We start from the raw sequence: 55,370 nt of genomic DNA on the forward strand, positions 1-55,370 counted from the left end.
TCGGCACGGGGAATATTCTGGGTGTTGCGGCGGCAATCCTGGTCGGTGGCGCGGGCGCGGTCGTCTGGATGTGGATTGCGGCGTTTTTCGGCATGATGACCGTATATGCCGAGGGCGTTTTGGCGGCAAAATTCGGCACGAAAAACGCCCCCGGCGCGATCGGCTATGTGCAGAAGGCGTTCGGGCGGCACGGCGCAAAAATTTATGCCGCAGGCTGTGTGCTTTCGGCGCTCGGCATGGGCACCATGGCGCAGACCGGCGCGGCATCGTCGGTGCTGGTGCCCATGGGTGTGCCGCGCGTGCTTGCGGGCGTTGTATTTGCGGGGCTTTTGCTCCTTTGCGTGCGCGGCGGCCTGCCGAAAGCCGTGCGCGTCACGGAAAAGCTTGTGCCGTTCATGGCGGGGCTGTTTTTGGCGTTGTGCGCCGCGGTGCTCCTTCTGCGCGGAAGCCATATCCCCGGCGCGGTGCGGAATATGCTGAAAGGTGCGTTTTCGCTGAAAGCCGGTGCGGGCGGCGTATGCGGCATGATTTTAGCCATGCGTGAGGGCATTTCGCGCGGGGTGTTCACAAACGAAGCGGGCCTTGGCAGCGGTACATTCGCGACGTTCCGCACGGAAAATAAGACCCCGGAGCAGATCGGTACACTCGGCGCTTTGCAGGTGTTTATCGACACAATCCTGCTGTGCACAATTACGGCGCTGTGCATGCTGGTGTCGCCCGTGCGTGATTTTTCCCCGGAAGCGGCGCTTTCGGTTTTTTCGCTCGTTTTGGGGCGATTCGGCGAGCTTTCTGCCGGCGTATGCGTGGCGCTTTTCGCGTTTGCATCGGTTTTGGCGTGGAGCTGCTACGGTATGGACGCGCTGCTGTATTTATTGCCGAAAAAAGGCGCGGCGGAAAAGAGAATATACATGGCGTTTTCGGCGCTTTCCTGCTTTTTGGGGTGCATGTCGCCGTTTCTCGGCGTTTTAAATGTATGTGATGCGTTTAACGGCCTTATGGCGCTTTTGAACGTCCCGGCGCTTTTGGTTTTAACGCCGCAGGTTTTTGCAAAACAAATTGCCCAAAAGCCAAAAAAGGTATAGATTTTTCTTCGACAAGATGTTAAAATACAAATAGAGAGAAAAGCGATGAATAGAGGGGCTTTTAACGGTTCGTTTAGTCTGTCTTTGCTGATCTCCGAAAAACAACGAATATGCGTTTCAAAAAAACGCGATAAGGAGGAAATATTATGAAATTGATCCTTGCGATTGTCAGCAACGATGACAGCGGTGCGGTCTCTTCCGCACTGACAAGAGGCGGCTTCTCCGTCACAAAGCTCGCTACCACCGGCGGCTTCCTGATGGCCGGCAACACCACCTTCATCTCCGGTGTGGAAGACGAAAAGGTCGATGAAGTCATCGGTATCATCGCGAAGCATTCCCGCCGCAGAACGCAGGTTGTGCCCAGTACCTCCACCATGGATGTGGGCATGTACTCCTCTTTTCCGGTGGAAGTTACCGTGGGCGGCTCTACCATTTTCGTGCTGAACGTAGACCGTTTTGAGAAGGTTTAATGCAGTTTGAAGGTTTTGCGGGGAATGCGGCTCTGAAAACGGCGCTTTCGGCGGCGTTTTCGCGCCGCAGGCTGCCGCATACTCTTCTTTTACAGGGTGAAACGGGGCTTGGCAAACGCACATTAGCGCAGATTCTGGCCCGCGCGGCGGTCTGCACATGCGAAGACCGCGATTTAGCGCCCTGCGGCGTATGCCCGGCGTGTATTCGCGCAAAAGCAGGCTCGCACCCGGATATCCGCATTGTTACGGGCAGCGGCAAATCGAACACGATTTCGGTCGCATCCGTCGATGAAGTCATCCGCGACGCATACAAAAAGCCGGAGGAAGCGGATATCAACGTCTACTGCATTTTTGCGGAAAATCCCATGCCGGAGATCACCCAGAATAAACTTTTGAAGGTCATTGAAGAGCCGCCGACAGGCGCGCTTTTCATCTTTACGGTGCTTTCTGCGGACGCTTTGCTGCCGACAATCCGCTCGCGTGCACAGGTTTTTACCGTGCGCCCGCCGGAGGAAAGCGAAGCGGCGGTTTACGTGCAGAACAAGACCGGCATGCCCATGGAGGAAGCTGAAAAGCTTGCATCGTTGCACCGCGGCAACATCGGCAGAATGCTTTCGGACGGCGAAAACGGCCGCGCCGCAAAAGCGGAGCAAATGGCGGAAGACATTGCAAACGCACTCGTTTCCGGCACGGAGCATGACCTTTTGGCGGCGACCGCGCCGCTCATCAAAGACAAGCCCTTATTCCCGGAAAGCATGGAGCGCTTGCAGCTTTTGCTGCGCGATGCATGTCTGTTGAAAAACAATGTAAATGTGCAAGTGCCCGCGCGTGAGGTCTGCGACAAATTAAGACGCAAGCTGTCTTTAAAAGCGCTGATGGCGCTGTGTGAAATGACGGCAAAATACACGGAATACTGGCGGCGAAACGCGAACATGGCGCTGCTTGTAACGGCGCTGTGCGCCGAAATGAAAGAAACTGCGGGCAAATAAAGCCTGTTTTGAAATAAAAATCGTCCGTGTTGTCAAAATAACAATACGGATTTTTCCCGGAAAGAAAGGAAGCCCTTTACGGGCTGTGGATATAAATATGGCAGAAGTAATCGGTGTTCGTTTTAAGAACATGGGCAAGGTGTATTACTTTGACCCGAACAGCGAGAAGCTCTCCGCCGACGACCACGTCGTTGTAGAAACGGCGCGCGGCGTAGAGTGCGGCGAAGTGGCGATGGCCAACCGCGATGTTGCGGATGATTCCATTGTGCAGCCGCTCAAAAAAGTAATTCGCAAGGCGACAAAAGACGACCTGCGCCGCGTGGCGGAAAATGAACTGAAAGCAAAAAATGCGTTCACGCAGTGCGAAAAGAAAATTGCGGAGCGCGGACTCGAAATGAAGCTTGTCGACGTGGAGTACACGTTTGACAACAGTAAAATCCTCTTTTACTTCACGGCGGACGGCCGTGTGGACTTCCGCGAGCTGGTAAAAGACCTTGCGGGCATGTTCCGCACGCGCATTGAGCTGCGTCAGATCGGCGTGCGCGACGAAGCGAAGATGATCGGCGGCCTCGGCATCTGCGGCAGACCGTTCTGCTGCGGCTCGTTCCTCGGCGGCTTTCAGCCGGTCTCCATCAAAATGGCGAAGGAGCAAGGGCTTTCTCTGAACCCTGTGAAAATCTCCGGCACGTGCGGCAGACTGATGTGCTGTCTGAAATATGAGCAGGAGGCATACCTTGACCTGCTGCGTACCACGCCGAAGGTGAACGCTGTGGTTTCCACGCCGGACGGCAAGGGTGTTGTTATCGATCAGAACCTGCTTACCGGCAAGCTGACCGTGCGGCTCGATAAGAGCCCGGACGCCGCGCCGAGCGTCTACAAAGTGAAGGACGTACGCGTGCTGAAAGACGGGCAGATCAAGCTGAATAAGAAGGAAATTGAGGAATTTAAGAAGCTGGAGAACTAAAAGTACCTGTATTTTGGCGGGCTTTTGTTACGTATCTGTAAAAAAGCAATTTTCGCTTGCATTTTCATGGATTTGTGTTAGAATGTAGGTATCAAATACATGGAGGTGTCCTAAAATGGCATATAAAATTACAGACGCTTGCATCGCTTGCGGCGCTTGCGCAGACGCATGTCCTGTTTCCGCAATCTCCGAGGGTGACGGCAAGTACGAGATCGACGCTGATACCTGCATCGAGTGCGGCGCTTGCGCTGACACGTGCCCGGTTTCCGCTCCGGAGCAGGCATAATCGCTGACATTGCGTAAAAGAGAGGGCTGCCCAAGCGGCAGTCCTTTTTCTTTTGCTGTTAAAAGGGCGGCAGCGCCTCTGAAATTCGTAAACTTTCTCGAAGAAAGTTTAATCAAAAACTTTTGACCATGTTTATTGGAAGCTAAATTCAGCCAAAAGGAGAAAACCTGTGGAAAATCTGCACTGGGAGCCGCTTGCGCCTGCCTGCCGTGTACTCGTCAGCCGCGAGCACACGTTTAATACGGACACCATTTTGCTAGCGCATTTTGCCGCGCCGAAACACAAAGAACGCTGCATTGACCTCGGCACGGGCTGCGGTACCATTTCGCTTTTGTGGCAGGCAAATTACGCCCCGCGGCACATCACGGCGGTGGAACTCGGCGAACAGGCGTTTTCGCAGGCCTTGCGCTCCGTTTCGGAAAACGGGTATGAGGAAAATATCGAGGTCATTCGGGGGGATATACGGGAGATCAAAAAAATCATTCCGCACCCAACGTTAGATCTTGCGGCGTGTAACCCGCCGTATAAGGCCGTGGGCGCGGGGCTGCGCAACCCGGACGAACGCATGGAAAACGCGCGGCACGAGTGCACCTGCACGCTTGAAGATGTCGCGAAAGCGGGCAGAGACGTGCTGCGCTTCGGCGGCCGGTTTTGCCTATGTCAGCGCCCGGAGCGCCTTGCGGACGCAATGAATGTTTTTAGAAGCTACGGCTTAGAGCCGAAAAGGCTGCGGCTCGTACAGCAAAGGATAAACACCGCGCCGTCTCTGTTTTTACTGGAAGTGCGGCGCGGCGGCAAACCGGGGCTTTCCGTACTGCCGACACTTATTATAGAAGACGAAAACGGCGGGTTTTCCGCCGAAATGCTGGAAATTTACGGGAATTACAAATTCGGTCACGAGGGAGGACGCGCAGATGGAAGAAAATAAACTGCTTCGCGGTGCATTGTATGTGGTGGGCACGCCCATCGGAAATTTGTCGGATTTTTCGCCCCGCGCGGCGGAGACCTTGGCGGCGGTGGATTTCATCGCAGCGGAGGACACGCGCGTCACGATGAAGCTTTTAAACCACTTCGGCATTAAAAAGCCGCTTGTAAGCTATTATGAGCACAACAAGGCCGAAAAGGGTGGGCGCATTGTAGACCGCATTTTGGCGGGCGAAACGTGCGCCATTGTCTCCGACGCCGGCATGCCGGCCATCTCCGACCCGGGCGAAGACCTTGTGGCGTTGTGCGCCGAGCACGACGTGCCGGTGCTTGTTGTGCCGGGCCCGAGCGCCGTCATTTCCGCGCTGGCGGTATCGGGACTGCCGACGGGCAGATTTACGTTTGAGGGCTTTTTGAGCGTCAATAAAAAGAGCCGTAAGGACCACTTGGAGTCCGTCAAAAACGAAGTGCGCACCATGGTGTTCTACGAAGCGCCGCATAAACTGCCGTATACGTTGAGAGATATGGCGGAGATATTCGGCGACAGACGCATCGCGCTTGTAAGGGAAATTACGAAAATCCACGAGGAGTGTGTGCGCACGACATTATATAAAGCCGCCGAATACTACGAGCAGAACGCCCCGAAGGGCGAATTTGTGCTCGTCATTGAGGGTGCGAAGGCGGAAGAACAGAAAGAAATGACGTTAGAGGACGCCGTAGAAGCCGCAAAAAAAGCGATAGAAAACGGCAGCTCTGCCAGCGACGCCGCTAAGGAGGCCGCAAAGCTCTCCGGATTTAAGAAAGGCGAAATCTATAAAGCGCTGATGAACTGACGAGCCCGCGGCAACGGCGGTTTAAAGTCTTTAGTCAAGTTTTCTTCAGAAAACTTGCGGGTGCGTAGGGCAGAGCCCTACGTCGCTTTCCGCAGAAAGCGAAATCTTTTTGCCTAACCAAAAACTAGGAAAGTAGGATTGAATGTCCGGGGGACGTTCAATCCGTAGGAAACCCAGTTGCATGGGTTTCCTAAAAGGCGGTCACAAACCGCCTTTCAAAAACCGAACAAGCCAAAAGAAAAGCACGCATACTCGAAAGTTCTGCGTGCTTGAGTTTTTTATCTAAAGGGAACGATCAGGATTTAGAAGCGGGTGCGGGGTCGGCATCTGCGGCTTTCGGCGTGTCGTCTCCCTTGTGCCTCCAGTTCAGCCATGCACAGAACGTGTAGAGAACGGGGAGAACGAGGTCGAGAACATAGGTGCAGATTTCCGGCATATTTGGCGCATCGCCGGTGAAAATCTCGTACAAAACATTGAAAAGAATGATGACGCCGGTAGCAAGGCCCAGAAAAAAGCACGGCTTCATGCTGTTCGGGCGGTCTGCACGGGCGTGGCCCATCAGCCCCGCAATGAGCAGCAAAACGGGCACAAGCATCGCGCCCGCAACGGACAGCACCGGCATAGAGGAATTAAAGTAAGCGGAAAGGTCGTATTCCTCCACGTATTTTCGGTCGATGAGGCACAGCAGAAGCGCCACAAGCGACGCTGCACCGTACAAAACGAACAGCACGCTGCAAATTTTAAGCGGAAGTTTCCCTTTTATCTTTATGGCCATGCGGCACGCATCCTTTTTTGGTTCGATTTTCTCGGAAAAAATTTTATAGTTTGATTTTACCTGCAACGCGTGAAAATTGCAACCGTTTTTCATGAACTTTCCGTATCAAAATAAAAGTTTTCCGAAAACAGTTGCATTCTCCGTTTGAATGTGCTATAAAAGATGTACGAACAACTTGAAGCTCATGATGGAGGTTTGTAAAGATGAAAAGCGAACGTATCCCCGTAAAATCCTTTTCCGCCGATAACGGTTTCATCGGCAAAATGCAGAAGCTCGTGCGCGAGGAGGTGCTGCCGTATCAGTATAATATCCTGAACGACGCCATCCCGGGTATCGAAAAGAGCCACGCCATTGAAAATATCCGCCTTGCAGCTGAAAAGCTGAGGGGCAAGGACGTAAAGCCGGACGAATTCTACGGTATGGTGTTCCAAGACAGCGATGTCGCAAAGTGGATCGAAGCGGCAGCCTATGCGCTTGCAGCGGGCGAAGACCCGGAGCTTGAAAAGGCCGTGGACGAGACCATTCAGCTCTACGGCGCTTCCCAGCACGAAGATGGCTATGTCGATTCCTATTTCACCGTGAAGTGTCCCGACAAAATGTGGACGAACATCTGCGATGCACATGAGCTTTACTGTGCAGGCCACATGATGGAGGCTGCCGTGGCGTATTATGAGGTCACCGGCAAGCGCGAGCTGCTCGACATCATGTCGAAGAGTGCAGACTGCATTTACGAGCAATTCATGAAGAAAAACACGCGCGCCTACCCGGGCCACCCGGAGGTGGAGCTCGCACTGATGCGTCTGTGGCGCGCCACGGGCAACGAAAAGTATAAGGAGCTTGCAAAGCACTTTGTAGACGTGCGCGGTCAGGCCCCGAATTATTTCGTGGAAGAAAAAAAGAACCGTGGCTGGAACGTTTGGGACGGCACGGAGGAGCTGAATACCGACTACACCCAGAGCACTCTGCCCGTGCGTGAGCAGAAGGACGCCGTGGGCCACGCCGTGCGTGCCGTGTACCTTTACACCGGCATGGCGGACGTCGCAAAGGAAACACAGGACGAGACACTGCTTGCTGCCTGCCGCAATTTGTGGGAGAGCATCACAAAGCGCCGCATGTACATTACGGGCGGCATCGGCTCCACGTTTATGGGTGAAGCCTTTACGGTCGATTATGACCTGCCGAACGACACCGTGTACGCCGAGACCTGCGCCTCCATCGGTCTGATGTTCTTCGCGAAGAAGATGCTTGAAAACGAGCACCGCGGCGAATATGCCGATGTGATGGAGCGCGCGTTCTACAACACCGTGCTCGCCGGCATGCAGCTTGACGGCAAGCGTTTCTTCTATGTGAACCCGCTTGAGGTCGTACCGGGCATTTCCGGCAAGGCCGTCACGCACCGCGCAGTGCTGCCCACCCGCCCGCAGTGGTATGCCTGCGCATGCTGCCCGCCGAACGTGGCGCGCATGGTGTCTTCCTTCGGCTCCTATGCGTACAGCGAAAATGAAGACACGTTCTTCATTGACCTCTATGCAGGCGGCACGGTGAAGACCGAAAAGGGCATCACGCTCACCTGCGAGACCGATTTCCCGCACGGCGGCACGGCAAAGTATACGATTAAGGGCGAAGCGGAAACGACGGTCGCTATCCGCATTCCGGCATGGAGCGAAAAGAGCTTGCTGACCGTAAACGGCGAAGCGGTTGACCTTAACGCCGTAACAAAGGACGGTTATGCTTACATCACCCGCACATGGAAAGACGGCGATACGCTTGCGCTCACCATGGATATGACCCCGCACGTTGTGTACGCCTCCGCAAAAATCGCGGCGGACAGCGGCAAGGTGTGTGTGCAGCGTGGCGCGCTCGTCTACTGCGCAGAGGAAGTCGATAACGGCAAGGTGCTGCCGCTGTATGTCAAAGCCGGTGCAGAGCCGAAGGCGCTCAATTTCGAGCCCGAAACGCTCGGCGGCATTGTGCCCGTAGAGATCGCAGGCTGCGCACAGCAGAACATCGACACGCTGTATTCCACAAAGGCTCCGAAATTTGTGGAAAAAACAATCCGCCTTATCCCGTATTACACATGGGCAAACCGCGGCGAAAACCAGATGCGTGTTTGGCTGCCGGTCAAATAAGAAACGCGTTTATATCGTCATAACAGAACAGAGAAAACCCGGTGCAGTCTGGATTCGGCTGCACCGGGTTTTGCTGTTTTGGAATTTTAGTCAATGGTATAAAATCAAGCTCAGTCAACAAACTTCATGCCGTGACCATCCGTATAGATTGTGCCTTGCAAAAGGCGCACGCCTTCTATGATGCCCCAAATCTCGGAGACGATGGCAAGCGTGCCGCAGCTGCAAACGGTGATGGCAAGCTGTGCAATGCCAAGGCCCGTTTTGCCGATGTAGAAGTTGTGCACGCCGAACACACCGAATAAAATGGCGAGCACACCGGCTGCAATGCGGCTTTTGGTGCCCTGCGGCGGGTCATACGGCTGTGCGTAGTTCTGCCCATACTGCGGCTGGCCGTTCGGGGCATAGTAGGTTTGCTGCGGGTTGTTATAATTTGCATTATTGGCGTTCGCCTGGTACTGCTCCGTGTAGCGCGGGGGGCGGTAGTCGCCCGCGCCCTCCTGCGGGGTGGGCTGCGGCGGCTGTGCGGTGTAGGCCGCATAGGTGTACTGCGGCGGCTGATACTGCGGCGGCGTTGGCACCTCCGTTTTCGGTGCTTCCGGGGCAGCTTCTTCGGCTTTCGGCATATCGCAGCACGGTTCGTCTTTTGCGGCGGCTTCTGCCTGCTCCGCAAGGCGCTCGGCTTCGGCAAAGCTCTGCTCTACGGGATTCGTCAAGGTCGGCTCCGGCTTTGCGGTCTCCGGGGTGGTGTTCCGGGTGCTTTTTTCATCTGTCATAAAGATCTCCTTCCTCAGTCCTTCAGCTTGATGCCGTTTGCATCCATTTTAATCTTGCCTTCTAAGATCTGCACGCCCTCAACAAGGCTCCAGACCCACACGGCAACTGTGGAAAGACCGCAGGTGAGAGGCGCGCCGAGCGTAGCGACCAAAATCTGGATCAGTCCGCGCTGTGTATTGCCAAGGTAAAAATTGTGCACGCCGAATGTGCCCATCAGCATGCCGAACAGTCCGGCTGCGATACGGCTTTTTTGCGGATAACCGGCGGGCGGATCTATGCCGGAAAGCGGTGCGCCGGTGTAGGGATTGTAATTTTGACCTTGCATATACGGTCTCCTCTCATCTTTGTTTTGTGATTTTATTGTAGCGAAAAATTTCTTTAGATGCAAGCGTTTTTGCGCAATGTAAGAATGTCTTAAAATTTATGAAAGAGACGGAAAAATCATGCCGGAAACGGTGCGAAATCTTGAAAAAAAGCGCGGGCTGTTGTATACTGAAACAACATAAACACCGTAAAACGAATCGAAAGCGGAGAGGAGAATTCTGCAATGAGGATTAAAATTTCGGCGGACAGCACATGCGATCTGTCGCCGGAGCTTATCGAAACGTATAATATCGGCATTACGCCGCTGTACATTGAAAAGGGCGGGCAGAATTGTCGCGACGGCATGGACATCACGCCGCAGGAGATTTTCGACTACGTGCGCTCCGGCAAGGGCGTGTGCCGCACTGCTGCCGTGAACGTGGACGATTACACGGCATTTTTCAAAAAATGCAGGGAAAATTACGACGCGGTGATCCATTTTAATATCAGCAGTGATTTTTCCAGCTGCTACCAGAACGCCTGCACCGCTGCGGCGGAGTTTGAAAACGTGTATGTGGTCGATTCCCGCAATCTTTCCACGGGCATCGCGCTGCTCGTTTTGGATGCCGCAGAGCGTGCGGAAAAGGGCGAGGACCCCAAAGAGATTGCCGCGCTCATGCGCGAAACGGCGAAAAAAGTAGAGGCGAGCTTCGTCATCGATACGCTTTTTTATCTGCAAAAGGGCGGCAGATGCTCTACCTTGGCGGCGCTCGGCGCGAATTTATTGAAGCTAAAGCCGTGCATTGAAGTGAAGGACGGCAAAATGGGCGTGGGCAAAAAGTACCGCGGCAAGATCGACAATTGCATTGCACAGTATGTGCGCGAGCGTTTGCAGGGCAGAGACGATTTGAGACGAAATCGCATTTTCATCACGCACTCGGGCTGTGCGCCGGAGATTGTGGAGAATGTGAAAGCGATCATCAAGGAATGCGGCGGCTTTGACGAGGTGTTGGAGACCTATGCCGGCTGCACGGTCTCGAGTCACTGCGGCCCGAACACGCTGGGCGTTTTGTTTGTGAGAAAGTAAATTCTAAAAGGCTTCGCCTTTTTGGGAGACCCCCTAATTGGGTCTCCCACGGACGGAACGTTCACTGGAAGTTCCGTCCTGATTTTTGGTAGGCAAAAGGATTTCGAGCTCTGCGGAGCTCGACCAACTTTTTGAAAAAAAGTTGATTAAAAACTTTATTTGTCAATAAAGACATGAACTGAGTGAGGAAAGAATAATGGAGAACAAAGAGAAAATTCGCTCGCTTGCGGAAAACGTGTGGGCGTACATTGCGGCGTTTTTGCGGTGGGGCGTTTTAGGCTTGCTTGTCGGCGGGCTTGGCGGCTTCGTCGGCGCGCTGTTTGCAAAATCCGTTGCGTGGGCAACGGCCATGCGCGGCGCTAACCCATGGCTTTTATATTTGCTGCCCGTCGGCGGTTTGGCCATTGTGGGCGTTTATAAACTTTGCCGCGTTTCCGGCGTGGGCACGAACGAGGTGTTCGAGGGTGTACGCAGCAATAAAGGTGTTTCCATTTTGCTTGCGCCGGCCATTTTCCTCGGCACAACGATTACACACCTGCTCGGCGGCTCCGCGGGCCGCGAGGGCGCGGCGCTCCAAATCGGCGGAAGCGTGGCGACGTTCTTCGGCAAGCTGTTCCGTTTAAATGAGGAAGACCGCCACATTCTCACCATGTGCGGTATGAGCGGCGTGTTCGCGGCGGTATTCGGCACGCCGATGGCGGCATGTGTCTTCGCGATAGAGGTCGTCAGCGTCGGCCGCTTCTGCACCTCGGCGCTGTTCCCGTGCATCGTGTCCTCTGCGTCTGCCTATGCACTGGCGCTGGTTATGGGCGTTGCCCCGGAGCATTTTCTCGTCGAAAATGTCCCGGCATTTGACATTTCCACAATGTGGCGTGTACTCGTCATCGCCATTTTGTGTGCGGTTGCCAGTATGCTGTTCTGCTGGGCGATGCACAGCGGCGCAAAGCTCTTCAAAAAGCTTTTTAAAAACGAATTTCTCCGCGCGGCGGTCGGCGGCGTTGTGGTGATTTTGCTCACATTGCTTGTCGGTACGCGCGCGTATAACGGCGGCGGTATGGACGTCATCGAGCGCATTTTTGAAGAGGGCGTCGTGCGTCCCGAGGCATTCTTGCTCAAGATAATCTTTACCTCCATCACGATCGGCGCAGGCTTTAAGGGCGGCGAGATCGTGCCCACGCTGTTCATCGGTGCCACGCTCGGCGGTACGCTGGCGCTGCTTGTCGGTCTGAGTCCCGCGTTCGGTGCGGCCATCGGCATAGCGGCGCTGTTCTGCGGTGTGACGAACTGCCCCATTGCGACAATTCTGCTCAGCGTAGAGCTCTTCGGCGGCGAAAGCGCACTGTTCTGCATGATCGCGGCGCTTGTAAGCTTCCTGTTTTCGGGCTATTTCAGCCTTTATTCCGGACAGCAGCTTATTTATTCGAAATTGAGCGAGAAAGAGATCAACGTGCACGGACACTAAGCCGAGAACACAGGCAAAATCTTGACAAAACGCACTTGGCGTGGTAGAGTAAGTACGCGGAAAACGCAAAAAATAATAAACGGGGTGCTCGTATACGGGCTGAGAGGAGGGTGTGACCCTCGACCCGAATAACCTGATTTGGATAATGCCAACGTAGGGAACGGAAATATCCGGGTATGTGTCATTATCACATGCCCTTTTCTTTTGTTCCGAAACACGCATTAGGAAAGGAACGGAAAATGGAATACACAACGCAGATGGATGCCGCCCGCAAGGGCATTTTTACGCCGGAAATGGCGAAAGTTGCCGAAAAAGAGCACTTGGAGCCGAAAAAACTCATGGCGCTCATGGCGGAGGGCAAGGTCATTATCCCGTGCAATAAGGTGCATACATGCATAGAGCCGAACGGTCTCGGCTCCATGCTGAAGACGAAGATCAACGTCAATCTCGGCACGTCCCGTGACCTCACCGACCTTAACATGGAGCTTGAAAAAGTAAATCATGCGGTCGAAATGGGCGCGGAGGCCATTATGGACCTCAGCTCCTTCGGCGATACGCAGAAGTTCCGCCGCAAGCTGACGCACGAGTGTCCGGCGATGATCGGCACCGTGCCGATCTATGACGCGGTCGTTTACTACCACAAGGCGCTCGGCAAAATCACTGCGCGCGAGTGGATTGACATTGTGCGCATGCATGCGGAGGACGGCGTAGACTTCATGACCATCCACTGCGGCATCAATAAAGAGACGGCGAAGAAGTTTAAACGCAACCGCCGTTTGATGAATATCGTTTCCCGCGGCGGCTCCATCATTTTTGCATGGATGGAAATGACCGGCGAGGAGAACCCGTTCTTCCAGTATTTTGACGAAATTCTCGACATTTGCTGTGAATATGACGTGACGCTCAGTCTCGGCGATGCATGCCGCCCCGGCTGCCTGCAGGACGCGACCGATGCTTCGCAGATTGAAGAGCTCATCACGCTCGGCGAGCTGACCAAGCGCGCGTGGGAAAAAGACGTGCAGATCATGATCGAGGGTCCCGGCCATATGCCGCTCAATCAGATTGCGGCGAACATGGAGATTCAGAAAACGCTGTGCCACGGCGCACCGTTCTATGTGCTCGGCCCGATCGTCACGGACATCGCCCCGGGCTATGACCATATCACCTCCGCCATCGGCGGCACGGTGGCAGCCATGAACGGCGCATCGTTCCTGTGTTACGTCACGCCCGCAGAGCATCTGCGCCTGCCGGATGTGGACGACGTGAAGGAGGGCATCATCGCGGCACGCATTGCAGCGCATGCGGCTGACATCGCAAAGGGCGTTCCGCACGCGATGGATTGGGACAACGAAATGGCAGTTGCCAGAAAGAAGCTTGACTGGAACGCGATGTTTGACCTCGCAATCGACCCCGAAAAGGCGCGCCGCTACCGCGAATCCTCCCGTCCGGAGAAGGAAGACACGTGCAGCATGTGCGGCAACTTCTGCGCGGTGAAGAACATGAACCGCATCTTAGACGGCGAGATCGTCTCCATCTTCGATGAATAATTTGAGATCATAAGACTCCTATGTGATTTGAATAGAGAACGGCACAGCCTTGGGCTTCCTCCCGGGCTGTGCCGTTCTCGTTTATATGGGAATAGCCACCCCGGTTTTGCCGGGGTGGCTATCAGGCTTTACGGATTCGTCAAAATCTGTGCCAAGTCCGAATCCTTGCCTAAGATAATGGTCTTCTCGTCGCCGTTTAAGGTGCTCTTTAAGGCTTCAAGCGCCTGCGTGAATTTGTAGAACTCCTGCTTATCCTCGGTATTGTACGCTTTGCCGAGCAGTCGCATGTATTCGGCTTCGCCCTCGGCCTGCAATTTTGCGGCTTCGGCCTCCGCGTTCGAGACAATGATGTTCACCTGCTTATCGACATCATTGCGGATGAGCGATGCTTCGTAGTTGCCGTCTGCGGTGTATTTTTCCGCAATCTGCTGGCGTTCGGAGATCATGCGGGCATATACGGCGCTTTCGTTTGCCTCCGGCAGGTCAAAGCGCTTGATTTTTACGTCCTCGACCTTGATGCCGTAGTTTGCGGCAAGCGTATCGACGCTTGTGGTAATGCCCTCGTAAATGTCGTTTCGCGCTGCGCCGTCGTCCATGTTGATGATGTTCGACTGCGAAAGCGTGCCCATTACGGTTTTGAGGGCGTTGTAGGTCAGCGCGTTTAAGCGTTCCTCAGCAACGCTCGTGTTGCCGAGCGATTGGTAAAATTTCAGCGGGTCGGAGACGCTCCACAGCACGTAGCAGTCCACGGTCATGTTCTGCTTGTCGGCAGTCAGCACTTCGCTCGGCGGAATATCATACAGCATGGTGGCTTTCGGGAAGGACTTCACGCTGTCCAAAAACGGCACTTTAAAGTGCAGGCCCGGCTCATCGGTCGTCGAGATGATTTTAGAGAGCCGCACGGTGCAGCCGTATTCGTTTTCCTCCACGGTGTACACGGAATTAAAGAGGCACACAGCCGCCAGTATAAGCACGGCCAAGAGGATCACGGTTTTCTTTTTCATCGGTTATTCTTCTCCTTTTTCGGGGGCGGTCGTAGTCACATCGCCCTGTGTGAAGCTTTCAAGCGGCAGCACCTTCTGCACGCCGTTTTCGCCGGAGGTATCGATATACACCTTCACGTCCGGCAGGGCTTCGGAAATGGCTTCATAGTACATTCTGGAGCGCGTGATACCCGGGTTCTGGCTGTACTCCTTGTACATGGCTTCGAACATCGCGACCTGCTCCGTCGCTTCGTTGATGCGCTTCTGCTTCAAATATTCGGCGTTACGCAGCAGCTCGTCGGCTTTGGCTTCCGCCTGCGGGAGCTGTGCGTTCTGGTAGGCGCGCGCCTCATTGCGCACGGTCTCTGCCTGCTGCTTTGCGGTCTCCACGGCCTTAAACGCTTCCGTGACCTCATCGGTCGGTGGGTCGGAGTCCTGAATTTTTACGTCTACAAGCGTCAAACCGATGTCGTATTCCTGCAAAATTTCGGATACAAGCTCTTTGACACGCATCTGGATGGATTCCTTGCCGGTCGTCAAAACGGCGTCCACGGCTTCGGAGCCGACCACGTTGCGCACCTGACTTTGCAGCAGGTTGCGCAGAATCGTTTCCGGGTCATACGAGCCGTAGAGGTACTTTTCCGGGTCGCTGACCTTGTACTCCACGAAGAACTCCACGTCGACGATGTTGTAGTCGCCGGTGATCATTTTCGTTTCGCTTTCGATGATGTCAAAGTTATCGGCGGAACCGACGCTGCGGTAGCCGAGCTCGATCTTCTGGTAGACATTCACGTTGACCTTTTCCACTTTCTGAATGCCGAACGGCAGCTTAAAGTGGAAGCCGGCATCCGTAATGTCCGTTACCTTGCCGAATGTGGTCACAACGGCCTGCTCCTTGTCGTTCACGGTGTACCAAGAGCTTGCCACAACGGCGAGCAGTACGAGGACGATTACGACGATGAGCACGATTTTCGGCAGCTTCTTTAAAAAGTCTCCGCTCGGCTTTTTTGGCGTTGGGATGGGAATCCCGGTGCCCTTGAATTCCTCAAACATAAATTTCTCCTTTTTCAAAATCTGCACTCTCACTTAGAGCGCGTTCATCATGCTCTGCGCTTTGGTTTGCAGCTGCGCGGCGCGCCACGCGGTGATTATAATGCGCAAAGCCTGTTCAATCCGTTCCTTCGCGCCGGGGATTGACTCTTTGTAGTCCTTAAGGCTGTCCGCAATCAAACGGTTCATTTCGCTTTCCGAGGTCAAGCCGTGCTTCTGCATGCTGCCCGCCACCAGCACGAATGCGCCGTACAGCTCCGTATCGTCGATGGTGTCGTCGCCCTCATCGTCCAGCGCACCGTTGATGTAGCTTAAAAGCTTGCAGATCTGCTCGATGGAAAGCGTGCTTTTCAACGCGTTGATCATCAAGATGCGGCTCAACTGGCGGCGCGTGTACTTGCGCTGCTTCGGCGGTGCCAAAAAGCCGCGCCGCACCCAGTTTTGAATGATGTACGGCTCCAGCCCCGTGACCTGCGTCACCTGCGAAAGCACCAGCCCGCCGGCTAAAAACAGGGAAGAAAAAACTTCCTCCGCCGCCTGCGGCCGGTCTGCGTCAACGGAGAGCACCGTTCCGGGAAGTGTCCACTCCACTTTGTTCATCTCCTTCTATGTGATGATGAGAGTATACAACATAATTATATGATTGTCAATAGAGATTTAAAGATTTTTTCATAAAATCGTAAAATCCTTTGCACATGGGCAAATTTGTCATTTTTGCCCGTCCGCCGCGGACAGAAACGGGCATTGACAAGGCTGCTAAAACCCGATATACTGGGGAAAAGAGCAAAAATGAGGTGGAGAAATGGTACAATGCTATGAATGCGGCACCGTGTACCCGGAAACAATGCGCTGCTGCCCAAACTGCGGCAGTGAAGCGAAAATACAGCTTGCGCCGAACTCGGAGTTTGAAGAACCGAAAAATCCGTATGTGCAGCCCTACCGGCCGTATGGGATGCCGATGAATAACCGCATGAACGGCTACGCGGTCGCGGGCTTTGTGCTTTCGTGCGTCGCGCTTGTGCTGATGTGTGTATTCCCGCCGCTGTCAATCCTCGGCATCGTGTTCTCTACATTGGGGCTTTCACAGATTAAGAAGAGCTTTCAGCGGGGCAAAGGCCTCGCCGTCGCCGGGCTTACCATCGGCATGATAACGACTGTGTTCAGCATCTTTTTGTACGCCATGGTATTTATTGAGTCGTTGTGGTAAGAAGATTCTGCCGACGGGCGAACGAATAAAGTTTTGCACAAGCTTTTTCAAAAGCTTGTGGGGTCTTGGGGCAACGCCCCGAGTCGTCGTCCGCAGACGACGAAATCTTTTTGCCTAACCAAAGATCAGGAAGATAGGCGGAATAATCCGGTGGATTGTTCCGCCGCAAGAAACCCTATCAAGGGGTTTCTTGAAGCGTTCGTATGACGAACATTTAGAATAGGAGAATTCACAAAAATAAAAAAAGGCGGAAGCAGACCGAAAAAGCCTGCTTCCGCCTTACTTATTCTCTTTAAAAAGTGCCGTAAAATGCAAAACGACTGCCCGAAAGCAGTCGTCTAATGCATTGCGATGTTGGGAAAATTACGCGCCAGCGTTCAGCTTCTTATCGAGAGCGGACTTCTTTCTGGCAGCCGTATTCTTGTGCAGAATACCCTTTGCAGCAGCCTGGTCGATTCTCTTGACAGCGACCTTGACAGCCTCAGCCTTGTCAGCAGCATTGGACTCGATAGCAACGTTAGCCTTCTTGATCTCTGTCTTGAGCTGAGAGTTGATCATCTTGTTCTGCAGGGTCTTTGCGGCAGCGACCTTAACGCGCTTCTTAGCGGATTTGATGTTGGGCACAGTAGACACCTCCTCGATCGTAGGATTATAGTACGGCGAAACCGCCTGAACCGTATTGGTGGGCATAGATTCGCCTTGAACTCCAATAACGCAGACATAATCATACCACATAGCCCCCGAAAATGCAAGAGCTTTTTTGCCTTTTTTCGTAAAACGGCAGATAAAAAGCGCGGTTTACCGTTAGAAGGGCTGTAAAGTACTTCCGTATGATAAAAATCTGTTTTAAATGCAATGTAAAAAGTCCCGTAAGCCGAGATTTTCTTATAGACATTTTTTTAACGATATCGTATAATAAAAGCGAAAAACGCAGGAAAGCGGCGCAGACGGCAGCCGCTTTATAAAAAGGCGGCAAAGCCGCAAATTTACGGAGGAGGCGCTTATTTTGTCCAAGTTTTTTACAAGCCGAAAGATTTTTGACAATGTTACGCAGATCGGCGGTCTGGGCGGAGAGCTTTGCTATTTGATCGAAGGCAGTGAAAAAGCGCTGCTTATCGATGGTCTTACAGGCGTAGGCAGTTTGAAAGCGTTTGTACGCGAATGTACCGATTTGCCCGTTACGCTTGTGCTGACGCACGGACATGTGGATCACGCCGGCGCATCGTTTGAGTACGGGGAATGCTATGTGAACCCGGCGGACGTTGCGCTTTTGTACGAGCACGGCGACGTCGACAAGCGCTACGGATTTGTGATGGGCGGCGGCAAGCCGGAGGGGGCGTTTGTGCCCAAAAAGGAAGACGTTGTGCCGCCGTGCGCAGTGAAGACGCTGCCTGTTCAAGACGGCGACGTGTTCGACCTCGGCGGCGTGCAGATTGAGGCCATTGCCGTGCCGGGTCATACCGTGGGAACCATGGTCTATCTGGACCGTGCCCGCCGCGTTCTGTATTCCGGCGACGCCTGCAATGCGAACACACTGCTCGGTTTGCCGTGCTCCACAACAGTCGAGACGTATGCGAAAAGCCTCGACCACCTTGCGACATATCTTAAGGACATCGACAAGTTTTACGGCGGTCACGGTCTGCAGGCTGTTCCGGCGTACATCGTAGACGAAGCGATGATACTGTGCGAGGAGATTTTAAGCGATGACGACGACCGGTTCGAAACGGAGTTCCTCGGGCGCAAATTTCTCTATGCCCGCAAGTTTGACGGCATGTTCCACCGCGAGGACGGCGGCATCGCGAACATTGCCTACGTCATGGAAAAGGTCTACAATAAATAAAAAGCGCCACAAAGACATGCGCGTTTTGCCATACGACTGCGGTGTCCGTGCATGTTGTTCACTTTTTCGCACGGGCTTGACACAGCTTTGACAAAATCCCCAAAAGCCCGCAGAATGCGCCCAAAACGCCGAAAATTACTTGATTTATTCCCCTGAATATACTATAATCAAAGCGATAATCCAAAATTCTGCAACTATACTGAAAAAAGGATGGTTTGAACTATGAATAAAATTACCATTATCGGCAGCGGCAGCGTCGGCTCCACGATCGCTTACACCCTCACCGTGCAGGGCATTGCTTCCGAGATTGTCATGATCGATATCAACGAGGAAAAGGCAAAGGGCGAGGCCCTGGACATCCGTCAGGGCGTTCCGTTCTGCACGCCATGTTCCGTTTACGCGGGCAGCTATGAAGACGCAAAGGATTCCGACATCGTCATCATCACGTCCGGCATTGCCCGTAAGCCCGGCCAGACCAGACTGGACCTTGCACAGACGAACGTCAACATCATCAAGAGCATCACGCCGAACATCACGAAGTACGCACCGGATGCAATCTATCTGTTCGTCAGCAACCCGGTTGATATCCTCACCTACACGTTCTGCAAGTGCTCCGGCATTCCGGAGTCCCGCATCCTCGGTTCCGGTACCATCCTCGATACCGCCCGTCTGCGTGCACGTCTCTCCGAGTACTACCAGATTAACCAGCAGAACGTACACGCTTACGTTCTGGGCGAGCACGGCGACAGCTCCTTCGTGCCGTGGTCCGTTGCGAACATCTCCAACATCCCGGCAAACGCATACCAGAAGGCTATGGAAAACACCGACGGCATGTTGATTCCGCCGCTCAACTATGCGGACGTTGAGGATTACATGCGCAAATCCGGCGGCAACGTTATCAGGCGCAAGGGCGCAACGTTCTATGCGGTTTCCATTTCCGTCTGTCATATCGTAAAGTGCATCCTCTCCGGCATCGATACCAACATGACGGTTTCTACCATGCTGAACGGCGAATACGGCATCAGCGATGTCTGCCTGAGCCTGCTCACCACCGTCGGCCACAAGGGTGTTGTGAATAAGCTCAACCTGCCGCTGACCGAGAGCGAGCATGCCGCGCTTGTACATAGCTCTGAGTGCCTCAAGGAGATCATCAAGAAGGTTCAGATCTAAGTTAAGTTTATCCGTAACAAAGCCCCGGAGCACCTGCCCCGGGGCTTTTCAGTGAAGACGAGAGGAATGCCATGGAAGAATCATATAAAAAGGTTTCGTTTCAGGAAGCAAAGCATATCATCGATACCGAGCCGAACTGCGTGATCTTGGACGTGCGCGACGAAGACGAATACATCACGGGCCACGCCGAAAACGCCGTGCTTTTCCCGGTGGATACCATTGACGAAGACACCGCGGAGGAAAAGATCCCCACGCCCGATACGCCGATTCTTGTTTACTGCAAGAGCGGCCGCCGCAGCTTTATGGCGGCGATGAAGCTCGAATCCTACGGCTATACGCATATTTACGACATCGGCAGCTTGGTCGATTGGCCGTATGGCTTGGAATATTAAGCTCTGATTTCTACAGAAAAGTAAAAAACGGTTGAAAAGTGTGCGTTCGCGGCAGGTCAATTTCCTGCACAGCGGATACACACTTCGTTTTTAAGCGGCTTTCCGGCAAAGAAATCATCGAGGTTCTGCACCGTCACTTCCGCAATATTATACAATGCCTCTTCGGTCAAAAACGCCTGGTGCGCCGTTAAGATGACGTTCGGGCGGGAGATGAGCAATGCCAAAGTGTCGTCCTGTACGGCGGTGTCGGAATGGTCTTCAAAGAAAAACTTCGCCTCCTCCTCGTAAACGTCCAGTCCCGCGCCGCGCAAGGTGCCGTTATTCAATGCGTCCAAAAGCGCTTCGCTGTCAATAAGCGCGCCGCGCGAGGTGTTTAATAAAAACACACCTTTTTTCATTTTGTCAAACGCTTTGCGGTCGAGCATGTGGTAGGATTCTTCACTGAGCGGGCAGTGCAGGGAGATGACGTCGCTTTCGCGCAGGAGTGTATCGAGCGAAACGTACTCAAAGTCCGGCGCAGGATACTTGTCATACGCCAAAACGCGCATGCCAAAGCCGCGGCAGATTTCCGCAAATGCGCGGCCGATGCGCCCCGTGCCGATGATACCGACGGTCTTTTTGTAGAGGTCTATGCCCGTCAGACCCACAATACTGAAGTTGAAATCGCGCGTGCGGATGTAGGCGCGGTGCAAACGGCGATTTAACGTCAATAAAAGCCCCATGGTGTGCTCCGCAACGGCGTGTGGGGAATAGGCGGGCACGCGTACCACGCGCAGCTTGCCCGCTGCTGCCTGCATATCCACATTGCTGAAGCCCGCGCAGCGCAGTGCCAAAAGCTGCACGCCGCAGCGGTGCATGCGGTCAATGGCGGCCGCGTCCACACGGTCGTTCACAAAGGCGCACACGGCGTCAAAGCCGTCCGTCAGCGTCGCCGTGTGGCGGTTCAGCTTTTCTTCAAAGTACGCGATTTCATAGTGCTTTGCCAGAATGTCGAACCACGTGCGGTCATATGGTTTTGTATCAAAAAATGCGATTTTTTTCATGCTGCACTCTCCTTTTGTTTTAACGTTGCACAGTTATTCTGCGCGTCATAATTTGGGTTATTCCGCACAGAATAAGCCAAAGAAAACGTATAAAACGAAAGGCGTGGATTTTCACATGGAATATGTAAGGGCGTTTGCGGTCGGCGGGGCAATCTGTGTGGTCGGTCAACTTTTGATCGATCTGACAAAGCTCACCCCGGCCAGAATCATGGTGGCCTACGTCACGGGCGGTGTGATCTTAGGTGCGCTCGGGTGGTATGCACCGCTCGTGAATTTCGCGGGCTGCGGCGCCACCGTGCCGCTGAGCGGCTTCGGGTATCTGTTAAGCGAGGGCGTAAAAGCCGCCGTAAAAGAAAAGGGCATTCTCGGCGTGTTCACGGGCGGAATCACCGCCGGTGCCGCCGGCATTGCCGCAGCCGTCTTCTTCAGCTGCCTGATGGCCGCCATCGCAAAGCCGAAAGAAAAATCGTAAAAAACAAGCGCCGCAGAGAACGGAAACTCTGCGGCGCTTGCTCATGGTTCGAAAAAGGAATTTTGTCTGACAGCACGCATCCCTTTTTCATCCTTTTCGTCCACTCGGCTTCTTTGAAGCCGACGAGGACAAACTTATCTTTTGTGCTCCTGATCCGTTTTACTTTGCCTTAAACACACGGTTTAAGAGGTAAATGCTCAAAATGATTGCGGCAATGACAAGGAAAACGCCGGTCATGCCTTTTGCCATATACTGTAAGCTGTCTAAAAATGCGGGAACATTGAACATACGTTATCCTCCTCAATGGATCATGTTTAAGATGATGCCGCCTGCGATGACAGACGCGATCTGACCGGAGACATTGGCGCCTACGGCGTGCATCAAAAGGAAGTTCTGCGGGTCTTCCTGCTGTCCCATTTTCTGGATAATGCGTGCGGACATCGGAAACGCCGAAATGCCCGCCGCGCCGATCATGGGGTTGACTTTATTCTTGACAAACAGGTTCATGATTTTCGCAAACAGTACACCGCCTACGGTGTCAAACACGAATGCAATGAGACCCAGTCCTAAAATAAGCAGCGTGTCCACGCGCAAAAATTCCGCCGCTGTCATATGTGCGGTGATCGTGATGCCGAGAATCAGGGTGATCAAGTTGGACAGCACGTTCTGCGCGGCATCCGAAAGGCTGTTTAACACGCCGCACTCGCGCAGCAGATTGCCGAACATCAAAAAGCCGATAAGCGCCGCCGAGCGATTGGACACAATGCCGACGACTGCCGTGATGAGGACAGGAAACAGAATTTTGGTCGTTTTTGAGACAGAACCGGGCGTGTACGCCATGCGGATGCGCCGCTCGGTTTTGGTCGTCAGCAAGCGGATGACCGGCGGCTGCACAATGGGCACAAGCGCCATATACGAGTATGCCGCCACGGTGATGGCGCCGATATACTGCGAATTTAAGACGTTCGCGACAAAAATGGAGGTCGGGCCGTCCGCCGCGCCGATGATCGCGATGGAGGCGGCGTCGTGCAGGTCAAAGTTAAACAGCCGCGCCATGCTCAGCGTGAAGAAAATGCCGAACTGCGCCGCCGCGCCGAATAAAAACAGCTTCGGGTTTGAGAGCAGAGGCTCAAAGTCAATCATCGCGCCGATGCCGATGAAGAGGAGCAGCGGGAAAAGCTCATTTGCAATGCCGCTGTCAAATAATAACGTCAGTACGCCCACTTCTTCGCCCTGCGTCACCGCGCCGGAAAGCGGCAGATTGACAAGGATTGTACCGAAGCCGATGGGCAAAAGCAGCGCAGGTTCCATTTTTTTCGCGATGGCAAGGTAGATGAGCACGCCGCCTATGCACCACATTACCGCGTGCTGCCACGTCACATTGCCCACGTTTGCGAAAAGCTCGCTTAAAAAGTTCATTTTCATACCTTCCTCTCGGATGATTTTGCCGCCTTTGCAAAATCCTTGTCTCCGAAAGAAAATAAAAAAGAGACTTCTATCCTGCCGCGGCATGATAAAAGTCTCGCAGATTACAACGTATACGGACGGGGAAACCGTCGTGCTGACGCATACATTACAGATATTTCCTGTTTGCTACTCCCTTTTATATCCATATTTTACGGGAGCGCGGCGCATTTGTCAAGCGAAAGTTTACGGCAGACGGTAGCCCGCTGCAAGGTACAGTGCGTACCAGTCTTCGCGCGCAAGCGTAATGTCAAGCGCGGCGGCGCAGTCGCACAGGCGCTTTGGATTGATGGTGCCCGTAACAGCCTGCATTTTTGCAGGGTGACGCAGAATCCACGCAAGCGCTATGGCGGTGTTTGTCACATTGTATTTTTCCGCCAGCTCGTCGAGCTTTGCGTTTAGCTTCGGGTATTTTTCGCTGCCGATGAAAACACCCTCGAAGAAGCCGTACTGGAACGGCGACCACGTCTGAATGGTGATGTTGTGCAGGCGGCAGTAGTTCAACACGCCGTTATCGAGCACCGGGTTTAAGCCGTCGCAGATGTTTGTGTTCATCGGCTGCGCGATCATCGTGGCATTTGTCAGGCTCATTTGCAACTGGTTTGCGCAGATCGGTTGATGCAAAGCGCTCTGCAAAAGCTCCATCGTGTACGGGTCTTCGTTGGAGACGCCGAAATGGCGCACCTTGCCGCTCTTTTCGAGTTCGTCAAAGGCTTCCGCTACTTCTTCCGGCTCCATTAAAGCGTCCGGACGGTGCAGAAGCAAAACGTCAAGATAATCCGTGCCAAGGCGCTTTAAGCTGCCGTCTACGGCAGACAAAATGTGTTCCTTTGAAAAATCGTACATTTTGCCGGGCACAATGGCGCATTTCGACTGAATGATAAGATCTTCGCGGCGAACGCCCGCGTCCTTTATCATCTCGCCGAACACACGCTCGCATGCACCGCCGCCGTAAATATCGGCGTGGTCGAAAAAGTTGAGTCCAAGCTCCAACGCGGTGTGCAGAAATGCATCTGCCTGTTTGCGCTCTGCGTCCGCAAGACGCATGCAGCCGAGGGCTATGGGCGGCACCAAAAGCCCACTTTTGCCAAGTTTGATTTTTTCCATACAGCAAGCCTCCCAAATGAAGTCTATTTGCCTTCATTATAGAAAAACTTATGCGCGTTTGCAAGAGTTTTCCTTGCTTTTTCCGCGTACGCGGGCTACAATGAGAAAAAGACTTTGGAGGGGTTGCCATGCGGTTTGGTGTGTGTATGCCGATCGAGCAGGCGGAATTTATCGCAAAGCTCGGGTTTGATTATCTTGAGGTCAGCGCTGCGGGACTTGCAGAGATGACAGAGGCGCAGTTCGCGGATTTTCTGCAAAAAAATGAAGCCGCACCCATTCACGCGGAGGCGGCAAACTGTATGTTTCCGGGTAGTATTAAGCTGACGGGTGACAATGTCGATTTTGAAGCGATCCAAACATACGTCAATCACGCCATAGGGCGATTGGCGCAGGCGGGCATAAAAATCGGGGTATTCGGCAGCGGCGGCAGCCGCCGTGTACCGGAAAATTTCCCGCGCGAAAAAGCGTGGGAGCAATTAAAAACTGTCGCAAAAATCTTAGGTGACGCCGGTGAAAAGTACGGTGTCACCATCGCGCTGGAGCCGCTGCGGCACGAGGAAACAAATATTTTCACAATGCAGCCGGAAGCTTTGAAGTTTGTCAAAGAGGTCAACCACCCGCACTTTAAGCTGCTGTGCGACTACTATCACCTCATAAGCGAAAACGGCACGCCGGAAATGGTAGAGCAGTGCGGCGATATCCTTGCGCACACGCATATCGCAAACCCCGTCGGCCGCGTACCCATGACGCCGCAGGATACCGCGGATTACAAAGCCTTTTTCCGCGCGCTGCACTTTATCGGCTACAACGCCCGCATGAGCCTCGAGTGCCCCGTAAAGAACCCCGAAACCCAGCTTCCCGTTGTGCTTGAGGTTTTGCATAGGTGTGACAATGAATAATGATTCGTTTTTGAATGTGAGTGCGTAAAAAACAAGCGCCGCGGAGAAATGAAACTCCGCGGCGCTTATTTTTACATCAGTTTGGTCGTTACTGGATGGAACCTTCAAGATACGCTTCCAGCTCGGCATTTTCTTTCTTTTCCTTGAAATAGTTCAGCACGGCAAAAGCGGCGGTAACAACGGCAACGGCAGCGGTGATGCAGCCGATAATGGTGAGCACCTTGTTCAAACACTTCATGATAAACCATCCTTTCCGGTTCGCCAACATTCTGAAAGAGACCGTACACTGTCTCACTTTGGGCGATTATGATTACCTTTATCATACCCAAGTTTCGGCGAAAAGTCAAACGTTTTTGTGCCCTGTCATACAAAGTTTACACATGGCGTGAGCTGCCGTGCGAAATCCTATGAAAAATTCTTCTTTTTGCAAACATTTTGCCCATATGCAAGCGGTTTCTGCGCCGGATTTGTTGACAATCCGTTTAAAAAAACTTACAATATTATTTTAGAGTATTTCAGCAGGAAACACCCAAAATGCGGCACGGAGGCCGCATACCTTACCTGTATCATTTTTCGAAGGGGAGAACGCACGGCACTGCCGTGCAAAGAAGTTATGGAAGAAAAGAATATGAAAAAGGCCACCATACGGGACGTGGCAAAGGCTGCCGGAGTTTCGCAGTCCACGGTGTCCCGTGTGCTCAACAACAATGGCTACGTGGGCGAAGACGCCCGCCGCCGCGTGGAAGAAGCCATGGAAGCGCTGCATTATTCGCCCAGCGCTATTGCAGTGTGTCTTTCCAAAAGCCGTTCTCGCATGATCGGCGTGATCGTGCCGCAGATCTTTGCACCGTTTTTCAGCCAGATGTATTACATTGCAGACCGCATTATGGAGCGGTACGGTTACCGCCTTCTGCTGTGTAATTCCGACGAAAGCTTAAAGCGTGAAAAAGAGCTCATTGACGATCTGCTTTCGTATAAGATCGCCGCGCTGCTCATCGTGCCCGTGGATGGCGACGAGGGCAGCAACAAGGAGTATCTCGACTACATCCGCAGCTCAGGCACGCCCGTTGTGTGCGTAGACCGTGAGATTGAAGGAATCCACTGCGACGGCGTGTATATCGATAACTATACCGCTTGTTATGAGGTTACAAAAGACGTGCTCACGCGCGGCTACCGCAACATTGCGTATATGGCAGACCCGCCCATATACAGACCGGGTTGCGACCGTCTGCGCGGCTTCCGTGACGCCTGCAAGGAATTCGGCGTTACGGTGCCGCAGGAGAATATTTTCCTTGCGCCGATTGAAGATACGAAACCGTTGAATGCGTTTTTGCATGACGTTGCCCGTCGGGATGTCCCGCCGAAGGCGATCATCAACTTTGTGCGCGGCTGGGATTATACCATGCTGCAAGCGCTGCATTCTGCAGGACTGCGCGTGCCGGAGGACGTGTACCTGACCGGCCTTGACGATGACAACACGCTGCCGAACTTCGGCTACTCCATGCAGTATTTACCGTCTATGATCGATTTTTCCGAGGCAGCTGCTAAGCTCTTGATTGAGCGCGTGGAAACGGGGAATGCGCTGCCGGAACCGGAGCGCCGCATCTTCACCACGCACATGAAGCCTATATTTGAAAGAAAAGTCACGCTGCCAAAGCCCGATGCAGCGCCGGCTGAAACCGATGGGAAAGAGAAGTAAAGTACATAAAAGCAAAATGAAATTTATCAAACCGAATTTTTACGACGCGTTTCACTGCACGGCCGCCGCATGTTCCGATACCTGCTGCGCCGGCTGGGAAATCGACGTTGATCCCGATACCGTTGAATATTACGAAAATTTAGAAGGAGAGCTCGGCGACCGCCTGCGCGAAGAGCTGTGCGACCTGCCGGACGGCACGGTGTGCTTCCGCCTCGGCGAAAACGAGCGTTGCCCGTTCCTCGATGACGACAACCTCTGCGAGCTTATCTTAAAGCTTGGCGATGATGCTTTGTGCGAGATTTGCCGTGAACACCCACGTTTTTATGAGGAGCTCGGCGGCCGCGTGGAAATGGGCGTGGGCCTTTGCTGTGAAGAGGCGTGCAGACTGCTGTTTGAGCAGAAAAATCCCGTCACGTTCATCACAACGAATGTCGGCGAGCTGCCGAATGCGCCGGAGGATCCGCTTGTGTTCCATCTGCGGGACGAAGCATTTGCCATCGTGCAGGACCGCTCTCTGCCGTTGCGCGTGCGCATGCACCGCCTGCTCGATTTCGGCGTGCAGGCGCAGAAAACGCTGTTCGGCAATATGTCGCCTGCCGAACGCGAGAAGACCGATGAGACCGATACCCGCGCCGCGCTGTTTGACATGATGACCGAAATGGAGCCCTACGACGAAACATGGCCCGATTACGTGCAGCTTTTGGAGGATAACGGCTTGCAGGCGAATCTCGACGACATCGACGGCGGCTACGAAAACCTGCTTGTGTATTTCCTGTACCGCCATTTTGCACACGGTGTGACCGACGGCCGCATCGCGGCGCGCGTGGGCTTTTGCGCTGTGAGTGTGTGGTTCATCTGCCTGATGAACACAAAGTGCCTGCGTGATACCGGCGAATTCACCCCGTGGGACCGCATCGTCTGCACGAAAGACTACTCCAAGCAGGTGGAATACAGCGCCGAAAACATGGAAATGGCGCTCGAGGCCCTGCACAAAGACCCCATTTTTTCCGCCGAACACCTAAAGCGCCTGTTCGGATAACAAAAACCTCGAAAGGAGCTATGATCGATGAACCGATACGTTGTGCTTGCCCGTTTTGATAAAAATACAGAAGAAAAACTGATTGCGCTGCGCCGCGAGATGACAAACGCAGGCTATGCGTCTTCCGAGTGGCCGCCGCATATCACGCTTGCGGCGTATGAAGATCTCGATGCCGAAGCGCTCTGCGACTGGACAGGGAAGTTTGTCCGCGAACACACGCGCCAAAAGCTGGCGTTCGGCTCTGTGAGCCTTCTGCCGCCGTATGCCACGCACCGCGAAACCGCCGTGCTGTGCCTGAATCCGGTACACGCAAAGCCTTTTGTCGATTTTTACTATGCGTTCCACGAAAAATACGAGTCGTTCTGCAAAGGCATCGGCAGTTTCTCCGCCGTTTCGGAGGACAAGCCCGTCATCCACTGTACGCTCAGCGTTGTGCGCATTACGGAGCTGCAGGACGCGCTCGAGCTCGTCTTCCAAAATGATGTTTTCACCCAAGCCGAAGTTACCGCGCTGGAGATCTACACCTATCCCATGCGCCTCATCAAACGGTTTGACCTGACCAGAGCGTAAATTCAAAATTTCAAAAGCAAAAGCACGCAGTGTTTCAAAACCTGCGTGCTTTTTGCGTATAATCATTCAAAATACAGTGTGCCCATGTTCAGCAATCTCGTCAGGCGCGCTAAAATGCGACGGAGGGTAGGCAGGAGCAAAAAGGCGAGGAGAAAGTTCGAGACACCGTGGACAAGGTCGAACGGAATGCCGCTGATGATATACGCCAGCGTTGCCGCGGGGCCGCTTAAAATGAGCACGGGTATCGCGGTGAGCGTGCCGAAAATCAGCCCGTAAAACCCGCACAGAAGCCCCCAGCCGAGGCGGCTTTCCATTTTACGAAACAGCCAAGCGGCGACGGCCAAAATCGCCCAGATGTAGAGGTACGAAAACCACCACAGCCCAAAACCGTACAGCAACCCCTCAAGCAGCACGAATACGGCGAGCGTATAACCCACGTATGGCCCGAGCGCAAGGGTGAACAGCACCGTGAGCGATGAGGCAAGCTCCACGTTTGGCAAAGGGGCAAGTGCCACCTGCGAAACAAACATCAGCGCGCCCAAAATGCCGCTGAGTGCCACGCATTTTAAGCGCAAATTAATACCCCACCGTGAGCGTGAACTCGTACTTGCCTCCGTCTTCGACCGGGGTGGAGTCGACGCCGGTGGAGGCCATTTCACCGTTGATTGTCAGACACCACCACTCCTGATTCGCGCTGTCGGCTTCAATGCCGTCCACTTTTGTGACGAACAGGCCGTATTCGCTCTCTTCGCCTTCGATAAGGTCGGCATCCTGCAAAGCGGTACCGAGCATTTCTTCGTCCGTGTTGAGATTATGCACGGTCTCTTTGCCGTCGGCATCGACAACGGTGAGCGTGTAGGCTTTAGCGCCTGCGGTGCCCTTCGGCACCGTGACCTGCCAGATGACAACGCCTGCGACGACGAGCACAACGAACACGATGGCCGCAATAATGAGCGGCTTCTGGTTTTTGGTTTTGGTTGACATAATTTTTTACCTCTTTCTTGTTTTTTTATCCCCAAACAGGTGAATTACTCGGCTGTGTTTTCCACTTTTTCTGCCTGCTCTGTGGAAACTCTTTCGGGCGTTTCCGGCTCGCCGTTCCAACGGGCGATAATGGCTTTTGTCTTGATGCCCTCTGCGGTGAACATCACCTCGTGCTCGGACTGAATGTTGCCCGGCGCGTCTTCGCTGTGCAGGTCGTCCGTTTTGCAGAGAATTTCAAACCCTGCTTCACTTAAATAGCGTTGCGTCGCAAGGTACAGGTCGGTGTTGTCGGTTTTGAACCACAGTTCGCCGCCGGGTGCGAGCACCTTTTTGTAGGTGTTCAGCTGGCGGGTGTGGGTCAGGCGGCGCTTATGGTCTCCGGCCTTCTGCCACGGGTTGCAGAAGTTTACATAAATTCGTGCAGCTTTTTCACTGGACGCAAAAAGTGTATCCAGTTTTTCAATGTTATAGGAAAGAAGATTTACGTTTTCCACGGGATCCTCGCCGAACTCCGCTTCCATGTTGCGGCGGGCAACGCCCAAAATATCTTCACTGATGTCGATGCCGATGAAATTTACGTCTTTTTCTCGGTGCGCAAGCTTTGCCAAAAACGTGCATTTGCCGCAGCCGAGGTCTAAATGGATGGGCTGCTGCTTTTTAAAGCGCTCGCCCCATGTTCCGGCGGCGGTTTTCGGCTCGTGCACATAAAACGGGCACGCGGCAAGTTCCGGGCGCGCCCACTTTTTCTTTCGGATTCTCAAAATTTTATCCTCATTTCTTTTCCGTTATTTTCGCTCTGCCTATTTTAACGCAGAAATGAAAAGTGTGCAAGTGCGATTCTGTTTTTTCCCCGTTTTGCGCGCTTTTTTCTTCTTTTTCCATTGAAAGGCATCGGGCATTTTGCTATAATAAGAAAAAGCGCAAACTTAGACTTACATATCACTTTATATGTCAAGGAGGAAAACGTGATGGACGAATTAAAAATGCAAAACGGTGCTTTAATTTTGGAGGGCGGCTCTCTGCGCTCGCTCTTTACCTCCGGCGTTTTGGACGTCTTCATGGAGCACAACTTATATTTCTCCGATGTGACCGGTGTGTCCGCAGGCTCTTTGACCGGCGTGAACTACGTTTCCCGCCAGCCGGGGCGTTCCGCAAAGCTTAACATCGACTACGTGAACGACAAGCGGTATCTCGGCGTGAACAATCTCATCTTACACCACGAGATCTTTAGCTTTGACTTTTTGTTTAACGATTTGTCACGCAGCATTCTGCCGATGGATTTTGACACGTTTTATAAATCGCCGCAGCATTTTACCGCCGTGGCGACGAACCTAAGAACCGGCGAGGCGGAATACTTTGAAAAAAGTGCCTGCTCGGATATTTTGGCAGCTATTCGCGCCAGCAGCAGTATGCCGATGCTCTCGAAAGCCGTGAAGATGAACGGCGAGCTGTACCTGGACGGCGGCTGTGCCATGGCGATTCCGTACCAAAAGGCCATCGATGACGGCTTTGAGAAGATCGTGCTGGTCTTAACGCGCCAGCAGGGCTACCGCAAGCTTTACACAAAGCCCTCTATGCTGCGTTTGTATGCGAAGTATTTCCGGCATTTCCCGAAGTTTTTGAGCGCGCTGTACGCCGTTCCGACGCGCTACGACGCCCAGCAAAGGGAGATCGACCGCTTAGAGAAAGAAGGCCGCATTTTCGTTATCCGCCCGCAGGGACCCGTGAATGTTTCGCACACGGAAAAGGACACGGCGAAATTAAAAGCGCTGTACGAGGAAGGCCGTCAGGAAGCCGAGCGCCGCATGGACGCACTGAAACGGTATTTGGAGGCGTAATTTGCAAAAGGCGCCGTCAAATTGACGATTGTAAAAGATTAAGCAAAGCCCGCAGACTCAAAAAATCTGCGGGCTTTAACGAAAAAGGACTCTGCAATTTGCAAAGTCCTTTCGTTTGGTCGAGGTGACAGGATTCGAACCTGCGGCATCTTGGTCCCAAACTTATCGGGAAAACTTTTTATGCTCGTTTATAGCGGTTTTCAGTGCTTTTTAATTTGTTTTACTTACTCTTTGACGCTCTTATCTCCACTGTGTCCGCATGTTCCAGCGCCGTCTGTGGTAATCTATGTGGTCAAAAACGCTTCCCGCCCGATTTCCGGTGAATGTTCACCGATGCCGGACGGGAAGCGTTTCTCGTTGCTGTTGGCTGCATTGTAACTCTGAGCAGGCGATTATGCAAGTTGTTTCTGAGCAGAGGGCGGCTCAAAGGTTGAGCCGCTATAGACAAAGAAGAGTGAGTTTACAGCATGAAAATAATCGCAGGCTCTTTTCCATCAACTGAGTATAAATCCCTTAATGAAGGCATAATAGTAAGGGATTTATGGCACAGCCCATTGACTATTCCCTTATTTTATATTATTATTTAAGGGAAAACGAATGGAGGTGAGGAAATGAGAACCTTCAATTACTCCGCAATCAAGGAGCAGAAGTGGGACTTGGATGTTCTTGGCCTGATTGCGGCCATATACAAGGAAGCCGGAAAGCAGGAACTGTATTTGAGGCAGCGTCCGGAGGAGCTCGAAAAGCTCGTGGAGATTGCCAAGATACAGAGCACTGAGGCATCGAATGCCATCGAGGGCATCGTTACCACGAGTACCCGAATCCGGCAGCTTGTCGAAGAGAAAACCACGCCGAGGAACCGTGACGAGCAGGAGATTGCCGGATACCGTGATGTGCTGAGCATCATTCACGAGAGCTTTGACGCGATTCCAATTACGCGGAACTATATCCTGCAGCTTCACAAAATCCTGTACAGCCACATGAATAACCCGCTTGCGGGCCGCACAAAAAGCGTGCAGAATTATATCACTGCCACCTATCCGGACGGTCATGTGGAAACGCTGTTCACGCCGCTTGCTCCGTATGAAACGCCGGAAGCGCTGGACAGAATCTGTGAGGAATACAACCGCGTAATCGGGAATATGAAACTGGAGCCGTTGATTGCGATTCCGGTTTTTGTCCATGACTTTCTGTGCATCCACCCCTTCAATGACGGCAACGGAAGAATGAGCAGATTGCTCACAACGCTGCTTCTGTACCGAAATGGTTTTTATGTTGGAAAGTATATCTCCCTTGAAGCCAAAATCGCCAAAAACAAAGATCTGTACTACGATGCGCTTGCACAGGCGCAAACCGGCTGGCACGAAGGCACCGAGGATGTAGTGCCCTTTATCAAATATCTGCTTGGAACAATACTTGCAGCCTATAAGGACTTTGAGGATCGTGTGGCGCTTGTTGAAACCAAGCTGCCCGCACTGGAAATGGTGCGCAGAGCAAGCAATAATAGAATCGGGCGCTTCAGCAAGCAAGACATCCGGGAGTTCTGTCCAACGCTCAGCGACAGTTCCATAGAGGGAGCCTTGCGGAAGTTAGTCGCCGTTGGTGAACTGAAAAAAGAAGGAAAAGGTAAAAACACCTGCTATTTCAGACTGAATTAAATTTCCGTCAAATTAGAGGGCCGCACCTGTTCATACGAGCAGGTGCGGCCCTTTTGGTCGCTTTACGGAAGTTGGCGTATAGTTCAACGGTTGAGCCGCTATAGACAAGGAATATACCCAAAGTCCCCTGCCGAAACACACTCGCCTTACCCGAAGAAATACTGCTTCATATCTGAGGTGCCACCATTCTTATCGCAGAACCATTCGTAATCAGCGAGACAGTTCTGGCAGTGGGCAATTACATCAAATCCGCCTGGTGAATGCTGGTTATCGGCAATGCTCATGACCTCCAAGGGCTTCCCGCAGGCTGGGCAGGGTCTAATCTTCCTCGCCTTACGAGTGGCACGCTCTCTCTGCTCTGTTTCAAGTGCATCTAAAAGGCCCTGCCAAAGATTTGGATTCAGTTCATGCTCTGCATAGTCTTCAAGGTGCCGCCTAATCTCATCGGCAGCCAGTACGAGAAACTTATCATCCAGAAGCTAAATGTGACGCTTGATATAATCAGCGACTACCATGGGCATACAAGTATTCCTGCCCATCGCATACCGCATTGCCGACAGCAGGATCAAGCGAAAGTCAGAGTCGCAGATCGGGGCGAGCAGATCCTGAGGGAACAGCAGAAACTCTTTGCCATTATTCATGCATACGCGCAGCGGTCGCTGTTCTTCCGTTACCAGGTTCAGTAAACTGTTAGCTTGACCTTTCAACTCATCAACGGTAATCGATTCGTAGTCCTGAAACGGGTTTACTTCATAATTCATCATTTGACCTCCAATCAGTTTGTCCTCGTTATGAGGTGTTGGCATTGTAGCTCTGACTGTCCGGAGGTTCAACCGTTTCTTTCGCGGCTTGAAAAGAAATTGAATAGAGTCGGAATTCGTGCGGATTTATCATTTTCTTGCCTTTTCTGACCGAATGTGCTATCATAAAAATGGCGCTGTCAGGCGTTGAAATATGCCCTGGTAGTGCGGCTGTAATAGCTCGAATGCTCTGCCAGGTGGCAGAGCATTTTATATATCGGCACGGAGGAGAGACTTTATGGCGGTTAGTTATAAAAAACTCTGGAAGTTACTCATCGATAAGGACATGAAGAAAAAAGACCTGTGTGAAAAGGCAGGTATCAGCCCAGCCTCCGTCACCAAAATGGGACGGAATGGGCATGTCACCACGGAGATACTCGTGAAGATTTGCGCAGCGCTGGATTGCAGGATTGAGGATATTGTAGAGATTGTGCCAGATGAAAAGCAACCATCAAATAAAGCGGAGCCGGGGGTGATGAGATGACTATCGTAGAATCTATTAAGTGTGTTTTACAACAAAATAATGATGGTTTGACCTCAAAACAAATATATGATGAGATTATTCGTCAGGGATTGTATTCTTTTGGAGCAGAGAATCCTGTTGGTGTTGTCAATGCTCAACTTCGCCGTCGGTGTATCGGTCTGGATTTTCCGACTGCTTACCCGATAAAATTCTTTGAAATTGCGGGTTATGAAGGAAAAAAGATCAAATTCCGTTTGATTTCGACAGAAAATACAGCCACTATTATTACTGCTCCCAAAACTACAGATATTTCTGAACTGTTACCGGAAGAAAAAATCAAAGCTGCGCTGCAGGAGCATTTACAAAATATACGACAACAAGTATTTGATTCTGTCCTAAACAATTCCCCAGAGTTCTTTGAACATCTTGTGGTTGACTTGCTTTTAAAGATGGGGTATGGATATGATAAAAATTCGGGTATTGTTACAGGAAAACCACATGATGGCGGAATTGATGGAATAATTAGTGAAGATAAGCTCGGCTTGGATTTGATATATATCCAGGCTAAACGTTTTGCTAATGGCAATAAGGTTACCCGGCATGATTTACAGGCCTTTATTGGCGCCATGGAACATATTAACAAAGGTGTTTTTATTACAACATCGTCTTTTACGAGATCTGCAATACAATTCATCGAGAAGCAACAGCAAAAAAATATCAAATTAATAGATGGCAATTTACTTGCAGATCTTCTTGTTAAGTATGAGGTTGGCGTGGCAGCGGCACAAACTTTCAAATTATATAAACTCGATACCGAATATTTTAACTTTTAAATCATTCGCCTAATCCGGATATAGAGATAGGAGCTTTATTATGGCGGAAATTGTTGGAACAATTACTAATCTGAGTGATTTTTTGTCGAAAACACAAGTGTGCTTATCCGTAAAGCCTAATGATCCTCAACAGCAAATCATTTGCCTCGAGGCAGATAGGAAGTATTCTATCCCTGCTTTTCAGAGAGAGGTTAGATGGGATGACAACAATCTTAAAATGCTTTTGTACGATTTGTCTCGCAGCAGCAAGTTTTTGGGAAATATAATATTAACGATTAAATCTGACCACACTTGTGAAATTATTGATGGTCAACAACGTACAACTGTACTTATGTTGATTGTTTCCTGTATAAAGAAAAAGTTTGGGACCAAGATATCGACGCCAGATCTGTGCCCTCTTCGCAATGAGGGGTTTACAGGCTTCCAGACACTCTTAGAAAAGGCCTTTGATCAGGAAGCAATTACATCCGATGATTGGAACGCTATTCTTAAAAGCGATGATTATCATCAACTTCCTCGTATTCAAAAACTATGGAACACGATATCTTCTTCCGAGTTGTTAGCTGACCGGCATAAAGCCCAGGGGCTTCTTGATAACTTGTGCAAATCTGAGTTCAATATAATTGCCAGCTATTCTAACGATGTAAATACCAGCATCCAGTATTTTCTGGATGTAAATCTTAAAGGCATTCGTTTGGATACTGAAGATATTTTCAAAGGTTATCTTTTTAGTCAGGATAGCCGCGAACTCACACGTTCTCTTTGGCAAAAGAATAAGCGTGATGTATTACGCTTAAATGGCGTCACGCAGAGCTCGGAAGAGAAAAGATATCCTCTGATGAAGTTGTATGAACACTTTTTCTATTGTGACTTATATCTTCCTCGCGAGGGAGATTGCGAGTATAGTACACTCAAGTTTGGTGAAAACTTTTGTCTCACATCCGGATTTGAAAGTGGAAGTACGAAATATTACGAAGGTAGCCATTTAATTGAAGCCATACGAGATCGGGACTATTTGCAAAATGTACTCTCCAGACTCAATAAATGCGTTGAAATAATGACGGATATTATTGAAAGCGAGGGACCTTCTACTCCGTTTAAAGACAAATTTATTTGCGCTAAAAAGGTAGATTCTATAGATATTCAAAACTGCCATTCGATGCTAAAGAAGATACTTATGGAAAAAGAGGTGATTCCTAAAATTTTAGCGTTAAAGTATATCCTTACATACTTTGACGGAAAGCCTCACGCAAAAGAAGAGTACAAGTCAGTCTATAGCGTCTTTTGTGCAGCGGTCTTGTTTACCGTTTTCGCAAACAAAAAAGAGAGTGATACTTTCTACAACTTTGTAAGACTGGAAGAATGGAAAAGCAAGATAAACAAATGGCTTTATGACTATATTTCTTCTCATGCACTGACCAGAGGTAAAGTTCTCGCTGCATATAAATATAGTGAAAGTGACGATGACCCAATTCAACAAATCCGTTGTAAGTCTTTGGCGGCGATTAGTAATTTCTTCAAAGTAACGAAGAACGGTGATAATTATAACATGGGTATTTCCAACGCAGCTGAACTTTGTAAGTTTTTTGGAGATAAAACAGTTTATAGTTTAGAACACTTTATTGTAGGAGAATGCGGAACTCTTCATGTCAAAACCGCAAAATACGATTTCCCATATAAATATCCACCAACGATTCAGAAGTACAGAAATTCTCTATTTAATTTTATTTTTATTCCTCAACCGCTTAATAGTTCTCTTTCTAATGAAGGATTGTTTATTAAAGTAGCAGAAATCCATACACATGAAAACGAGATTAAATGCAGCTATAGCAAAGGATACTATGGACTGTTAAACAAATCTCCTCGTATGTACTTTCAACGCTACCCTACCGAAAAGGAGATAGATTCCTTCAGTACTGAAGAGGATGCCAGAGCATACCTAAATGAATATTTTACTAAAACATTTCCGGAAGAGTTTTTACAGTTTTCAACGGCGCTTGTAAAAAAAATCAACTGGGGTTCTTAACACGAAGGCGTTCTCGGATATTTCCGAGAGCGCTTTCTCATTAAATGCGCAGCATGGTAACGACATATCTTGCGGAAACTATTATTGTCCATTTTATTGTACTTGCTTTATAATATCATGATCTTTAAAGAAAGTCACTTTCTCCATAAAACCTGGTGTGTGCAGCATTTTATTACCGGTACTGTGTTGACTGTTGGTGAATTTTAATATATACTTAAGTATATACTTACGTATAAATAGAGGTGCTATATGCTGAAATATCAATTTCCCGCTGTAAAGGGCTGTCAGGCCGGAAAAGATTACTATATATGCATGGTTCCCCTTGGGTTAATGAGTAAGATTTTTGCGACCGATAGCAGCGATGTCCCTGCCGAGTATCGCGCCCAAAGAAAGCTCAACGAAGCTCGTATTCCTGAAATCTGTGGATACATCTTGTCTAATCGAGATTCGTATGTCTTTTCAGCTCTGGCTGCATCTGTGGACGGTGACATGAAGTTTGTCCCTGCTGACAGCAATGAGAATGCAGGCCTTCTGGAAATCGATATGACCGCTTCCTTCCTGATCAACGATGGACAGCATCGAAAGGCGGCCATTGAGGCAGCGATTGCCGAAGACGAGAGCCTGAAAGAAGAAACGATTTCGATTGTCCTTTATAAAGACCAGGGACTTCAACGGAGCCAGCAGATGTTTACTGACCTCAACAAGCATGCTGTTACCACATCGAAATCCTTAAATACACTATACGAGTCGAAAGATCCTGTGGCACTAATCACGAAGAATGTCGTCAACTCAATCAGCTTCCTACGTAAGTATACTGACAAGGAGAAAGACAACCTTAGCAAATATTCCTCTAACATCTTTACACTTAACACCTTCTATACAGCTAACAAGCGCATCTGTAAGGTGATCCATGATCAGGACAATGCTGAAAAACTCGTTTATACATTTTGGAATCACGTGGTTGTTAATATGCGTGAGTGGAACGAGATGGACAGTGGTGAATTAAGTAAAAAAAGTTTGCGAGAGGATTATATCACAACGCAAGGTCTGATTATCTTGGCACTGGGACGCTTGGGAGAATTCTATTGCGTGAATCCTCAGATTAACATGGCGAAGTCGTTGAAGGGATTAAAGAAAATCGACTGGCTTCGAAATAATGAAGCGTGTTGGATGAACCGTGCAATTAAACCTAATGGAAAAATCAACAGAAATGAACAGGGTATCTTTTTGACATACATTCAGATTAAGCGACTTCTTTCTCTGCCAGTCAGTGATGAGGAGACAAAAAAAGAAAGAATCATCATGGGATAACCCCGGAGGACTCAAATGGAACAGAATACATTAAATTCAAATAACATCGATGCTGGAAACAAAATTGCCAGTTTCCGAGTAAAACAAAGTATGCCATATGAATTTAAGGTGAATTATGCGCGCATAAGAGCATGGGAATTCTATAATGAATGTGGAAAAAGGGACTTGGATTGCTATGTTTCAGTAGGGGGACTTGACAGTATCACACTGTTCTTCTTCTTGAAATCAATAGGAATAGATGTGCCAGCGGTATCAGTCTCTTCGCTCGAAGATGTTAGTATCCAAAAAATTCACAAACAGATTGGAGTTATCTCACTACCACCAGCAGTTAGAACTGATGGTACGCGATGGAATAAGCAAAAACTAATTCAAGAATTTGGTTTCCCTGTACTCTCCAAGGAAATCGCCCGTAAAATTGAATTGCTTCAAAACCCAACTCCCAATAATAAAACCATAAGGCATGCAATTGTTACAGGCGAAACTGGTGAATATGGTGGATTTCAAAAGCATTCAAAAATGAAACTTGCGCAGAAGTGGCTCGAAAAATTCGGCGGATTAGAAAATGAAGAAGAAGGCGTGAATTATCAAATTGCATCGTTTAAAGTCTCCTCGAAGTGTTGCTATTACCTCAAGGAAAAACCGTGCTCTGATTGGGCTAAAGAGCACAATTGTGTACCGTATTTAGGGCTGATGGCATCCGAAGGCGGAAGACGTGAGAAGTCTTTAATGCTAAATGGCTGTAACTACTTTGGAAAGGGAACCATTCGTTCAGCACCATTTGCAATTTTTAATAGACAGGATTTATTACAGTTGGCACTTGATTTAAAGGTCCCTGTCCCTGAGATTTATGGAAGCATACTGAAGGATGAAGATGGTCATTTGTATACTTCTGGAGAGCAGCGAACCGGATGCTCGATGTGTGGATTTGGAATTCAGCTCGAAAAACGGCCTCATCGATTCGATCGGCTACGGGAACGGAACTACAAAGAATGGGATTTTTGGATGAATAGGTGTTGCTTTGATGAAAACGGAACACCGTATGGCTGGGGAAAAGTTTTAGATTATCTCGGAATTGGGTGGAGAGATATTCCGGATCCACATAACAGAAAAAAGTAAGGATGGGAATTCACAATGCCATATACAGGTAAGTTTCAAGTATTTGAAGATATCATTAAAGAAATTATGATCGTCTACAAGCACGACAGCCGTCCGTGGCTTATTGGCTACAGTGGTGGCAAAGATTCTACTTTGCTGGTCAGTCTTGTATATGAAGCCATGAAGCGGTTAAAGGATGCTGGCGCTAAGCTTGACAAAACCGTTCATGTCATTACATCCGACACGATGGTTGAAAATCCCATCGTAAAGAATTACATGCACTCATCCTCGGATAACATCAACCGAGCAGCGGGAAAAGATCGTCTCAACATCAAAGCCAGTGTGATCTACCCGGAGCCGGAACAGACATTCTGGAGCCGGGTCATTGGCCTGGGCTATCCTACCCCAGAGCCTCCCGGATTCAGATGGTGTACAGACAGGCTGAAAATCATGCCGATGAATAAGTTTGTCAACGAGCGAATCAAGGAGAGCGGCGAAATCATCATTCTTCTCGGCGTCCGCAAGGGCGAAAGCCTAACTCGAATGAAGGCCATTACCGCACGGGAAATCGAAGGCAAACTGCTGAATATGCATAATGACATTCCCAATGCTTATGTCTACAATCCTATCACTGAAATCCCTAACGATTTGGTCTGGGAATTCCTCTTAAAAGGTGATTGCAGAAGTCCTTGGGGAAGTGACATGAAGTATTTGTTCAGCCTTTACCAGGGCGAAAACCTTGGTGAAGAAAAGAGTGTTTTGGGTGAGGTCGACCGCGAGAAAATTCCGGTAACCGGCAACTCCAGATTTGGTTGCTGGTGCTGCACCATGGTGAAAGAGGATAAGTCGCTACAGAACTTCATCAACAAAGGTGCTACGGAACTAATTCCGCTTAGAGAATTCAGAAACGAATTGCTCAGAATGCGGGAGAATAGTCAATATCGAGATTCTAAGCGCCGCAACGGTTCTGTCTATAAGAAGTCAGACGGAAGCTTTGGAATGGGACCGTTTACGCTTGAAGCGCGATGCCTCATTCTCGAAAAACTCCTCGACCTCGAAAACAGGACAGGCATGGAGCTGATTACAGAAGCTGAACTGAAAGCAATTGACAAGATGTGGGACGAGGAAGGCGACCTTACATGTCGAGCACTCGTTGAAACCTACCATAAGGTCAAAGGCAAAAAGCTTCCATGGGATGATTATAAAACTCCGCGATTTGATGATGAGGCGATCCAAGCGATCAGAAATGTTGCAGATAAGTATGATATCCCGGTTGAATTGATTACGAAGCTGATTGTTTCTGTAGATACCAATAAGCACATTACGAAGAACAACAAAATGCAAAAGGCATTTGACAGCATTATTGGACAAGGCTGGTTGCACTATAATTCTGTCGAGGGAGCATTGAACCATGAAGATTAAGCGCATACAAGTAAAAAACATAGGTCCATATGTCAACGAAAATGCCTTCGATTTTGATGTATCAGACATTACTAAAAGAATGGTACTGATCGGCGGCAAAAATGGTGCAGGTAAAACGACACTGTTTAACGCTATCAAAATATGTCTCTACGGCTGCGTTGCATATGGCTTTGAATCAAACAACGCAAAGTACTTTGCCGAGATAGAGAAAATTATCAATGCCAATGAAAAACTGCAAAAAATTGGTGAGGCAGAAGTTGTCATTGACTTGCTGATGGATGACGGAAAGTACGATCACACATACACGTTTGTCAGATCATGGAGGGTAGCAGGCAAGAAAATAGCAGAAACCTTTACTGTGTACAAAGACGGCGAGACACTTTCTGAGACAGAAAAGAGTGATTTTGAGAGCTATCTTTTACAGACACTGCCCCCCAATCTCTTCCGCTTCTACTTCTTTGACGGCGAAAAAATCAGTGATTTCGTGTTCAACAGCAGCAAAAACTCCGACTTTAAGGATGCGTTTTTAAAGCTCTGCAGCCTTGATACGATGGAGATTATTCGGGAAAACTTCCGTAGAATTTCTCGTAGCAAGGCAAAGGGGACCATGACGCTTTCAGCGGAATACGATAGATGCCTTGAAGCAGACAATCTGATTGCACAGAGAGTAGAATGCGCTGAGGATGAATATCGAGAGATTTCCAATGAGATTTTGATTATTGATCAGAGGCTTGCGTCTCTTGAAAAGGCATACGCCAAGGGTGGCGGTATTTCTAAAAAAGAATGGCGCTCTATGCAAGATCAGATTGCAAAAGAGGATGCTCGCCGTGAGGGACACCATAAATGGCTCAAAGAAATGGCCAATAATGTGCTCCCATTTATTATCCTTAGAACTCAACTGGAAGAACTAAAGGCCCAAATTGCACTGGAACACAAGGCACAGGTCGATGCAAATGTAAAAAGCACAATTGATACCCCGGAAATCAAGTCGATCATCTCCGGCGTGTTGAGCCGGGCAAATATAGAATTAGCCGACGATATTTCTGAAAAGGTTATCTACGAGATTGCCAGCTATGCCAGCCACACTTCACAGATAACGCCCATTCTCAATTTGTCTGACTTCGACAGATTTGAACTAACTGCAAAAATCAACAGTCTCCTGGCTTATGACACCAACCGTGTCAAAGAAGCGACTGATGACATTAAGGCTTCTTTAAAATGCGTAAAACGCATCCGAAAGAAAATGGAGCGGAGCAGTATCGAAAACTATGATGGATACTTGCAGATGAAAAGCGATTTGAATGAGCAGAAGTCCAAATGCACGCAACAGCTTCTGGAAGTAGATAAAGAATTGCAAGAACTACGCGCACAGAAAGCGATATCTGCATCTAAACTTTCCAAGGCTAAAAGTGATTATGAGGCACTCTTGAAAAAGCAGTCCATTAACGATATTTCAGCGCGTGCACTACTGGCATTTGATGAACTCCAAAAGACGCTTTACGATAAGAGTATTCGTTTAGTCGAGACGGGATTTAGCCAATTCTTCGCAAGTCTGATCAATAAATCTGATTTGATTGATGGAATCCATATCGATGATAGTCTAAATGTTCTTCCCTATAAAAACAAACACTTTAAAGCTGATGAAATACGTAAAATCATTGGTAAGAACGGTGTTGAGTATCTTATTGCTCAAATCGGCCTGTATGCTTACGAAGTCCTGCAGCAAAAGCTTATTGCCGGTGAAACCGAGTTTGAACTGCCGGTTGAGGTAAAGCAACAGCTTTCTGCAGGAGAAAAGCAAATCTTCATTATGGCACTATATCAAGCACTTTCGCAGCTCAACAAAATCAATGTGCCTTACATCGTAGACACACCGTTTGCGAGAATCGATAAGGAACATCGAGGAAAGATCCTGAGTCAGTTCTTCAAAAAACTCAATGGTCAGATTATCATCTTGTCTACCGATGAGGAGATTGTTGGTGAGTATCGCGAGAGCATATCGGACATCATTTCCAATACATTTGTCTTGAACCACACAGCAAACGGAAATACTGAAATCCTGGCAAACACTTATTTCGGAGGCAAGCACAATGACTAATAAGCTTCATACGTCACAAAAGACCCAGGAGATATTCAACTCGTTAGGTCAGTCATTGAGATTGCAGCCATTTATCCTATCTAAACTGGCAATCGCACTGTCGGTCAGAAAGGGACAACTTCAAGCCAATGACTTCAAGACTGATAATAATGGCTTGGAACTGAGCCGGCAGGTTATTTTCGGTGATCACGATTTGCTGTTTAAATCTCTCATTATTAACAACGAGGGCAAAGTGATTCGCGAGGATGACTATTTCCCCGGTTTGGTAAAGGCTCATTTGGATCGAGGAGCAAAGCTTCTCGAAGACGAAAAACGGTACAGCAAAGATTTCTATAATCATCTGTGCCATCTGGATGACAACATCTAAAGGAGGTTTATATGGATTATCCAAAGGTCAAAGTCTGTTTAGATACCTCAGAAGATAACCTGATAGATGAATTGTACACGCCGTGTCTAAAGTGGGCTGAACGCTTTGACCGAGGCGTCGGCTACTTCACAACAGGGTGGCTCACATACAACGTCGCAGGATTATCCGACTTCGCCTCTCGCGGAGGAAAAATGCGCTTAATTACAAGTCCCATTCTTTCCACGGAGGACACGGACGCAATTATTGGAGCTGAGAACCAAGATGGTAGCGCATTCCTGCGCCTCGAAGCAGCTCTCCTCGAAAATGTTGAGATACTCAAACAAGAAATGGAAGCAGATATTATAAATACATTTTCCTGGATGCTGTATGATGGAATTATTGATATGCGTTTTGCAATTCCTTGTGAAAAGTTGGAGGAAGGAGACTTTCACGATAAATTTGGCATTTTTTATAAGGGCAACGATGCGCTATCCTTCTCTGGCTCTATCAACGACAGCAAGCATGGATTCCAGAATTATGAAAGCATAAAAGTCTTCAAAACGTGGGCTGGTACACAGGAGTATGTCGATGCGGATACCGCTCGTTTCGAGAAAATCTGGAATCGAAAAGACCGCAATCTCAAAATGTTTACCATTCCACAAGCAGTTAAAAACAAAATATTTGAATTGCGTTCCCCGGATAGGCCGTATTCTTTGCCGGCAGGTTCGAGTAAATGGGTTCATCAGGACATAGCAGTAAAGACCTTTCTGGAAAAAGAGCATGGCATTCTGGCAATGGCTACCGGAACCGGAAAGACCGTTACTGCAATGAAAATCATCAACAAGCTGTTTGATAGCGGGGAAATTCGTCGCGTTGTTATCACTATGTACGGAAACGATTTGCTGGATCAGTGGGCAATTCAAATTCGAGAAAACTACAAGAACAAGCAAATCAACTATCATTATGCATCCCAGAAGATGATGAAAGATTTCGTCATGCACCCAGATGATTCCATCTTAATTCTTTCTCGTGACGCCAGAAATCTCTCCAAATTGCTGGACTTGTTTGATCGTCTACCTGGCGATTATCGCAATGATACGCTGTTTGTTTTTGACGAAGTACATGGAGCTGGTTCTAATACTTTTGTCGAAAATCTTTCGGGCAGGCTCTCTCCGTATCGATATCGCCTCGGGTTGAGCGCTACGCCAGAGCGTGAGTACGATGAGGCTGGAAATGATTTCTTGCTGAATGAAATTGGAGAAGTAATTTTTGAGTTTACGCTGCAGGATGCCATTCAAAAAGGAATCCTGTGCGAATTCAATTATATTCCTCTGCCCTATGTTCTCTCTGACGAAGAAAAGCTCAAAAAGCGCAAGATTATCGCAGCGTTCAATGCAAAAAAGGAGAGCGGAGAACCTGTTGATGAAAAGGATATGTTTACTCAATTGGCGCTTGTCAATAAAACAGCGGTCAACAAGCTGGAGGAGTTTGAAAGTCTGATTTCTCAGCGACCGGAGCTGTTGCAGAAGTGTATCATTTTTGTTCAGACCATGGAATATGGCGCAAAGCTCCAGGAGATTCTTGTCAGGTACAGCGACAAATATCATACCTACTATGCCGATGATGAAAAAATCAATTTGGAGAACTTTGCGGCAGGAAAAATTGACTGCCTGCTGACCTGTAAAAAAGTTTCCGAGGGAATTGATATCAGCAGCGTCACGAACATCATCCTGTTTTCTTCTGACCGTTCCAGGCTCGTGACAACGCAGAGAATCGGGCGCGCATTACGCCTGGATAAAAACAACCCAGAAAAGAAAGCAACTGTTGTGGACTTCGTGATTGAGGATTCCGAGGAAAATGACAATAACGCCGATGCCGATCGTGCAGAGTGGCTTACAGAACTTTCACAGACAAGGAGATGCGAACATGAGAAATAAAATCATCGAAAATGCGATTGATTCCGTTGTCAACGCATCAAACACCTCGTCCGACTTCAAACTGGCATTCAGACAATATGTCAAAAACAAGTTTGATGATAACGCCAAAGAGAGCGATTTAAAACGGATACTTACACTGATTGAGGATGATGAGGAGGATATTCAGGTATGAAGATGGCAATCCTCGAGCTCGAATATAAAAATATCCGAAAAATCACTGCCTTGAAGCTCCCCTTTACCAAAGCCGATGGCTCCGTAATTAGCAATAATTTTATTATGATGGCAAACGGTACCGGTAAGACAACCACAATGGAACTCATCAAAGGATTATTTGATGGAACAGCCGCTGGATGGACTGCGTCCAAAGTGCGTTCTTTCGCGCCTACATTAACGGAAGCAGATACAGGTGAATTCAGCACCACTGTCAAATTTGATGATAGACAGTATAAGTACTTCCTCTCTATGAATTACAAAGATGGAACGGTGCAGGTGGAAACCTCTGCTCCTCCCAAGGGTCGAGAAGCTGGACTTCGTTTACCTGAGTCTATTCGCGGTATTTTTACGCCTGAATTTGTTAGGCGCTTTGTGTTTGACGGTGAGCAGGCGGCGAAGTCTATGGACAGCTCATCCAATGAAGCTGATGAAACGATTCGCTACCTATATCGCCTCGATGAATTGGATGAGATTTTGGCCGCAAACCAGAGAATCCTTACCGAAATCCAAAACGCCGAAGGAAAGCGTGGAACATCCAGTTCACTTAGCAATTTGCGTACCCGGCAAAGTGACATTGACGCAATTCGGGCCAAGCTGAGAGTACGGTGTGAGAAGCTTCGCGAAGAGATTGCTGCGTTTGAAGCTGAAAAAGTAGAGAAGGAGAAACAGCGCCAGGAACTCGACAAGAGCTATGAAAAGCTGAATCAAGAGAAAAATGATATTCTCAAGGAACAGCAGAAGAATCGCGGCGGAATCGACGTTAAGATCACTTCTATTCTGGGGATAATTAAGTCTCCCTATCTACTGAGCGAAAGCCTCTGTGCGAGAATGTTCGAGTTAGGCAATAGCATGAAAAAACTCAAGTTGCCTAAAACCATTGCCAAAGACTTCTTCACCGAATTGGCTTCTGCAGACCGGTGTGTCTGCGATAGATGCATTGGCGAACGGGAGAGAACGGCTATCCTGAAGCGGGCTGACCAGTATCTGGGAAGTGACCAACAGTCGGTTCTTAACACGGTTAAGAGTAGTCTGATGGACAGTGTGTATGACGAACGCTTAAAAAAGGCCTTCGAAGAACTCGAGGAACTGAGAGCTCAAGCTAATCGCCTCGATACGAGATTTAAAACTAATGAGGAAAAACTCATTAAAGCCGGAGGCGAAAAGGCTCGTGAACTGCAGGAGCGAATTGAGGAACTGATCAGACTTATCAGCATTGCTCGTGATGAACTTGAGCGCATTGAATCCAAGGATGAAAACGACGCTTCTCTGACAGAAGAAAACAACCTTCACAAGGCGGAACAAAAATTTAAGTACTACGAGCAGGAAATAGCGAAGGCAACAAGAACAAATACTGCATTGCGCAAAAAAGAGTTGGTTGATTCCTTGGTGAATGAGATCAAACTACAGGCTACCACAGCGCTGAAGCAAGAAATCGTCAGAAAGACCAACGAGAAACTTCGCCGTGTTATCGTTGACGATTATGTAGAAATCGAAAGCATCGATAGGTACATAAAACTAAAGGGTAGGGACGGTGCCAGCGAAGGTCAAACTCTTAGCATTGCCTACTGTTTCCTGGGCACTCTTTTCGAAGATTCTGAGTTGGAATTTCCGTTCATTATCGACTCGCCTACCGGCAAGATGGATTTCGAAAAACGGCAGGCTGTTGCAGATATCATTCCTTTGGTATTCAATCAGATGATTGCCTTTGTTCAGTCAGCAGAAGTGGAGCGTTTTGCGGACAGATTCTATGCAAATCCCGATTCGCAGTATCTTACGGTTGTGGCATCTCCCCAGGATCAGGCCGTAGTTGTTTATGAAGGAATTGACTTCTTCGATTCGTATCAAAGAGAGCACAAAGGAGATGAAAAATAATGCATTTTAAGATAGCGAAAAGTGCCCAAAGCTACTTTAACAACATTATGAATCTCGAAGGCTCCCACGCTGCGGAGGATAAGAATAAGTTTATCCAATTCGATGTGTACTACTGCTGTGCATTGATTGGCATGGCAGCAGGCCAAATCGACGAGGATACTTCGGAGTTGAAGGATCTTGTTGAAAGGTACCCAGTTCAATATCGTGACTGTAAAGCACAAATTGCTGGGTTACTGGTGGCATCTGAGGCCAGAAGACTCGGCATCGATACGCAGAGCCCTAAGCTGGAGCAGATTATGCTACAGTATCTTAGCAACAATGATACTCTGCTGTCTGAGGATGGAATTAAAACCCTTAACGCCTATGCGTTGAAAGGATACCGCCTGATTACTGATTATCCGTTGTTTGACAAACCTACTTCCAGAGAAGAATTTCTGGATGCATTCAATGTAGCCATGCGGTTTTACGAAAAGAAAGATAGCTAATCTGTGTAGGTGCTTAGTTAATCTGCGAGAGCGCACCACGAATACCCCACAGCCAAAATAGCGGCTGAAACGCAATGTTCCAGCCGCTATTTTTCTTAAGGCAGCACCGCACAATTGCTGAGGCAAGCGCTGTCGAATCACCCATCAGGCAGGAAACCATAGGCTTCCCGGCGCATTTCTTCGCGAGAGCGCACAACTTCAAGCCGCCAGGCAGGGCCTGTCAGCCAGAAGCAGATTCGCCAATGCGAACATGATATTGAATTTGGCTCGCTGCTTTTCGAGCCCTCGGTATCGCGTTTTTCGAAATTGCAGCTGTTTCTTGACGACACCGAATACGTGCTCTACTTTTGCCCGAACAGAAGACTTTGCGTGTTCTGCTTTCTTTGCGGCATACTGGCCGCTCTTGCTCAGCTTTTTTAATTGAGATGGACGTCGGTTAATTTTGTATTTGATCTTGCGTCCGGATTTGTTCCGAACGATCGCGTCCTCACGGTTCCCGGCTCCAAGATAGCCACTGTCGCCGTAAACGACATCTTCCTCACCGGTCAGCAGGGATGAAGTCTGCGTCACATCATGGACATTGGCTGGTGTCGCCTCCACTGTGTGTACCAGTCCGCTGTCCTTATCCACCCCAACATGGGCTTTATAGCCAAAGTGCCATGTGTTGCCCTTCTTGACCTGATGTGCATCCGGATCCCGCTTTTTCTCCTTGTTCTTGGTGGAAGACGGCGCGGAAATAATGGTGGAATCTACGATCGTTCCCTTTTTCAGGATAAGGCCCTGTTCAGTGAGCGCGGTAACAACTTGTGCAAACAGTTTCTCCTGCAGTCCATTCTTCACCAGCAGGTTCCGAAAGCGGCCAATGGTATCTCCGTTCGGCACCTGATTGCTGGAATCAACGCCGCAGAAATCTGAAAATGCCCGGCTGTCGATTGCCTCCGCCGCTGTTGCTTCATCACTCAGGTCATACAGATTTTGCAGCAGATACAACCGCAGCATGGTCTCCAGTGGATAGGGTTTATTGCCGCGCTCTCCTTTGTAATAGCACGGCTGGATCAGCGTAAGCCATTCCTTCCACGGGACGATCCGCTCGATCTGGGCTAGTAATTCTTTCTTCTTTGTCCGTACCTGCGCCAACTCATCACTAAGCGCAGACATTGTCATCTGTTTATCCATGGTCTTATTATATCACTTCTGGCAGTATCGCGCCTACTTTTCTGTGCGGTATTGCCCTATATTTTCCTCGTTTTTTCATTCTTACAGCATAGGCGAAAAGCCGCCTGATGATAATTTCATTAGGCGGCTCTCATTTGAGTTTACAAATTTAATTTTTGAGAGAAACAAGTTCTCCTGTTTCCGCGGAGCGGAATGCAGCTTCGATAGTTTTCAGCACTTTCCGCACCTGCCAGGGCTGTACGATCAACTCTGCTTTTCCGTCGATCGCATCCCGCACATTTTTGTAGTATTCCGACCAATCGGCTTCCACGTCCGGAAGCTCACTCTCAAGCTTCACGTTATCCGGCCTGGGCGCAAACGTCCTGGTTGGACCGGCCGAGGTCATAATAATCTCAGACTTTGTCTCCACTGTGCTGTCCAGCCGGATGATCCCGCCGCTTCTGGAAAAATCGTTCACATAGGCAGTTGCCTCATCGCCAAGCAGAAGCCATCTTGGAAGCTCTTTGAGTACAAATGTCCCTATCTCCACTTGAACGTGACTGCCATCCTCCAAATCAAACACGAGGAAGAAATAGTCCTCCACCTCCGTAGTTTTTACATTGCTGGTCTTGCAGAATACGCTCCTGAAATTGTCATATCCCAGCATCCACATCAACTGATCGATAAAGTGAACGCCCCAGTCGTACAACATGCCGCCGCCGTGCTTCTTTTCACCGCGCCAACCGAACATTACTCCACCGGATCCATGCAGTCTGGACTGGATGGAATACACCTTTCCCAGTTCCCCGGAATCAAGGATATCCTTAACGATCCGGAAGTCCTTGTCCCAACGGCGGTTCTGATGTACGGTGAAGAGTTTCCCGTTGCGACCAGCCGCGGCAATCATCTGATCCAGCTCGTCCACGTTCAAAGCGGCAGGCTTCTCGCAGATGACATGCTTGCCGGCATTCGACGCGGCAATGCAGATCTCCATGTGACAGTCGTTCGGCACGGCAACCAGAACAGTGTTGATGTCCTCACACGCAAGCAAATCCTCCAGGGACGAAAATCCCCTGAGCCCGCTTTCCTCCGCCACCTGTACCCGCACGGGGTCAATGTCGTAAGCGCCTACCACCTGAACCCCTTCAATTTTGGAAGCGTTTCGGTGATGAAATCCGCCCATTCCTCCGTAGCCAACAATTCCCAATTGAATCCCCATGTTCATTTTCCTCCATTCTTTGCTGCATTTTTGCGCTGCGTTTGATTTCCTGAAAACAACTTTCATCCGATCGGATGGGACAAATTCACAATCATGCCCGGCCTTTTGAAAACATTATATCTTTCGAAACACATACTTACAATTAACATGATTATTTATCCTCATATACTGTTGAACAACTGCAGCATTTTAAAAAGATGTTCCGAGAATATTTTCCTTGGAACTTGAAAATATGGTATCCGCTCAAGTCTCCTCAATCCATATCTCTTTGCCAGTCGCACAGTTCAGTGGAATATCCGGTTGGTTCTGGAAAATCAGACAGCTTGATTCCGTCACTCCGTAATTTGCTTCAAAATACTGTTCCGCATAACATTTCATAAATCATTAATTCATAAAACTTGTAGGCCTTGCAGATTTGGAAATCACTCACTTTAGAATAAAACAGATTTTCCCTCGTGTCTTGCTGAAATCAATTTTGGCCAATATCTGACAGCTTTTTAAGGCAACACCGCACAAAGAAAAAATATGATATAATAATACTATGGATAAGCAGATGAGTCTGTCGGGCCTGAGCGATGAATTGAGCCAGGTGCGGACAAAGAAGAAAGAATTTCTGAGTCAGATAGAGCGCATCGTGCCGTGGGGAGAGTGGATCGAACTGATCCGGCCGCACTATTACAAAGGAGAGCGCGGCAATAAGCCCTACGATCTAGAACGGATGCTGCGGATTTATCTGGTTCAAAACCTGTATGATCTGTCGGACAAGGCAACGGTAGCGGAAGTGATCGACAGCCGTGCATTCTCGGAATTCTGCGGAGTGGAATCGAGCAATCAGGTGCCGGACGGAGATACACTGGGTCGGTTCCGGAATTTGCTGCTCCGCAGCGGGCTGCAGGAGAAGTTGTTTGCGCAGGTGGTATATCTGCTGCAGGAAAGAGGCCTGCTGCTGAAGAAGGGAACCATAGTGGACTCTACCCTGATCGCAGCGCCGTCCTCGACAAAGAACAGGGAAAAGAAACGAGACCCGGAAGCGCACTCGGTGAAAAAGGGGAACAGCTGGCACTTCGGCTATAAAGCTCACATCGGCGTGGATAAAGACAGCGGGTTGGTTCACACAGTAAAGGTCACCAGCGCCAACATCCATGATGTGACGATGGTGCCGGAGCTCTTAACCGGCGATGAGGACAGCGTATATGGCGACAGCGGCTGCCTGGGCGCTGAAAAGCGGGAAGACGCCGTTCTTTTCAATGTCAATGGCCAGGGCAAAAGGATCCGTTACAAAATCAACAGACGGCCCTCGCAGAGTAAACACGCAGACAATCGTTCCCGCGGGCAGATCAAACGCCGCGAAAAGGAGAAATCCTCCGTACGGGCCAAGGTAGAGCATGTCTTTGGGGTAGTAAAGGGCCAGCTTCGATACCGGAAAACTAGGTACCGAGGTCTGCGAAAACAGATTGCCAAATTGAATATCCTGTTCGCGCTGGCGAATCTGATTCTGGCTGACAGGCGATCCTGCCTGACGGCTTAAATCAGTGTGGCTGCAGCGCTGATGGAATGGCGTATATATGCCCTGCCGGGTGGAATCTTCCCACAGGGCCTTTCCTTTTGCGTGTTCTGCGGTGTTGCCCTAAAATTTCAGAGAGGGATTTGATCTCAAAATCCACCTCGACACACCGGGTTGCAAATGTGTGTCTGAGGGTGTGGAAATGTACCCCCTCCAGATTGCAGTTCTTTGTGTACTCCTTCAGCCTGTTCTGCAGGCAACGGGGTTCCATGAACTGATCTTCAGTTCCCGTTAAAAGAAAGGCGGCGGGGTTCTTTGCTTTCCAACGTCTGCAAAGCCCCGCCGCATATTCTGTCAATGGAATGTCTCTGATGGAAGTCTCACTTTTGGGTTCAGTGATAATTACCTTCGTTCTTGTTTGACCTTCCTCACTGGTATCTTTGATCCGCTGCATAGTGTAATGCACATGAATAACATTTTCGGAAAGATCGACATCCGACCATCGCAGCGCACATATTTCGCCGATCCGCATCCCGGTCATCAGTGCAAGCAGCGTTCCAAATTTTCGCGCATCCATATCCGTGAGAAGATAGCTTGTGAATATTGCTTGTTCGTCCTTGTTCAGGACACGCATTTCTTTCCGTGAATCCTTGGGATACACAATATCGATATGCGGCATAGACGGAAGTTGACGGGAAACATACTTCAGAATTGAACGCAGCAAGGTGAGAATGTCCCGTACTGTTTTCGGAGATAATCCGTTTTCAGACAACAACTCATACGAGAACTGCTCGATCAGGACGGAGGATAACGACTGGACATAGTAGTTACCCAGTTTGGGTTTTATGTGCTTGTCCAACATGGAAAGGTATTTGACGTATGTGGATTCTTTGACTTTGCTCCGGTTGATCTTCAGCCACTCATCGCAGTAGCTGGAAAAGCATCTGCGGGTACCTCCGCCTGTGTGCGGAAGGTTCTGTACCAAACGAGCCTTCGCCTCGGTTACCTTTGCTTTCGCCTCTCGGTAAGTCTTCCCATAGCAGTACCCGTATGCGGTTTTTCCCTCCGTTGTGCATCCCTTTACATAACGGGCTTCCCAACGGCCATCTTTCCTTTTATAAATGTTTTCTCCTTTTCTAGGCATAATGATGTTCCTCCTTCAGATTTTGAATATGGTTATTTTAGCGCTGATCTGTGAAAAAACCTCCATCAGACGGAAGTTCTGACGGCGAATGATTCAACAAAAACTTCAGACTGCCCCAGCGACACGCTATCTCGACCTTGAGCCCTCGAAAAATCCGTGTCGAATCCAGCAGAAAAAGGAAAAAAGCAAGCTCTTTCTGTTGATTTTTGGGGCCGCATATGGTATAATCACAGCGAATAGAGTTGGGAACTCTGCGAAAGAATCGGATGGGCCGATTAGGCAGAGCCAATTCCCGTTCCGAAACCGTGTAGATGCAAGGATCAGGCGCATACATGCCTGAGTTTGCAAATTTTTTTAAGATAAGAATAGCGTTTGCTATATGAAAGTTTCAAGGGAGGAGACCATTGGTGGAAAAAGTGAGGGATGTTGCGTCAGCACTGATTGACAGTACCGTTCGGGTCATTGCCCGCGACGGACTGGATAAAGCAAGTGTTCGTACAATCAGCTCAGATTGTCAGGTCCCAAATCCTTATATCTACCAGTTTTTCAAAGATAAGGATGACCTTCTGATCTCCACTTTTACGCGCGAGGATACCAAATTAGCGGACGAGTTTTCACGGGTTTTTTCGTCTGTCCACAGTCTGATTCCGGACACGGAAACCAGATGCCGAGTCATCTGGTTTCGCCTTTGGAAATACATGATGGATCATCAGGAATCCATTCAGTTCTATGTCCGGTACTATTATTCCACGTATTATGAACAGTGTTCCCAGACGGAGCATCAGGAACGTTTTCGGCCGTTGGCCGATGCCATTCATGGCTGCTTTGATGGGACCGCAAATGTTCAGGCGCTTCTTCAGCATATTCTGGACAACATGATGAATCTGGCAATGAGAGTATATAGCGGTGAACTTACAGATAGTGATGAGGCCCGTTCACATTATTTTACGCTTTCTCTTGCCTCCGTGGCTCCCTATCTCAGGATGAAGGATCGACGAGATGCGATATGAAGGAGGGTGTGACCTTTGACCGATAAAGAATTGCGAAAACTGAACCGCAGTGCTCTTCTGGAAATGTTGGTCGAACAGAGCCGAGAGAATGATCGGCTACGGGCTCAGGTTGATGAACTGCAGCGATTGTTATCTGACCGCCAGCTAAAGATCAATCAGGCCGGATCTATTGCAGAAGCATCCTTGCAGCTTAATCAGGTGTTTGAAGCTGCCCAGCAAGCGGCTGAACAGTATCTGGAAAATATCCGGTCACTCAGCGGCAGACAGGAGCAAGTATGCCAACAGATTAAGGCAATACCGCACAGAAAAGTAGGCGCGATACTGCCAGAAGTGATATAATAAGACCATGGATAAACAGATGACAATGTCTGCGCTTAGTGATGAGTTGGCGCAGGTACGGACAAAGAAGAAAGAATTACTAGCCCAGATCGAGCGGATCGTCCCGTGGAAGGAATGGCTTACGCTGATCCAGCCGTGCTATTACAAAGGAGAGCGCGGCAATAAACCCTATCCACTGGAGACCATGCTGCGGTTGTATCTGCTGCAAAATCTGTATGACCTGAGTGATGAAGCAACAGCGGCGGAGGCAATCGACAGCCGGGCATTTTCAGATTTCTGCGGCGTTGATTCCAGCAATCAGGTGCCGAACGGAGATACCATTGGCCGCTTTCGGAACCTGCTGGTGAAGAATGGACTGCAGGAGAAACTGTTTGCACAAGTTGTTACCGCGCTCACTGAACAGGGCCTTATCCTGAAAAAGGGAACGATCGTAGATTCCACCATTATTTCCGCGCCGTCTTCCACCAAGAACAAGGAGAAAAAGCGGGATCCGGATGCACATCAGGTCAAGAAGGGCAACACATGGCACTTTGGCTATAAAGCCCATGTTGGGGTGGATAAGGACAGCGGACTGGTACACACAGTGGAGGCGACACCAGCCAATGTCCATGATGTGACGCAGACTTCATCCCTGCTGACCGGTGAGGAAGATGTCGTTTACGGCGACAGTGGCTATCTTGGAGCCGGGAACCGTGAGGACGCGATCGTTCGGAACAAATCCGGACGCAAGATCAAATACAAAATTAACCGACGTCCATCTCAATTAAAAAAGCTGAGCAAGAGCGGCCAGTATGCCGCAAAGAAAGCAGAACACGCAAAGTCTTCTGTTCGGGCAAAAGTAGAGCACGTATTCGGTGTCGTCAAGAAACAGCTGCAATTTCGAAAAACGCGATACCGAGGGCTCGAAAAGCAGCGAGCCAAATTCAATATCATGTTCGCATTGGCGAATCTGCTTCTGGCTGACAGGCCCTGCCTGGCGGCTTGAAGTTGTGCGCTCTCGCGAAGAAATGCGCCGGGAAGCCTATGGTTTCCTGCCTGATGGGTGATTCGACAGCGCT

At 49.7% G+C, this 55,370-nt stretch carries 58 protein-coding genes and 1 riboswitch (1 of these 59 only partly in view); of the genes, 38 read left to right on the plus strand and 20 right to left on the minus strand.

Annotated elements, in window-relative coordinates; genetic code table 11:
* From ACLTX1_RS07715 to rsmI, 7 genes are all read left to right on the plus strand, one after another.
* Positions 1–1,082, plus strand: the 3' portion of a protein-coding gene (locus ACLTX1_RS07715) for an amino acid carrier protein (RefSeq protein ID WP_308449161.1). The gene continues 223 nt to the left of window position 1, outside the view; the window shows 1,082 of its 1,305 coding nt (coding positions 224–1,305); its start codon lies off the left edge, out of view; it ends in the stop codon at positions 1,080–1,082.
* A 146-nt stretch (positions 1,083–1,228) separates the two neighbouring features.
* Complete coding sequence (locus tag ACLTX1_RS07720) at positions 1,229–1,552, plus strand: cyclic-di-AMP receptor (RefSeq protein WP_176821000.1); 324 nt, start codon at positions 1,229–1,231, stop codon at positions 1,550–1,552.
* Positions 1,552–2,541: an ATP-binding protein gene (locus ACLTX1_RS07725; RefSeq protein WP_308449162.1), complete on the plus strand. Its 990-nt coding sequence runs from the start codon at positions 1,552–1,554 to the stop codon at positions 2,539–2,541. Before ACLTX1_RS07720 ends, ACLTX1_RS07725 begins: the two co-directional genes overlap by 1 nt.
* Before the next feature lie 97 nt (positions 2,542–2,638).
* Positions 2,639–3,505 (plus strand): stage 0 sporulation family protein, encoded by an 867-nt coding sequence (locus ACLTX1_RS07730; protein WP_176820998.1) that lies wholly within the window; start codon positions 2,639–2,641, stop codon positions 3,503–3,505.
* A gap of 115 nt (positions 3,506–3,620) precedes the next feature.
* Positions 3,621–3,791 (plus strand): DUF362 domain-containing protein, encoded by a 171-nt coding sequence (locus ACLTX1_RS07735; protein WP_176820997.1) that lies wholly within the window; start codon positions 3,621–3,623, stop codon positions 3,789–3,791.
* A gap of 169 nt (positions 3,792–3,960) precedes the next feature.
* Positions 3,961–4,719, plus strand: coding sequence for a tRNA1(Val) (adenine(37)-N6)-methyltransferase (locus ACLTX1_RS07740; protein WP_308449163.1), 759 nt, complete (start codon positions 3,961–3,963; stop codon positions 4,717–4,719).
* Positions 4,706–5,548, plus strand: coding sequence for a 16S rRNA (cytidine(1402)-2'-O)-methyltransferase (gene rsmI / locus ACLTX1_RS07745; RefSeq protein WP_308449164.1), 843 nt, complete (start codon positions 4,706–4,708; stop codon positions 5,546–5,548). The genes ACLTX1_RS07740 and rsmI overlap by 14 nt, the downstream gene beginning before the upstream one ends.
* A gap of 295 nt (positions 5,549–5,843) precedes the next feature.
* On the opposite strand, the gene ACLTX1_RS07750 is transcribed toward rsmI, so the two are convergent.
* A complete protein-coding gene (locus ACLTX1_RS07750; protein WP_308449165.1) occupies positions 5,844–6,323 on the minus strand; it encodes a hypothetical protein in 480 nt (159 codons plus the stop codon).
* A gap of 203 nt (positions 6,324–6,526) precedes the next feature.
* On the opposite strand from ACLTX1_RS07750, the gene ACLTX1_RS07755 reads away from it, so the two are divergent.
* Entirely contained in the window at positions 6,527–8,452 is a 1,926-nt protein-coding gene (locus ACLTX1_RS07755; protein WP_412330712.1) for a glycoside hydrolase family 127 protein, read from the plus strand.
* Between the two features lie 110 nt (positions 8,453–8,562).
* On the opposite strand, the gene ACLTX1_RS07760 is transcribed toward ACLTX1_RS07755, so the two are convergent.
* Both ACLTX1_RS07760 and ACLTX1_RS07765 read right to left on the minus strand, forming a co-directional pair.
* Positions 8,563–9,225 (minus strand): TM2 domain-containing protein, encoded by a 663-nt coding sequence (locus ACLTX1_RS07760; RefSeq protein WP_412330713.1) that lies wholly within the window; start codon positions 9,223–9,225, stop codon positions 8,563–8,565.
* A 14-nt stretch (positions 9,226–9,239) separates the two neighbouring features.
* The gene (locus tag ACLTX1_RS07765) at positions 9,240–9,551 is read right to left on the minus strand and encodes a TM2 domain-containing protein (RefSeq protein ID WP_316523362.1); all 312 of its coding nucleotides are present in this window, start codon (positions 9,549–9,551) and stop codon (positions 9,240–9,242) included.
* A gap of 222 nt (positions 9,552–9,773) precedes the next feature.
* Between ACLTX1_RS07765 and ACLTX1_RS07770 the strand changes: the two genes are divergently transcribed.
* From ACLTX1_RS07770 to thiC, 3 genes are all read left to right on the plus strand, one after another.
* Positions 9,774–10,616 (plus strand): DegV family protein, encoded by an 843-nt coding sequence (locus ACLTX1_RS07770; protein WP_412330714.1) that lies wholly within the window; start codon positions 9,774–9,776, stop codon positions 10,614–10,616.
* Positions 10,617–10,812: 196 nt separating this feature from the next.
* Positions 10,813–12,078, plus strand: a complete 1,266-nt coding sequence (locus ACLTX1_RS07775; protein ID WP_412330715.1) for a chloride channel protein — start codon at positions 10,813–10,815, stop codon at positions 12,076–12,078.
* Between the two features lie 70 nt (positions 12,079–12,148).
* Positions 12,149–12,256: riboswitch (TPP riboswitch) on the plus strand.
* Between the two features lie 61 nt (positions 12,257–12,317).
* Positions 12,318–13,625 (plus strand): phosphomethylpyrimidine synthase ThiC, encoded by a 1,308-nt coding sequence (gene thiC / locus ACLTX1_RS07780; RefSeq protein WP_412330716.1) that lies wholly within the window; start codon positions 12,318–12,320, stop codon positions 13,623–13,625.
* A gap of 128 nt (positions 13,626–13,753) precedes the next feature.
* On the opposite strand, the gene hflC is transcribed toward thiC, so the two are convergent.
* From hflC to ACLTX1_RS07795, 3 genes are read right to left on the minus strand one after another with little or no spacing between them, the layout of a single operon-like run.
* Positions 13,754–14,629, minus strand: a complete 876-nt coding sequence (hflC, locus tag ACLTX1_RS07785; RefSeq protein WP_176820988.1) for a protease modulator HflC — start codon at positions 14,627–14,629, stop codon at positions 13,754–13,756.
* A gap of 3 nt (positions 14,630–14,632) precedes the next feature.
* A complete protein-coding gene (gene hflK / locus ACLTX1_RS07790; RefSeq protein ID WP_308449172.1) occupies positions 14,633–15,661 on the minus strand; it encodes an FtsH protease activity modulator HflK in 1,029 nt (342 codons plus the stop codon).
* Positions 15,662–15,694: 33 nt separating this feature from the next.
* On the minus strand, positions 15,695–16,258 hold the full coding sequence (locus ACLTX1_RS07795; protein WP_412330717.1) for a DUF1836 domain-containing protein: 564 nt from the start codon (positions 16,256–16,258) through the stop codon (positions 15,695–15,697).
* A gap of 202 nt (positions 16,259–16,460) precedes the next feature.
* Between ACLTX1_RS07795 and ACLTX1_RS07800 the strand changes: the two genes are divergently transcribed.
* Entirely contained in the window at positions 16,461–16,865 is a 405-nt protein-coding gene (locus ACLTX1_RS07800) for a DUF4190 domain-containing protein (RefSeq protein ID WP_176820985.1), read from the plus strand.
* Between the two features lie 363 nt (positions 16,866–17,228).
* Here ACLTX1_RS07800 and rpsT read toward each other — a convergent pair whose 3' ends face one another.
* Complete coding sequence (gene rpsT / locus ACLTX1_RS07805; RefSeq protein WP_176821029.1) at positions 17,229–17,489, minus strand: 30S ribosomal protein S20; 261 nt, start codon at positions 17,487–17,489, stop codon at positions 17,229–17,231.
* A 382-nt stretch (positions 17,490–17,871) separates the two neighbouring features.
* On the opposite strand from rpsT, the gene ACLTX1_RS07810 reads away from it, so the two are divergent.
* The 3 genes from ACLTX1_RS07810 to ACLTX1_RS07820 all read left to right on the plus strand — a co-directional run bounded on the left by ACLTX1_RS07810 (position 17,872) and on the right by ACLTX1_RS07820 (position 20,267).
* Positions 17,872–18,705, plus strand: coding sequence for an MBL fold metallo-hydrolase (locus tag ACLTX1_RS07810; protein ID WP_308449174.1), 834 nt, complete (start codon positions 17,872–17,874; stop codon positions 18,703–18,705).
* A 222-nt stretch (positions 18,706–18,927) separates the two neighbouring features.
* Entirely contained in the window at positions 18,928–19,875 is a 948-nt protein-coding gene (locus ACLTX1_RS07815) for an L-lactate dehydrogenase (protein ID WP_308449175.1), read from the plus strand.
* Between the two features lie 71 nt (positions 19,876–19,946).
* On the plus strand, positions 19,947–20,267 hold the full coding sequence (locus ACLTX1_RS07820) for a rhodanese-like domain-containing protein (RefSeq protein WP_308449176.1): 321 nt from the start codon (positions 19,947–19,949) through the stop codon (positions 20,265–20,267).
* Between the two features lie 56 nt (positions 20,268–20,323).
* On the opposite strand, the gene ACLTX1_RS07825 is transcribed toward ACLTX1_RS07820, so the two are convergent.
* The gene (locus ACLTX1_RS07825; RefSeq protein WP_308449177.1) at positions 20,324–21,310 is read right to left on the minus strand and encodes a 2-hydroxyacid dehydrogenase; all 987 of its coding nucleotides are present in this window, start codon (positions 21,308–21,310) and stop codon (positions 20,324–20,326) included.
* A 115-nt stretch (positions 21,311–21,425) separates the two neighbouring features.
* Here ACLTX1_RS07825 and spoVAE point away from each other — a divergent pair, with 115 nt between their 5' ends.
* Positions 21,426–21,782 carry a stage V sporulation protein AE gene (gene spoVAE / locus ACLTX1_RS07830; RefSeq protein WP_308449178.1) on the plus strand — a complete coding sequence of 119 codons (357 nt, stop codon included), beginning with the start codon at positions 21,426–21,428 and terminating at the stop codon, positions 21,780–21,782.
* A gap of 159 nt (positions 21,783–21,941) precedes the next feature.
* Here spoVAE and ACLTX1_RS07835 read toward each other — a convergent pair whose 3' ends face one another.
* From ACLTX1_RS07835 to ACLTX1_RS07845, 3 genes are all read right to left on the minus strand, one after another.
* Complete coding sequence (locus ACLTX1_RS07835) at positions 21,942–22,070, minus strand: oxaloacetate decarboxylase (RefSeq protein WP_176820979.1); 129 nt, start codon at positions 22,068–22,070, stop codon at positions 21,942–21,944.
* A gap of 12 nt (positions 22,071–22,082) precedes the next feature.
* The gene (locus tag ACLTX1_RS07840) at positions 22,083–23,201 is read right to left on the minus strand and encodes a sodium ion-translocating decarboxylase subunit beta (RefSeq protein WP_176820978.1); all 1,119 of its coding nucleotides are present in this window, start codon (positions 23,199–23,201) and stop codon (positions 22,083–22,085) included.
* Between the two features lie 231 nt (positions 23,202–23,432).
* Positions 23,433–24,353: an aldo/keto reductase gene (locus ACLTX1_RS07845; protein ID WP_308449179.1), complete on the minus strand. Its 921-nt coding sequence runs from the start codon at positions 24,351–24,353 to the stop codon at positions 23,433–23,435.
* A 128-nt stretch (positions 24,354–24,481) separates the two neighbouring features.
* Here ACLTX1_RS07845 and ACLTX1_RS07850 point away from each other — a divergent pair, with 128 nt between their 5' ends.
* Positions 24,482–25,252 (plus strand): sugar phosphate isomerase/epimerase, encoded by a 771-nt coding sequence (locus ACLTX1_RS07850; protein WP_343285191.1) that lies wholly within the window; start codon positions 24,482–24,484, stop codon positions 25,250–25,252.
* Between the two features lie 88 nt (positions 25,253–25,340).
* Here the strand turns inward: ACLTX1_RS07850 and ACLTX1_RS07855 are convergent, their stop codons facing one another.
* The gene (locus ACLTX1_RS07855) at positions 25,341–25,490 is read right to left on the minus strand and encodes a hypothetical protein (protein WP_176820446.1); all 150 of its coding nucleotides are present in this window, start codon (positions 25,488–25,490) and stop codon (positions 25,341–25,343) included.
* Between the two features lie 390 nt (positions 25,491–25,880).
* On the opposite strand from ACLTX1_RS07855, the gene ACLTX1_RS07860 reads away from it, so the two are divergent.
* From ACLTX1_RS07860 to ACLTX1_RS07870, 3 genes are read left to right on the plus strand one after another with little or no spacing between them, the layout of a single operon-like run.
* Positions 25,881–26,951 (plus strand): LacI family DNA-binding transcriptional regulator, encoded by a 1,071-nt coding sequence (locus ACLTX1_RS07860; RefSeq protein WP_412264631.1) that lies wholly within the window; start codon positions 25,881–25,883, stop codon positions 26,949–26,951.
* Positions 26,952–26,967: 16 nt separating this feature from the next.
* A complete protein-coding gene (gene fliB, locus ACLTX1_RS07865) occupies positions 26,968–27,990 on the plus strand; it encodes a flagellin lysine-N-methylase (RefSeq protein WP_395507385.1) in 1,023 nt (340 codons plus the stop codon).
* Positions 27,991–28,017: 27 nt separating this feature from the next.
* Entirely contained in the window at positions 28,018–28,560 is a 543-nt protein-coding gene (locus tag ACLTX1_RS07870) for a hypothetical protein (protein ID WP_308449183.1), read from the plus strand.
* Between the two features lie 62 nt (positions 28,561–28,622).
* Here ACLTX1_RS07870 and ACLTX1_RS07875 read toward each other — a convergent pair whose 3' ends face one another.
* From ACLTX1_RS07875 to trmB, 3 genes are read right to left on the minus strand one after another with little or no spacing between them, the layout of a single operon-like run.
* On the minus strand, positions 28,623–29,135 hold the full coding sequence (locus ACLTX1_RS07875) for a hypothetical protein (RefSeq protein ID WP_308449184.1): 513 nt from the start codon (positions 29,133–29,135) through the stop codon (positions 28,623–28,625).
* Between the two features lies 1 nt (position 29,136).
* The gene (locus tag ACLTX1_RS07880) at positions 29,137–29,544 is read right to left on the minus strand and encodes a DUF4430 domain-containing protein (RefSeq protein WP_308449185.1); all 408 of its coding nucleotides are present in this window, start codon (positions 29,542–29,544) and stop codon (positions 29,137–29,139) included.
* A 44-nt stretch (positions 29,545–29,588) separates the two neighbouring features.
* Positions 29,589–30,305, minus strand: a complete 717-nt coding sequence (gene trmB / locus ACLTX1_RS07885) for a tRNA (guanosine(46)-N7)-methyltransferase TrmB (RefSeq protein ID WP_308449186.1) — start codon at positions 30,303–30,305, stop codon at positions 29,589–29,591.
* A gap of 207 nt (positions 30,306–30,512) precedes the next feature.
* On the opposite strand from trmB, the gene ACLTX1_RS07890 reads away from it, so the two are divergent.
* A complete protein-coding gene (locus tag ACLTX1_RS07890; protein WP_308449187.1) occupies positions 30,513–31,382 on the plus strand; it encodes a patatin family protein in 870 nt (289 codons plus the stop codon).
* A 611-nt stretch (positions 31,383–31,993) separates the two neighbouring features.
* Entirely contained in the window at positions 31,994–33,040 is a 1,047-nt protein-coding gene (locus ACLTX1_RS07895; RefSeq protein ID WP_308449188.1) for a Fic family protein, read from the plus strand.
* A gap of 146 nt (positions 33,041–33,186) precedes the next feature.
* Here the strand turns inward: ACLTX1_RS07895 and ACLTX1_RS07900 are convergent, their stop codons facing one another.
* Together ACLTX1_RS07900 and ACLTX1_RS07905 are read right to left on the minus strand one after the other, a co-directional pair.
* The gene (locus tag ACLTX1_RS07900; RefSeq protein ID WP_308449189.1) at positions 33,187–33,324 is read right to left on the minus strand and encodes a hypothetical protein; all 138 of its coding nucleotides are present in this window, start codon (positions 33,322–33,324) and stop codon (positions 33,187–33,189) included.
* Positions 33,325–33,519: 195 nt separating this feature from the next.
* Positions 33,520–33,804, minus strand: a complete 285-nt coding sequence (locus ACLTX1_RS07905; protein ID WP_412264628.1) for a hypothetical protein — start codon at positions 33,802–33,804, stop codon at positions 33,520–33,522.
* Between the two features lie 274 nt (positions 33,805–34,078).
* Between ACLTX1_RS07905 and ACLTX1_RS07910 the strand changes: the two genes are divergently transcribed.
* The 12 genes from ACLTX1_RS07910 (at position 34,079) to ACLTX1_RS07965 (ending at position 47,941) form a co-directional block, all read left to right on the plus strand.
* The gene (locus tag ACLTX1_RS07910; protein ID WP_308449191.1) at positions 34,079–34,324 is read left to right on the plus strand and encodes a helix-turn-helix transcriptional regulator; all 246 of its coding nucleotides are present in this window, start codon (positions 34,079–34,081) and stop codon (positions 34,322–34,324) included.
* Positions 34,321–35,136, plus strand: a complete 816-nt coding sequence (locus ACLTX1_RS07915; RefSeq protein WP_308449192.1) for a restriction endonuclease — start codon at positions 34,321–34,323, stop codon at positions 35,134–35,136. Before ACLTX1_RS07910 ends, ACLTX1_RS07915 begins: the two co-directional genes overlap by 4 nt.
* Positions 35,137–35,176: 40 nt before the next feature.
* Positions 35,177–37,162 carry a DUF262 domain-containing protein gene (locus ACLTX1_RS07920; RefSeq protein WP_395507386.1) on the plus strand — a complete coding sequence of 662 codons (1,986 nt, stop codon included), beginning with the start codon at positions 35,177–35,179 and terminating at the stop codon, positions 37,160–37,162.
* Between the two features lie 249 nt (positions 37,163–37,411).
* Positions 37,412–38,473: a DNA sulfur modification protein DndB gene (gene dndB / locus ACLTX1_RS07925; protein ID WP_395507387.1), complete on the plus strand. Its 1,062-nt coding sequence runs from the start codon at positions 37,412–37,414 to the stop codon at positions 38,471–38,473.
* 15 nt (positions 38,474–38,488) lie between these two features.
* On the plus strand, positions 38,489–39,589 hold the full coding sequence (locus tag ACLTX1_RS07930; RefSeq protein ID WP_395507388.1) for a hypothetical protein: 1,101 nt from the start codon (positions 38,489–38,491) through the stop codon (positions 39,587–39,589).
* Positions 39,590–39,604: 15 nt separating this feature from the next.
* On the plus strand, positions 39,605–40,990 hold the full coding sequence (dndC, locus tag ACLTX1_RS07935) for a DNA phosphorothioation system sulfurtransferase DndC (protein ID WP_395507389.1): 1,386 nt from the start codon (positions 39,605–39,607) through the stop codon (positions 40,988–40,990).
* Positions 40,980–43,088 carry an AAA family ATPase gene (locus ACLTX1_RS07940; RefSeq protein WP_395507390.1) on the plus strand — a complete coding sequence of 703 codons (2,109 nt, stop codon included), beginning with the start codon at positions 40,980–40,982 and terminating at the stop codon, positions 43,086–43,088. Before dndC ends, ACLTX1_RS07940 begins: the two co-directional genes overlap by 11 nt.
* Entirely contained in the window at positions 43,081–43,455 is a 375-nt protein-coding gene (locus ACLTX1_RS07945) for a DndE family protein (RefSeq protein WP_178682741.1), read from the plus strand. Before ACLTX1_RS07940 ends, ACLTX1_RS07945 begins: the two co-directional genes overlap by 8 nt.
* 11 nt (positions 43,456–43,466) lie before the next feature.
* Positions 43,467–45,371: a DEAD/DEAH box helicase family protein gene (locus tag ACLTX1_RS07950; RefSeq protein WP_395507391.1), complete on the plus strand. Its 1,905-nt coding sequence runs from the start codon at positions 43,467–43,469 to the stop codon at positions 45,369–45,371.
* A complete protein-coding gene (locus tag ACLTX1_RS07955; protein ID WP_395507392.1) occupies positions 45,361–45,543 on the plus strand; it encodes a hypothetical protein in 183 nt (60 codons plus the stop codon). Before ACLTX1_RS07950 ends, ACLTX1_RS07955 begins: the two co-directional genes overlap by 11 nt.
* Complete coding sequence (locus ACLTX1_RS07960; RefSeq protein WP_395507393.1) at positions 45,540–47,456, plus strand: AAA family ATPase; 1,917 nt, start codon at positions 45,540–45,542, stop codon at positions 47,454–47,456. Before ACLTX1_RS07955 ends, ACLTX1_RS07960 begins: the two co-directional genes overlap by 4 nt.
* Positions 47,456–47,941, plus strand: coding sequence for a hypothetical protein (locus ACLTX1_RS07965; protein WP_395507394.1), 486 nt, complete (start codon positions 47,456–47,458; stop codon positions 47,939–47,941). Before ACLTX1_RS07960 ends, ACLTX1_RS07965 begins: the two co-directional genes overlap by 1 nt.
* Positions 47,942–48,139: 198 nt before the next feature.
* On the opposite strand, the gene ACLTX1_RS07970 is transcribed toward ACLTX1_RS07965, so the two are convergent.
* Together ACLTX1_RS07970 and ACLTX1_RS07975 are read right to left on the minus strand one after the other, a co-directional pair.
* Positions 48,140–49,105, minus strand: a complete 966-nt coding sequence (locus tag ACLTX1_RS07970) for an IS5 family transposase (RefSeq protein ID WP_256192486.1) — start codon at positions 49,103–49,105, stop codon at positions 48,140–48,142.
* A 160-nt stretch (positions 49,106–49,265) separates the two neighbouring features.
* Entirely contained in the window at positions 49,266–50,321 is a 1,056-nt protein-coding gene (locus ACLTX1_RS07975; protein WP_412330718.1) for a Gfo/Idh/MocA family protein, read from the minus strand.
* A 547-nt stretch (positions 50,322–50,868) separates the two neighbouring features.
* On the opposite strand from ACLTX1_RS07975, the gene ACLTX1_RS07980 reads away from it, so the two are divergent.
* The gene (locus ACLTX1_RS07980; RefSeq protein WP_177696324.1) at positions 50,869–51,843 is read left to right on the plus strand and encodes an IS5 family transposase; all 975 of its coding nucleotides are present in this window, start codon (positions 50,869–50,871) and stop codon (positions 51,841–51,843) included.
* Position 51,844: 1 nt separating this feature from the next.
* Here the strand turns inward: ACLTX1_RS07980 and ACLTX1_RS07985 are convergent, their stop codons facing one another.
* Positions 51,845–52,963, minus strand: coding sequence for a tyrosine-type recombinase/integrase (locus ACLTX1_RS07985; protein ID WP_395507466.1), 1,119 nt, complete (start codon positions 52,961–52,963; stop codon positions 51,845–51,847).
* A 407-nt stretch (positions 52,964–53,370) separates the two neighbouring features.
* On the opposite strand from ACLTX1_RS07985, the gene ACLTX1_RS07990 reads away from it, so the two are divergent.
* From ACLTX1_RS07990 to ACLTX1_RS08000, 3 genes are read left to right on the plus strand one after another with little or no spacing between them, the layout of a single operon-like run.
* Entirely contained in the window at positions 53,371–53,973 is a 603-nt protein-coding gene (locus ACLTX1_RS07990) for a TetR/AcrR family transcriptional regulator (protein ID WP_395507465.1), read from the plus strand.
* 15 nt (positions 53,974–53,988) lie between these two features.
* Complete coding sequence (locus ACLTX1_RS07995) at positions 53,989–54,312, plus strand: DNA repair protein (RefSeq protein ID WP_395507464.1); 324 nt, start codon at positions 53,989–53,991, stop codon at positions 54,310–54,312.
* Between the two features lie 19 nt (positions 54,313–54,331).
* Positions 54,332–55,297, plus strand: coding sequence for an IS5 family transposase (locus ACLTX1_RS08000; protein ID WP_256192486.1), 966 nt, complete (start codon positions 54,332–54,334; stop codon positions 55,295–55,297).
* The last annotated feature ends 73 nt before the right edge of the window (positions 55,298–55,370 follow it).

This window comes from Hominenteromicrobium sp., assembly GCF_046974225.1.
Taxonomy (GTDB): Bacteria; Bacillota; Clostridia; order Oscillospirales; family Acutalibacteraceae; genus Hominenteromicrobium; species Hominenteromicrobium mulieris.

What these genes read in the sequence shown, in the direction of transcription:
- ACLTX1_RS07720 (WP_176821000.1), top strand. Translation starts at nt 1,229, where the DNA reads ATGAAATTGATCCTTGCGATTGTCAGCAACGATGACAGCGGTGCGGTC.
- ACLTX1_RS07725 (WP_308449162.1), top strand. Translation starts at nt 1,552, where the DNA reads ATGCAGTTTGAAGGTTTTGCGGGGAATGCGGCTCTGAAAACGGCGCTT.
- ACLTX1_RS07730 (WP_176820998.1), top strand. Translation starts at nt 2,639, where the DNA reads ATGGCAGAAGTAATCGGTGTTCGTTTTAAGAACATGGGCAAGGTGTAT.
- ACLTX1_RS07735 (WP_176820997.1), top strand. Translation starts at nt 3,621, where the DNA reads ATGGCATATAAAATTACAGACGCTTGCATCGCTTGCGGCGCTTGCGCA.
- rsmI (WP_308449164.1), top strand. Translation starts at nt 4,706, where the DNA reads ATGGAAGAAAATAAACTGCTTCGCGGTGCATTGTATGTGGTGGGCACG.
- ACLTX1_RS07750 (WP_308449165.1), bottom strand. Translation starts at nt 6,323, where the DNA reads ATGGCCATAAAGATAAAAGGGAAACTTCCGCTTAAAATTTGCAGCGTG.
- ACLTX1_RS07755 (WP_412330712.1), top strand. Translation starts at nt 6,527, where the DNA reads ATGAAAAGCGAACGTATCCCCGTAAAATCCTTTTCCGCCGATAACGGT.
- ACLTX1_RS07760 (WP_412330713.1), bottom strand. Translation starts at nt 9,225, where the DNA reads ATGACAGATGAAAAAAGCACCCGGAACACCACCCCGGAGACCGCAAAG.
- ACLTX1_RS07765 (WP_316523362.1), bottom strand. Translation starts at nt 9,551, where the DNA reads ATGCAAGGTCAAAATTACAATCCCTACACCGGCGCACCGCTTTCCGGC.
- ACLTX1_RS07770 (WP_412330714.1), top strand. Translation starts at nt 9,774, where the DNA reads ATGAGGATTAAAATTTCGGCGGACAGCACATGCGATCTGTCGCCGGAG.
- ACLTX1_RS07775 (WP_412330715.1), top strand. Translation starts at nt 10,813, where the DNA reads ATGGAGAACAAAGAGAAAATTCGCTCGCTTGCGGAAAACGTGTGGGCG.
- thiC (WP_412330716.1), top strand. Translation starts at nt 12,318, where the DNA reads ATGGAATACACAACGCAGATGGATGCCGCCCGCAAGGGCATTTTTACG.
- hflC (WP_176820988.1), bottom strand. Translation starts at nt 14,629, where the DNA reads ATGAAAAAGAAAACCGTGATCCTCTTGGCCGTGCTTATACTGGCGGCT.
- hflK (WP_308449172.1), bottom strand. Translation starts at nt 15,661, where the DNA reads ATGTTTGAGGAATTCAAGGGCACCGGGATTCCCATCCCAACGCCAAAA.
- ACLTX1_RS07795 (WP_412330717.1), bottom strand. Translation starts at nt 16,258, where the DNA reads ATGAACAAAGTGGAGTGGACACTTCCCGGAACGGTGCTCTCCGTTGAC.
- ACLTX1_RS07800 (WP_176820985.1), top strand. Translation starts at nt 16,461, where the DNA reads ATGGTACAATGCTATGAATGCGGCACCGTGTACCCGGAAACAATGCGC.
- ACLTX1_RS07815 (WP_308449175.1), top strand. Translation starts at nt 18,928, where the DNA reads ATGAATAAAATTACCATTATCGGCAGCGGCAGCGTCGGCTCCACGATC.
- ACLTX1_RS07820 (WP_308449176.1), top strand. Translation starts at nt 19,947, where the DNA reads ATGGAAGAATCATATAAAAAGGTTTCGTTTCAGGAAGCAAAGCATATC.
- ACLTX1_RS07825 (WP_308449177.1), bottom strand. Translation starts at nt 21,310, where the DNA reads ATGAAAAAAATCGCATTTTTTGATACAAAACCATATGACCGCACGTGG.
- spoVAE (WP_308449178.1), top strand. Translation starts at nt 21,426, where the DNA reads ATGGAATATGTAAGGGCGTTTGCGGTCGGCGGGGCAATCTGTGTGGTC.
- ACLTX1_RS07835 (WP_176820979.1), bottom strand. Translation starts at nt 22,070, where the DNA reads ATGTTCAATGTTCCCGCATTTTTAGACAGCTTACAGTATATGGCAAAA.
- ACLTX1_RS07840 (WP_176820978.1), bottom strand. Translation starts at nt 23,201, where the DNA reads ATGAACTTTTTAAGCGAGCTTTTCGCAAACGTGGGCAATGTGACGTGG.
- ACLTX1_RS07845 (WP_308449179.1), bottom strand. Translation starts at nt 24,353, where the DNA reads ATGGAAAAAATCAAACTTGGCAAAAGTGGGCTTTTGGTGCCGCCCATA.
- ACLTX1_RS07850 (WP_343285191.1), top strand. Translation starts at nt 24,482, where the DNA reads ATGCGGTTTGGTGTGTGTATGCCGATCGAGCAGGCGGAATTTATCGCA.
- ACLTX1_RS07855 (WP_176820446.1), bottom strand. Translation starts at nt 25,490, where the DNA reads ATGAAGTGTTTGAACAAGGTGCTCACCATTATCGGCTGCATCACCGCT.
- ACLTX1_RS07860 (WP_412264631.1), top strand. Translation starts at nt 25,881, where the DNA reads ATGAAAAAGGCCACCATACGGGACGTGGCAAAGGCTGCCGGAGTTTCG.
- fliB (WP_395507385.1), top strand. Translation starts at nt 26,968, where the DNA reads ATGAAATTTATCAAACCGAATTTTTACGACGCGTTTCACTGCACGGCC.
- ACLTX1_RS07870 (WP_308449183.1), top strand. Translation starts at nt 28,018, where the DNA reads ATGAACCGATACGTTGTGCTTGCCCGTTTTGATAAAAATACAGAAGAA.
- ACLTX1_RS07880 (WP_308449185.1), bottom strand. Translation starts at nt 29,544, where the DNA reads ATGTCAACCAAAACCAAAAACCAGAAGCCGCTCATTATTGCGGCCATC.
- ACLTX1_RS07890 (WP_308449187.1), top strand. Translation starts at nt 30,513, where the DNA reads ATGGACGAATTAAAAATGCAAAACGGTGCTTTAATTTTGGAGGGCGGC.
- ACLTX1_RS07895 (WP_308449188.1), top strand. Translation starts at nt 31,994, where the DNA reads ATGAGAACCTTCAATTACTCCGCAATCAAGGAGCAGAAGTGGGACTTG.
- ACLTX1_RS07900 (WP_308449189.1), bottom strand. Translation starts at nt 33,324, where the DNA reads ATGAGCATTGCCGATAACCAGCATTCACCAGGCGGATTTGATGTAATT.
- ACLTX1_RS07905 (WP_412264628.1), bottom strand. Translation starts at nt 33,804, where the DNA reads ATGATGAATTATGAAGTAAACCCGTTTCAGGACTACGAATCGATTACC.
- ACLTX1_RS07910 (WP_308449191.1), top strand. Translation starts at nt 34,079, where the DNA reads ATGGCGGTTAGTTATAAAAAACTCTGGAAGTTACTCATCGATAAGGAC.
- ACLTX1_RS07915 (WP_308449192.1), top strand. Translation starts at nt 34,321, where the DNA reads ATGACTATCGTAGAATCTATTAAGTGTGTTTTACAACAAAATAATGAT.
- ACLTX1_RS07920 (WP_395507386.1), top strand. Translation starts at nt 35,177, where the DNA reads ATGGCGGAAATTGTTGGAACAATTACTAATCTGAGTGATTTTTTGTCG.
- dndB (WP_395507387.1), top strand. Translation starts at nt 37,412, where the DNA reads ATGCTGAAATATCAATTTCCCGCTGTAAAGGGCTGTCAGGCCGGAAAA.
- ACLTX1_RS07930 (WP_395507388.1), top strand. Translation starts at nt 38,489, where the DNA reads ATGGAACAGAATACATTAAATTCAAATAACATCGATGCTGGAAACAAA.
- dndC (WP_395507389.1), top strand. Translation starts at nt 39,605, where the DNA reads ATGCCATATACAGGTAAGTTTCAAGTATTTGAAGATATCATTAAAGAA.
- ACLTX1_RS07940 (WP_395507390.1), top strand. Translation starts at nt 40,980, where the DNA reads ATGAAGATTAAGCGCATACAAGTAAAAAACATAGGTCCATATGTCAAC.
- ACLTX1_RS07945 (WP_178682741.1), top strand. Translation starts at nt 43,081, where the DNA reads ATGACTAATAAGCTTCATACGTCACAAAAGACCCAGGAGATATTCAAC.
- ACLTX1_RS07950 (WP_395507391.1), top strand. Translation starts at nt 43,467, where the DNA reads ATGGATTATCCAAAGGTCAAAGTCTGTTTAGATACCTCAGAAGATAAC.
- ACLTX1_RS07955 (WP_395507392.1), top strand. Translation starts at nt 45,361, where the DNA reads ATGAGAAATAAAATCATCGAAAATGCGATTGATTCCGTTGTCAACGCA.
- ACLTX1_RS07960 (WP_395507393.1), top strand. Translation starts at nt 45,540, where the DNA reads ATGAAGATGGCAATCCTCGAGCTCGAATATAAAAATATCCGAAAAATC.
- ACLTX1_RS07965 (WP_395507394.1), top strand. Translation starts at nt 47,456, where the DNA reads ATGCATTTTAAGATAGCGAAAAGTGCCCAAAGCTACTTTAACAACATT.
- ACLTX1_RS07970 (WP_256192486.1), bottom strand. Translation starts at nt 49,105, where the DNA reads ATGACAATGTCTGCGCTTAGTGATGAGTTGGCGCAGGTACGGACAAAG.
- ACLTX1_RS07975 (WP_412330718.1), bottom strand. Translation starts at nt 50,321, where the DNA reads ATGAACATGGGGATTCAATTGGGAATTGTTGGCTACGGAGGAATGGGC.
- ACLTX1_RS07980 (WP_177696324.1), top strand. Translation starts at nt 50,869, where the DNA reads ATGAGTCTGTCGGGCCTGAGCGATGAATTGAGCCAGGTGCGGACAAAG.
- ACLTX1_RS07985 (WP_395507466.1), bottom strand. Translation starts at nt 52,963, where the DNA reads ATGCCTAGAAAAGGAGAAAACATTTATAAAAGGAAAGATGGCCGTTGG.
- ACLTX1_RS08000 (WP_256192486.1), top strand. Translation starts at nt 54,332, where the DNA reads ATGACAATGTCTGCGCTTAGTGATGAGTTGGCGCAGGTACGGACAAAG.